General features: G+C 71.2%; 50 protein-coding genes and 1 tRNA gene (1 of these 51 running past the window's edge). 16 read left to right on the top strand and 35 right to left on the bottom strand.

Annotated features, from left to right (window positions below; genetic code table 11):
* From DY218_RS02110 to ssd, 12 genes are all read right to left on the bottom strand, one after another.
* Window positions 1-160, bottom strand: the 5' portion of a protein-coding gene (locus DY218_RS02110; RefSeq protein ID WP_233521302.1) for a cytochrome P450. Its footprint begins 1,295 nt before the window's first position; 160 of the gene's 1,455 nt are visible here — the first part of the coding sequence; it begins with the start codon at window positions 158-160; its stop codon lies off the left edge, out of view.
* Complete coding sequence (locus tag DY218_RS02105) at window positions 157-705, bottom strand: GTP-binding protein (RefSeq protein WP_233521309.1); 549 nt, start codon at window positions 703-705, stop codon at window positions 157-159. Before DY218_RS02105 ends, DY218_RS02110 begins: the two co-directional genes overlap by 4 nt.
* 154 nt (window positions 706-859) lie before the next feature.
* Complete coding sequence (locus tag DY218_RS02100; RefSeq protein ID WP_128554137.1) at window positions 860-1,222, bottom strand: DUF742 domain-containing protein; 363 nt, start codon at window positions 1,220-1,222, stop codon at window positions 860-862.
* Window positions 1,219-1,665, bottom strand: a complete 447-nt coding sequence (locus tag DY218_RS02095; RefSeq protein WP_128554136.1) for a roadblock/LC7 domain-containing protein — start codon at window positions 1,663-1,665, stop codon at window positions 1,219-1,221. The genes DY218_RS02100 and DY218_RS02095 overlap by 4 nt, the downstream gene beginning before the upstream one ends.
* A complete protein-coding gene (locus DY218_RS02090; protein ID WP_325051955.1) occupies window positions 1,662-3,479 on the bottom strand; it encodes an ATP-binding protein in 1,818 nt (605 codons plus the stop codon). The genes DY218_RS02095 and DY218_RS02090 overlap by 4 nt, the downstream gene beginning before the upstream one ends.
* Before the next feature lie 244 nt (window positions 3,480-3,723).
* Entirely contained in the window at window positions 3,724-4,221 is a 498-nt protein-coding gene (locus tag DY218_RS02085; protein ID WP_128554135.1) for an Rv3654c family TadE-like protein, read from the bottom strand.
* Window positions 4,109-4,534: a TadE family type IV pilus minor pilin gene (locus tag DY218_RS02080; protein WP_128554134.1), complete on the bottom strand. Its 426-nt coding sequence runs from the start codon at window positions 4,532-4,534 to the stop codon at window positions 4,109-4,111. The genes DY218_RS02085 and DY218_RS02080 overlap by 113 nt, the downstream gene beginning before the upstream one ends.
* The gene (locus DY218_RS35770; protein WP_407703537.1) at window positions 4,521-4,658 is read right to left on the bottom strand and encodes a DUF4244 domain-containing protein; all 138 of its coding nucleotides are present in this window, start codon (window positions 4,656-4,658) and stop codon (window positions 4,521-4,523) included. Before DY218_RS35770 ends, DY218_RS02080 begins: the two co-directional genes overlap by 14 nt.
* Window positions 4,659-4,897: 239 nt before the next feature.
* Window positions 4,898-5,488: a type II secretion system F family protein gene (locus DY218_RS02070; protein WP_325051954.1), complete on the bottom strand. Its 591-nt coding sequence runs from the start codon at window positions 5,486-5,488 to the stop codon at window positions 4,898-4,900.
* 309 nt (window positions 5,489-5,797) lie between these two features.
* Window positions 5,798-6,601: a type II secretion system F family protein gene (locus DY218_RS02065; RefSeq protein ID WP_128554133.1), complete on the bottom strand. Its 804-nt coding sequence runs from the start codon at window positions 6,599-6,601 to the stop codon at window positions 5,798-5,800.
* Window positions 6,598-7,797 (bottom strand): TadA family conjugal transfer-associated ATPase, encoded by a 1,200-nt coding sequence (locus DY218_RS02060; protein ID WP_128554132.1) that lies wholly within the window; start codon window positions 7,795-7,797, stop codon window positions 6,598-6,600. Before DY218_RS02060 ends, DY218_RS02065 begins: the two co-directional genes overlap by 4 nt.
* Entirely contained in the window at window positions 7,794-8,885 is a 1,092-nt protein-coding gene (gene ssd / locus DY218_RS02055) for a septum site-determining protein Ssd (protein ID WP_128554131.1), read from the bottom strand. Before ssd ends, DY218_RS02060 begins: the two co-directional genes overlap by 4 nt.
* Window positions 8,886-9,384: 499 nt before the next feature.
* Between ssd and DY218_RS02050 the strand changes: the two genes are divergently transcribed.
* Window positions 9,385-10,218, top strand: a complete 834-nt coding sequence (locus DY218_RS02050) for an HAD family hydrolase (protein ID WP_128554130.1) — start codon at window positions 9,385-9,387, stop codon at window positions 10,216-10,218.
* Window positions 10,219-10,611: 393 nt separating this feature from the next.
* On the opposite strand, the gene DY218_RS02045 is transcribed toward DY218_RS02050, so the two are convergent.
* Window positions 10,612-11,427, bottom strand: coding sequence for a Fic family protein (locus DY218_RS02045; RefSeq protein ID WP_128554129.1), 816 nt, complete (start codon window positions 11,425-11,427; stop codon window positions 10,612-10,614).
* Window positions 11,428-11,528: 101 nt separating this feature from the next.
* Here DY218_RS02045 and DY218_RS02040 point away from each other — a divergent pair, with 101 nt between their 5' ends.
* Entirely contained in the window at window positions 11,529-12,563 is a 1,035-nt protein-coding gene (locus tag DY218_RS02040) for an ATP-binding protein (RefSeq protein WP_128554128.1), read from the top strand.
* On the opposite strand, the gene DY218_RS02035 is transcribed toward DY218_RS02040, so the two are convergent.
* Window positions 12,529-13,824: a polysaccharide deacetylase family protein gene (locus DY218_RS02035; RefSeq protein ID WP_128554127.1), complete on the bottom strand. Its 1,296-nt coding sequence runs from the start codon at window positions 13,822-13,824 to the stop codon at window positions 12,529-12,531. The genes DY218_RS02040 and DY218_RS02035 overlap by 35 nt on opposite strands.
* A 306-nt stretch (window positions 13,825-14,130) precedes the next feature.
* Here DY218_RS02035 and DY218_RS02030 point away from each other — a divergent pair, with 306 nt between their 5' ends.
* The 6 genes from DY218_RS02030 (at window position 14,131) to DY218_RS34755 (ending at window position 22,200) form a co-directional block, all read left to right on the top strand.
* Window positions 14,131-16,482, top strand: a complete 2,352-nt coding sequence (locus DY218_RS02030; RefSeq protein ID WP_128554126.1) for a bifunctional SulP family inorganic anion transporter/carbonic anhydrase — start codon at window positions 14,131-14,133, stop codon at window positions 16,480-16,482.
* A gap of 123 nt (window positions 16,483-16,605) precedes the next feature.
* A complete protein-coding gene (gene acs / locus DY218_RS02025) occupies window positions 16,606-18,621 on the top strand; it encodes an acetate--CoA ligase (RefSeq protein ID WP_128554125.1) in 2,016 nt (671 codons plus the stop codon).
* A 326-nt stretch (window positions 18,622-18,947) separates the two neighbouring features.
* Entirely contained in the window at window positions 18,948-20,312 is a 1,365-nt protein-coding gene (gene nhaA, locus DY218_RS02020) for a Na+/H+ antiporter NhaA (RefSeq protein ID WP_233521308.1), read from the top strand.
* Window positions 20,313-20,439: 127 nt separating this feature from the next.
* Window positions 20,440-20,931: a phage holin family protein gene (locus DY218_RS02015; protein WP_128554123.1), complete on the top strand. Its 492-nt coding sequence runs from the start codon at window positions 20,440-20,442 to the stop codon at window positions 20,929-20,931.
* Window positions 20,928-21,863, top strand: coding sequence for an alpha/beta fold hydrolase (locus DY218_RS02010; RefSeq protein WP_128554122.1), 936 nt, complete (start codon window positions 20,928-20,930; stop codon window positions 21,861-21,863). The genes DY218_RS02015 and DY218_RS02010 overlap by 4 nt, the downstream gene beginning before the upstream one ends.
* 148 nt (window positions 21,864-22,011) lie before the next feature.
* Complete coding sequence (locus DY218_RS34755; RefSeq protein WP_128554121.1) at window positions 22,012-22,200, top strand: hypothetical protein; 189 nt, start codon at window positions 22,012-22,014, stop codon at window positions 22,198-22,200.
* A 53-nt stretch (window positions 22,201-22,253) separates the two neighbouring features.
* On the opposite strand, the gene DY218_RS02000 is transcribed toward DY218_RS34755, so the two are convergent.
* From DY218_RS02000 to nth, 3 genes are all read right to left on the bottom strand, one after another.
* Entirely contained in the window at window positions 22,254-23,453 is a 1,200-nt protein-coding gene (locus DY218_RS02000) for a MarP family serine protease (protein WP_128554120.1), read from the bottom strand.
* A 136-nt stretch (window positions 23,454-23,589) separates the two neighbouring features.
* Complete coding sequence (locus DY218_RS01995; RefSeq protein ID WP_199566589.1) at window positions 23,590-24,300, bottom strand: NUDIX hydrolase; 711 nt, start codon at window positions 24,298-24,300, stop codon at window positions 23,590-23,592.
* 110 nt (window positions 24,301-24,410) lie between these two features.
* Window positions 24,411-25,391 carry an endonuclease III gene (nth, locus tag DY218_RS01990; RefSeq protein WP_233521300.1) on the bottom strand — a complete coding sequence of 327 codons (981 nt, stop codon included), beginning with the start codon at window positions 25,389-25,391 and terminating at the stop codon, window positions 24,411-24,413.
* Between the two features lie 358 nt (window positions 25,392-25,749).
* Between nth and DY218_RS01985 the strand changes: the two genes are divergently transcribed.
* Complete coding sequence (locus tag DY218_RS01985; protein WP_128554119.1) at window positions 25,750-26,424, top strand: Crp/Fnr family transcriptional regulator; 675 nt, start codon at window positions 25,750-25,752, stop codon at window positions 26,422-26,424.
* A 497-nt stretch (window positions 26,425-26,921) separates the two neighbouring features.
* Here DY218_RS01985 and DY218_RS01980 read toward each other — a convergent pair whose 3' ends face one another.
* The 4 genes from DY218_RS01980 to DY218_RS01965 all read right to left on the bottom strand — a co-directional run bounded on the left by DY218_RS01980 (window position 26,922) and on the right by DY218_RS01965 (window position 29,438).
* Entirely contained in the window at window positions 26,922-27,752 is an 831-nt protein-coding gene (locus DY218_RS01980; protein WP_128554118.1) for an MBL fold metallo-hydrolase, read from the bottom strand.
* The gene (locus tag DY218_RS01975; protein ID WP_128554117.1) at window positions 27,749-28,615 is read right to left on the bottom strand and encodes an NUDIX hydrolase; all 867 of its coding nucleotides are present in this window, start codon (window positions 28,613-28,615) and stop codon (window positions 27,749-27,751) included. Before DY218_RS01975 ends, DY218_RS01980 begins: the two co-directional genes overlap by 4 nt.
* Before the next feature lie 194 nt (window positions 28,616-28,809).
* Window positions 28,810-29,280 (bottom strand): RidA family protein, encoded by a 471-nt coding sequence (locus DY218_RS01970; protein ID WP_128554116.1) that lies wholly within the window; start codon window positions 29,278-29,280, stop codon window positions 28,810-28,812.
* Window positions 29,277-29,438 carry a DUF4177 domain-containing protein gene (locus tag DY218_RS01965; RefSeq protein ID WP_121891618.1) on the bottom strand — a complete coding sequence of 54 codons (162 nt, stop codon included), beginning with the start codon at window positions 29,436-29,438 and terminating at the stop codon, window positions 29,277-29,279. Before DY218_RS01965 ends, DY218_RS01970 begins: the two co-directional genes overlap by 4 nt.
* 186 nt (window positions 29,439-29,624) lie before the next feature.
* On the opposite strand from DY218_RS01965, the gene DY218_RS01960 reads away from it, so the two are divergent.
* A complete protein-coding gene (locus tag DY218_RS01960; protein ID WP_128554115.1) occupies window positions 29,625-30,593 on the top strand; it encodes an ArsA family ATPase in 969 nt (322 codons plus the stop codon).
* The gene (locus DY218_RS01955; protein WP_128554114.1) at window positions 30,590-31,996 is read left to right on the top strand and encodes an ArsA family ATPase; all 1,407 of its coding nucleotides are present in this window, start codon (window positions 30,590-30,592) and stop codon (window positions 31,994-31,996) included. Before DY218_RS01960 ends, DY218_RS01955 begins: the two co-directional genes overlap by 4 nt.
* Before the next feature lie 86 nt (window positions 31,997-32,082).
* Here the strand turns inward: DY218_RS01955 and DY218_RS01950 are convergent, their stop codons facing one another.
* A complete protein-coding gene (locus DY218_RS01950) occupies window positions 32,083-32,457 on the bottom strand; it encodes a WhiB family transcriptional regulator (RefSeq protein WP_199566593.1) in 375 nt (124 codons plus the stop codon).
* Window positions 32,458-32,923: 466 nt separating this feature from the next.
* Window positions 32,924-35,569, bottom strand: coding sequence for an alpha-L-rhamnosidase C-terminal domain-containing protein (locus tag DY218_RS01940; RefSeq protein WP_128554113.1), 2,646 nt, complete (start codon window positions 35,567-35,569; stop codon window positions 32,924-32,926).
* Between the two features lie 332 nt (window positions 35,570-35,901).
* Between DY218_RS01940 and DY218_RS01935 the strand changes: the two genes are divergently transcribed.
* The gene (locus tag DY218_RS01935) at window positions 35,902-38,163 is read left to right on the top strand and encodes a transglycosylase domain-containing protein (RefSeq protein WP_128554112.1); all 2,262 of its coding nucleotides are present in this window, start codon (window positions 35,902-35,904) and stop codon (window positions 38,161-38,163) included.
* Window positions 38,164-38,239: 76 nt separating this feature from the next.
* On the opposite strand, the gene DY218_RS01930 is transcribed toward DY218_RS01935, so the two are convergent.
* Entirely contained in the window at window positions 38,240-38,704 is a 465-nt protein-coding gene (locus DY218_RS01930) for a GatB/YqeY domain-containing protein (protein WP_128554111.1), read from the bottom strand.
* 99 nt (window positions 38,705-38,803) lie between these two features.
* Here DY218_RS01930 and DY218_RS01925 point away from each other — a divergent pair, with 99 nt between their 5' ends.
* The 4 genes from DY218_RS01925 (at window position 38,804) to DY218_RS01910 (ending at window position 41,134) form a co-directional block, all read left to right on the top strand.
* On the top strand, window positions 38,804-39,733 hold the full coding sequence (locus DY218_RS01925) for a metallophosphoesterase (protein ID WP_128554110.1): 930 nt from the start codon (window positions 38,804-38,806) through the stop codon (window positions 39,731-39,733).
* Between the two features lie 97 nt (window positions 39,734-39,830).
* A tRNA-Pro gene (locus DY218_RS01920) sits at window positions 39,831-39,904 on the top strand.
* A gap of 235 nt (window positions 39,905-40,139) precedes the next feature.
* A complete protein-coding gene (locus DY218_RS01915) occupies window positions 40,140-40,724 on the top strand; it encodes a dihydrofolate reductase family protein (protein ID WP_128554109.1) in 585 nt (194 codons plus the stop codon).
* A complete protein-coding gene (locus DY218_RS01910; RefSeq protein WP_128554108.1) occupies window positions 40,721-41,134 on the top strand; it encodes a VOC family protein in 414 nt (137 codons plus the stop codon). The genes DY218_RS01915 and DY218_RS01910 overlap by 4 nt, the downstream gene beginning before the upstream one ends.
* A 60-nt stretch (window positions 41,135-41,194) precedes the next feature.
* Here DY218_RS01910 and sbnB read toward each other — a convergent pair whose 3' ends face one another.
* From sbnB to DY218_RS01855, 11 genes are all read right to left on the bottom strand, one after another.
* Window positions 41,195-42,241, bottom strand: a complete 1,047-nt coding sequence (gene sbnB, locus DY218_RS01905; RefSeq protein ID WP_128554107.1) for a 2,3-diaminopropionate biosynthesis protein SbnB — start codon at window positions 42,239-42,241, stop codon at window positions 41,195-41,197.
* Window positions 42,242-42,299: 58 nt separating this feature from the next.
* Complete coding sequence (locus tag DY218_RS01900; RefSeq protein ID WP_233521299.1) at window positions 42,300-43,976, bottom strand: phytoene desaturase family protein; 1,677 nt, start codon at window positions 43,974-43,976, stop codon at window positions 42,300-42,302.
* A 28-nt stretch (window positions 43,977-44,004) separates the two neighbouring features.
* On the bottom strand, window positions 44,005-44,733 hold the full coding sequence (gene fabG, locus DY218_RS01895; RefSeq protein WP_128554106.1) for a 3-oxoacyl-[acyl-carrier-protein] reductase: 729 nt from the start codon (window positions 44,731-44,733) through the stop codon (window positions 44,005-44,007).
* On the bottom strand, window positions 44,730-45,881 hold the full coding sequence (locus DY218_RS01890; RefSeq protein WP_128554105.1) for a beta-ketoacyl synthase N-terminal-like domain-containing protein: 1,152 nt from the start codon (window positions 45,879-45,881) through the stop codon (window positions 44,730-44,732). The genes fabG and DY218_RS01890 overlap by 4 nt, the downstream gene beginning before the upstream one ends.
* Window positions 45,882-45,883: 2 nt before the next feature.
* Window positions 45,884-47,137: a beta-ketoacyl-[acyl-carrier-protein] synthase family protein gene (locus tag DY218_RS01885; protein ID WP_128554104.1), complete on the bottom strand. Its 1,254-nt coding sequence runs from the start codon at window positions 47,135-47,137 to the stop codon at window positions 45,884-45,886.
* 123 nt (window positions 47,138-47,260) lie between these two features.
* Window positions 47,261-47,512, bottom strand: a complete 252-nt coding sequence (locus DY218_RS01880; RefSeq protein ID WP_128554103.1) for an acyl carrier protein — start codon at window positions 47,510-47,512, stop codon at window positions 47,261-47,263.
* 165 nt (window positions 47,513-47,677) lie between these two features.
* Window positions 47,678-48,535 carry an ABC transporter permease gene (locus DY218_RS01875; protein ID WP_128554102.1) on the bottom strand — a complete coding sequence of 286 codons (858 nt, stop codon included), beginning with the start codon at window positions 48,533-48,535 and terminating at the stop codon, window positions 47,678-47,680.
* A complete protein-coding gene (locus DY218_RS01870; protein WP_128554101.1) occupies window positions 48,532-49,527 on the bottom strand; it encodes an ATP-binding cassette domain-containing protein in 996 nt (331 codons plus the stop codon). The genes DY218_RS01875 and DY218_RS01870 overlap by 4 nt, the downstream gene beginning before the upstream one ends.
* A gap of 5 nt (window positions 49,528-49,532) precedes the next feature.
* A complete protein-coding gene (locus DY218_RS01865) occupies window positions 49,533-49,736 on the bottom strand; it encodes an MbtH family protein (protein WP_128554100.1) in 204 nt (67 codons plus the stop codon).
* Between the two features lie 59 nt (window positions 49,737-49,795).
* The gene (locus DY218_RS01860) at window positions 49,796-57,199 is read right to left on the bottom strand and encodes an amino acid adenylation domain-containing protein (protein WP_128554099.1); all 7,404 of its coding nucleotides are present in this window, start codon (window positions 57,197-57,199) and stop codon (window positions 49,796-49,798) included.
* A partial coding sequence (locus tag DY218_RS01855; protein ID WP_147336114.1) for a phosphopantetheine-binding protein occupies window positions 57,196-57,671 on the bottom strand: 476 nt, incomplete at its 5' end. The genes DY218_RS01855 and DY218_RS01860, both read right to left, overlap by 4 nt.

Raw genomic sequence — 57,671 nt, 5'->3', positions numbered from 1 at the left:
CGTAGAGCGCGGGCAGCATGTCACCGTCCACGTCCGGACCGTGGAGGGCGGTCGGTGCGGACTGTGCTCCGGTGACGGGGCACCGGCCGGGCGGGCCGAGGGGGCCCGGGTCTCCGGGGCTCGGCTGCGGCCGCCCGTCCGGGCCGTGCGGCGTGGTCATCTGGACTCCGTGGCGACGTGGATGAGGTGGCGGACAAGGGCGATCAGGGCCCGTACCGACGAGGACAGGTCACGTGCGTCGCACGCCACCAGCGGGGTGTCCGGCAGTAGGTCGAGGGCCGCGCGCAACTGGTCCTCGGGGTGCTGCGGGCTCCCCGGGAAGACGTTGGCCGCCACGGCGAACGGCAGCCCGAGATCCTCCAGATTGCCGAGCGCGTCGAACGACGCCTCCAGATCACGGGTGTCGATCAGGGCCAGCGCACCGAGCGCCCCCTTGGCCAAGTCCCGCCAGGCGGGCAGGAACCGCTGCTGCCCCGGGGTGCCGAACAGATACAGGACCAGGTCCCCGTCGAGCGTGATCCGGCCGAAGTCGAGGGCGACGGTGGTCGTGGTCTTCGTACCGGACACCGCGGTGTCGACCCGGGCGCCTGCCTGGGTCATGACCGCCTCGGTGAACAGCGGCTTGATCTCCGAGACGGTGCCGATCAGCGTGGTCTTGCCGACCCCCAGCGGGCCCACCACGAGGATCTTCGCCGCACCGGCCACAGTCGGGCTCACGTACTTGCCCGCGTCGGGTACGGGCGGGGCGTCCGACGGTCCGGTGGGGGCCGAGGGAGCGCCGGATTCGGGTGGCGCGGATTCGGGTGGTGCGGATTCGGGTGGCGCGCCGGAGTCCGGTGGGGCGGTCCCGGGCGACACGTCAGAGGCGGCTTTCGAGACCATGGAGGACCTTTCTGAGCATGGTCACATCGGCGCGTTCGGCCGTGGGGATGGGCGGGCGGGTCACGATCAGTCCCCACTCGAGGAGATCGGCGAGCAGCACCTGGACGACCGAGGGCGGCTGCCCGATGTGCGCGGCCACCTCGGCGACCGAGAGCAGCCCCTGACAGTGCGCCAGGATCTTCTGGTGCTCGGGCTGGAGCGAGGCGGGGAACGCCTCGTCGGTCGCCATCACCAGCGACTCCCAGGCCAGCGTCTGGGCATCGGACACCGCCCGGCCGCGCGTGATGACATACGGGCGGATCGCCGAGGTCGTGCGCTCCTCCGGCCGGCGCTCCGTCACGACGATGCGGCTGCCGTGTCCCGCGGCTGACTGGTCAGATGGGCGCCGATCTTCGCGACCAGCAACTGCATCTGCTGGGCCACCAGGCCGACGTCCGCCTGCGGATCGGTGGCGACACCGAGATACGCCCCCTCCCCGGCATGGGTGAAGAGCACGAATCCGTGATCCGACTCCACCATCTGCTGCCGTACCCGAGCTCCGGCACCGAACAGCAGCGACGTGGTCGAACGCCCCGTCATCGTCATCGCCGCGCACGCCGCGGAGAGCGCCTCCGCCTCGTCCACGCTGAGCGCAGCCACCGGACCGGTGAGGTTCGCCGCGGACATGTGGCCGAGCCGCAGCCCGTCCTCGGACACCACCACGGCGTGCCGGACGCCGGGTATCTCGGTCAGCGGGCGGAGCATCCAGCCCAGGTCGGGAAGGGGGGCGATGGTTCCGGTCACGGCCGGCCTCCGTCGTGCTCGTCGGGGGTTGGGGATGGGGACGGTTCGAGAGGAGGCAGCGGGGCCGCCGTCGTGCCAGGGCCTGCCGCCGGCGTTTCCTCGGCGCGGAGTTCCGCGCGGCCGCGCAGGGTGCCGGACACCACGCTGGCGATCGACGCGCCCGCCGCCTCCGGCGTCCAGGGCTCGGCGGCCGGCTCGGGCTGCGGCGCCGGAGCAGCCCCGGACTGCGCTGCGGCGGGCAACGACCGCATGGCCGCCTGGGTCGCGCCACGCCTACTCCGCCGCCGCGGAAGGCCGACGGGGGTTTCGGCGGGGCCCGCGGGGCCCTCCGGCGTCGGGGCCCCGGGTGGCAGGTCCAGTGGATTCACAGGTTCCGCCTGCTCCGCCGGGGGCAGCGGAGACGAAGACGGTGGTGCGGAGGACGGCAACGGCTGCGCGGAGAAGGGCAGTTGCCCACCCTTCGCGGCCGTCGTCGTCGCGGGTGTCGCCGCTGTCGCAGGTGTCGCCGCCGTGGCAGGTGTCGCCGCCGTGGCAGGTGTCGCCGCTGTCGCCGCCGGCATCGGCGCCTGCGCGGGAGCGCCCGGCGCCGCTGCGCCTGCCTGCCCGTCTCCCGGCCGCCCCGGCCCCGGCATCAGCACGGCCGCCGGTTCGTCCTGCCGCTGCTGCGGCATCCCGTACGGGTCCGGCCACCTCGCGGGCGCCGCCGACTGCTGGGCCGGTTCGGTCATCAGGTGGAACGGTACGAACGTCACCGCACACGTACCGCCGTACGCCGACGTCCCGTTCAGCTTCACCTCGAAGCCCAGCTCACGGCTCCACCGCCCGACGCAGGCGAGTCCGAGACGCGGCACCGCACCGAGCCGGGCCAGGTCCTGGTCGTCGCGGAGCAGCCGGGTGGCCTGCTCGAGCACGTCCTGCGGCATGCCACGCCCGGCATCCTCGATCTCGATGACCGCTCCGGCGCCGACCTCCCGGATGTTGACCACGACCGGGTGGTTCTGGGGCGAGAACGTGGTGGCGTTGTCCAGGAGTTCGGCGATGGCGTGCATCAGGCCTTCGACGGCCGGAGCCACCGCGTACAGCGTCTGCCCGCCCCTCACCTCGATACGGCTGTACTCCACGATCCGTGACTGCGCGCCGCGCACGCAGTCGTACAGGGAGACCGGGCGGTTCTCCCGTCGCGCGGGCCACACTCCGCACATCACCAGGAGCGTCTGCGCCTTACGGGTCATCTGCGCCGCAGCGTGGTCGGCCTTCATCACATCGGCCATCACCCGGGGGTCGTCGATGGACTGCTCCACCTGGTCCAGGAGTTGCTGCTGTACGGACGCCATCGCGTGCATGGTCCGCGCGACGGACTCGAAGGCGGCCTGCACGGAGTCGCGCAGCCCGCGCTCACGCCGCATCGCCTCGTCCGAACCCAGCGCCACGATCATCGCGGACACGGCCCGCTCGAACTCGGCACCGGTCTCACCGGGCGCCGCCAGCGGCCCCGGAACGCCTTCCAACCGCTGTCCCGCACGCACCCGTTCGGCGATCGCCGGAGCCCGTACGCCCGCCAGGTGCACGACCTCAGCACCGCGGGCCGCGGCAAGCCGCTCAGCCCCCGCACGCTCCGCGCGCTCGGCGGACAGCCGCCGGGCCAGCACCAGCAGCCCGGTCAGCAGGAGCACGGCCACCGAGGCGCAGCCGGCGGCCAGCGCCGCACGCCAATCGTCGGCCGCGCCCATCAGTACGAGGACGGCGACCCCGCCCGCGACCACCACGGCCGCGGCCCAGACCGCAGCCGTACGGCCTCCGAAACCGCGGCTCACCACGGCACACCCGACCCGACGCCCCTGCGCACCCCAGCCACGACGAATGCCCCTTCCGGCACACCGAACTCCCATGCGAAATAGGGAATATGGCAACCCTAGATCAACACGCCCGATTTGACTTCCCTTCTTGACAACCAGATCTCCACACACCATCCCCTCCCGGCACCTCGCTCTCACTCCTCGATCACCGTCGGGCACGGGAGCACGGCCCTGACCGGCACCGGTACGCCCCCACCCGGCCTCAGCTCCTCCTGCCAGCCCCAGCTCCCCCTTGCAGCCTCAACTCCCCCTTTCCAGCCTCAACTCCCCATCCATGAGCGGGCCCTGCCCTGGATCGCACCTCCGCATCGAACGGCCCCGCTCCGGCCCGCACGGTCACATCCGCGATCTCCCCACGCACCGTGCAGCGCACCAACTCGCCCCGTTGCGCCCGGGCCACCCGAGCGCCCGTCGCGCAGGCCGGCTGCTGCCCGTCCAGGGCACGGTCCGCCACCGCGAGGGCCACCAAGTCCGCTGCTCCGCCCGCCCGGTGGCGGCCCAGGATCGCCTGCCCCATGAGCAACACCACACCGACCACCACGGCCAACACCCCGACCACGAACACCGCCCACACACTGGCCACCCCGTCATCCGCCCGCCACGGCGCCGTCCTCGCGCCTCTCGGCCACGCCGCCCTCCTCGCTCTCCACCGCGCCACCCACCCGGTCCTCCGCCAACGCAACCGCTTCGGCACCCACATCAAGCGCCAGCCCTCCGATCCCCGCCGAGCGGGCCTCGACCGACACCCGCACCAATTCCCCCTCTCTGCCTACGGAGACCCGAGCCCCACGCGGCGCCGCCTGCTCCGCGACAGCCACCACATCCGCCGATGCTTCCTGCCGGGCCGCCGCCCTGGCGCCGGCCCGGGCGGCGTCCACGCACTGGATCTGGGCGCAGGCCGCCATCAGTCCCCAGAGCATCGACACCGCGACGATCGCAAGCACCGGCAGCACCACGGCGGTCTCGGCCGTCACACAGCCCTCATCCACTCCGCTCCGCTCAGAACTGGGCATCGAGCCCCTTGCCGATGACCGCCTCCAGCGCACCCTTGACCATGTCGCTGGTGACCACCCGGTAGAGCACCGCGGCAAATCCACAGGCCGCCACGGTCCCCAGCGCGTACTCGGACGTGATCATCCCGTCGTCCCCCAGCCCGTGCCGCCTCCTCTCCCTCGGCACCCGCAGGACCCGAACCCGCCACCGCCGCACGCCTCGCATCACCCGTGCCCACCGAACAGACCTCATCGCACACCCCTCACAAGCCCTCGAACTCCTCTGAATCCCGAACCGCTACGAATCCCGAACCCCCATGAATCCCGACATCCCTCATCCGACCTCTCGGCCACCCCGAGCCACCCGCCTCAACAGATGCGCACTCATTCGCCGTTCAAGATCTGGCCTGTGAGTCCGATCAGCACGGGCACGATGCCCACCATCAGGAACGCCGGCAGAAAGCAGAGCCCCACGGGCGCAGCCATCACCACCGCCGCCCGGCGCGCCCTCGCGATGGCCGCCCGCGCCCAGACCGACCGGCACTCGGCCGCCAGACCTGCCACTTGCTCGGCGGCCGGTGCCCCGGACGCCTCCGCCCGCTCCAGACAGCGCGCGAGCGAGGCCGCCCCCCGCCCGGGTATCGCGGCCAACCTTCCCCAGGCCTCGGCCGGTTCACCACCGAGCCGCAGTTCGGCGGCCACTCTCGTCAGGCACCGCCCCACCGGCCCCGGCAAGGACCGCCCCACGTACTCGGCGGCCACGACGGGCCGTGCCCCGGCCGCCACACAGGCGGCCAGCAGATCCGCGGCCAACGGCAACTGCCGTTCCGCCTCCGCCGATTCGGCCGTTCCTTCCGCAGCGTCCCGTCCGTGCAGTCGACGCCGTACGAGATACGCCACGATCAAGCCGACCAGCCCGCCGAACGCGCCTCCCCACAGCGCGTAACCCGCACAGGCCACCCCCACCACCGGCACCCACCCGGCTCCCGCACCAGCCCCCGACAACCACCGTCCGATCCGCGCTCCGGACGTCGAGTCAGACCTCACCCCGCACCGCGGACCGTGCCCCTCCTCCCGCCGCAGCCCGTGCTTCACGTCCGACGGCATCAGATGTCCCAGCGCCCGCACCCGAGCACGAACCCCTCGCACCTGCCGCCCGGCCACCACGGCCCACACCACCGACACGATCCCCAGAAACCCAGCACCGATCAACAGCCCCACCCCCAGCCTGTGGACAACTTCCGTACCCGACACCGCAAATCCCCTCATCTCACCACTCACCGCTCATCCCTCCGCCCCGCGCACGATCGACCAGGCCCACCAGAGCCCCACCCCTTCCAGCACCGCGCCCACAGCCAGACATCCGAGCCCCGCTCCCGTATGCAGCAGGACTCGCAACGGATCCGCCCCGAACGCGGCTCCCATCAGCAGCCCGACCACCGGCAACCCGGCCAGCAACACCGCCGTGGCCCGCGCCCCTGCCAACTGGGCCTGCAGCTGGTCCCGTTGATCCCGCTCGGCCCGCAGCGCGCCCTCGAGCCGAGCGAGCCCCGTATCGAGTCCTGCGCCCCGCTCCACCGCCACCGACCAGCACGCCGCAAGCCCGAGCAGCCCCTGGGCGCCCGGCGCCTTCGCGGCCTCCCTCAACGCCCCAGGCACATCGCCACCGAACCGCGCCGCGGCCAGCACCACGCCCGTCCCGCTCCCCATCCCCGCGCCGGCCTCCCGCGCCGCGGTCAACAGCGCCTCGGCCGGCTGCCGCCCGGCCCGCACTTCGGCGGCCACCGCACCGCACAAGGCGATGACGGCATCTCCCCGCTCCCGCGCCGTACGCGCCTGCGCCCGCGAGCGCCAGACTCTCGCCAACACCGGGGCCGCGACTCCGCAGAGCAGCAGCGGCACCACCGATCCGCCGTGCACCGCGAGCACCAGCCCCACGGCCACACACCAGGCTTCGGGCCTACGCCCACCCGACCTCCCTCGCTCCGCCCACCACTGCGCACACCCGGCAACCCGACCGCCGTCCGCCGCATCGCCGACCACGAACAACGCGCGAACCCGCCGCTGCTCCCGCCCTCGCACCCTCATGCCGCACCCCCGGACTCCGCACCGACGTGCGCACCGTCGACCAGCGCACCGTCGAATCCGCCGAGCAGCCCTCGAAGCCGCTCCCATCCCGCCGCCCGCTCGAACGCCCTCGGCCCCCACCGCAGAGCCGGCACCGCCCGCACCAACCCGTCGCCACCCCGCTCGAGCACCCGCACCTCCGCGACGCGCCGTCGACCGCTCCGGTCCCGGTCGAGGTGCAGTACGACGGACAGCGCGGCCGCCAACTGGCTGTGCAGAGCGGCACGATCCAGCCCGGCCGCCGTGGCCAGCGCCTCCAGACGGGCCGGCACATCCGCGGCGGCATTCGCATGAACCGTCCCCGAACCACCTCCGTGCCCGGTGTTGAGAGCGGCCAGCAGATGGACGACCTCGGCCCCTCGCACCTCCCCGACCACCAGCCGGTCGGGCCGCATCCGCAGCGCCTGCCGCACGAGGTCCTGCAGCGTGACCAGGCCGGCGCCCTCCTGGTTCGCCGGACGCGTTTCGAGGCGGACCACATGCGGGTGATCGGGCCGCAACTCCGCCGAGTCCTCGGCGAGCACGATCCGCTCCCGAGCCCCGACGACCCCGAGCAGCGCCGCGAGCAGGGTGGTCTTCCCCGACCCCGTACCTCCGCTGATCACGAACGAGAGCCTGGCCTCGATCAGCGCCCGCAGCACGGCGTCACCTCCCGGCGGCACGGTCTCGGCCGCCACCAACTCGGCCAGCGAGAAGGCCTTCGGCCGCACCACGCGCAGCGACAGACAGGTCGAGCCGACGGCGACCGGAGGAAGCACGGCGTGCAGACGCGTGCCGTCCGGCAGTCGAGCGTCCACCCAGGGCCGGGCGTCGTCGAGGCGCCGTCCGGCCACCGTGGCGAGGCGCTGCGCCAGGCGCCGCACTGCGGCCGCGTCGGCGAAGCGGATCGAGGTCAGTTCGAGACCGTGCCCGCGGTCGACCCACACCCGGTCCGGTGCCGATACGAGGACATCGGTGACCTCGGGGTCGGCGAGCAGGGTTTCCAAAGGACCGGCCCCGACCAGTTCCGAGCGCAACTCGCCCACCACTTCGAGAAGTTCGCGGTCGCCGAGCACTCTGCCCCGCGCGCGGAGGGCTTCGGCGACTCGCGCCGGGGTGGGCTCGGCCCCGCGTTCGGTGAGCCAGTGGCGTACCGCGTCGAGCAGTGTGCCCGTCATGACCGGCCACCCGCGGGCACCCGCTGCCAGAAGGCCTCACAGAACCGGGCGAGCGGTCCGCGCTGCCGGGCACCGGGCGGTGCGTCGTCCCGCGCGAGCCCCGGCTCGTCGGGGAGCTCACCTGCCAGCGGCAGACCGAGCAACCGGGCCACTTCCTCGGCGCCGATGCCCACGGTGAAAGGCCCTCTCACGACCGCCCGCAGATCCCCGAGCACCATCCCGGCCGCCGCGGCCACCCTCCCTGACGCCGCCACGGGCCGAAGCGCGGCCGGCACCACAAGCAGCCCGACATCCAGCTGCGTCAGAGCTTCGGCGACCGCGGCGTCGACCCTGCGCGGAAGATCCACGACGACCACGCCGCCGCGACGTCGCGCCGCGGCCAGCACGGCCCGCATCGCTTCGGCGGGCACCGCCACCGAATCTCCCCGGTCCCAGCTCAGGACGCGGAGCGCATGCAGCTCGGGCAGCGCGGCCTCCAGGGCCCCGCTGCCGAGCCGCCCACGCGATTCGGCGAAGGCGGGCCAGCGCAGTCCTTTCGCCGCCTCTCCGCCGAGCAGTACGTCCAGCCCGCCTCCCAGCGGATCGGCGTCCACCAGCATGGTGCGTCGTCCGGCTCTGGCCGCCGTCACCGCGAGGGCGCAGGCCAGCGTGGAGGCACCGGCACCTCCGCATCCGCCGAGCACGCCGACCGTCAGGGCATGCCCGCCGACGCCCTCCACCACATCGGCGATGCGGTCCACCAGCCATTGCTCGCTGTCCGGCAGTCTCAGCACGTGATCAGCACCGATCTCGACGGCCCGCTGCCAGACATCCGGATCGTCCTGGTCGTGTCCCACCAGGCAGACGCCGCGTCTGCGGGCGGCGCCATGCAGCCGCCGGGCCGCGTCGTCGCCCACCAGCACCAGGGACGCCGCGTCCCAACTGCCCGTACGGTCCGGGATCGCAGGGTGCACTTCCGGCCGTGCGCCCGCCGCGGCACACAGCCGCAACAAGTCGTCGAGCAGCGCCGCGTCCTCCGTGACGATCAGCGGTCCCTCGAGCTGTCCTGCTCCGGCCGCCGGCCGGTCGTGCGTGATCGATGCGGGCACGATCTCCGCCCCCTCTCGCTGTGAACGTGGTGAATCCGCAGTCGCGAAGTGGGCCGTGAACACAACCGCGAACTTCGCGAGCGGGATTCACCATGAGCGAGTACTGGAAATCGTGTGGATCTTGGTCCAAAACTGTGGACAACTCGCGGGTTGTGAATAACTCGCTCACTCAAAGCGGTGAGGTACGCGGGCGATCCCCGGATCTTCCCCACAGCAGCCCTACCATCACGCACAGTGACGACACGGGCCGGACGGGACGCCGGCACACCGAAGCGCCGAGGAGGCGAAGTTGATCAAAAGAAAAGGGCCCAAACGGGCCCGGACATGCGACGACCCCCGCCGGGGGGGAGAGCGGGGGTCGTCCCCACGGCCGACTCGGGGGGGGGAGGAGTCGGACCGGGTTAGCACGGTCGCGAACGATCCGTGACTTCCATGGTGTACCCGAGAGCCTTCTCAGGCAAACCCACGCGCCACACCTTACGCCGAATGGTGGGCGCCTATGCTCGACCCCGTGGAAAACCACTCGTCACCTCGGACAGCCGCCTTCTTTGACCTGGACAAGACGGTCATTGCGAAGTCGAGCACGCTCACCTTCAGCAAGTCGTTCTACCACGGTGGACTGATCAACCGCAGGGCCGTTCTGCGTACCGCCTACGCCCAGTTTGTGTTTCTCGCCGGCGGCGCGGACCACGATCAGATGGAGCGGATGCGCGAATACCTCTCGGCCCTGTGCCGCGGCTGGAATGTGCAGCAGGTCAAGGAGATCGTCGCGGAGACTCTGCACGATCTGATCGACCCGATCATCTACGACGAGGCCGCCTCCCTCATCGAGGAGCACCACACCGCCGGACGGGACGTGGTGATCGTCTCCACCTCCGGCGCCGAGGTGGTGGAACCGATCGGCGAACTGCTCGGCGCGGACCGCGTGGTGGCCACCCGCATGGTGGTCGGCGACGACGGCTGCTTCACCGGCGAGGTGGAGTACTACGCGTACGGGCCGACCAAGGCGGAGGCGATCCGGGAGCTGGCCAGGAGCGAGGGCTACGACCTGGAGCGCTGCTACGCCTACAGCGACTCGGCCACCGACCTGCCGATGCTGGAGGCCGTGGGCCACCCGCACGCGGTGAACCCGGGCCGCAGCCTGCGCCGCGAGGCGATCACCCGGGACTGGCCGATTCTCGACTTCCACCGGCCGGTTCCCCTCAAGCAGCGCGTCCCGTCGCTGACAGTCCCGCCGCGCCCCGCCCTGCTGGCTGCCGCCGCCGTCGGCGCCGCGGCGGCCACCGCGGGACTCGTCTGGTACACGAGCAGGCGCCGCGCCGCGGTCTCCTGACCGGCTCGAGCCCGACCGCCGCTTCTGTCCCTTATATTCTGCGCCCGATTTATACCTGTTTGAAGCTAAAAGTAAAGAACTGCGTCCAGGGCTTTCGCATCCCGGGTGACAGGAGTACAAAGGATTCAACGGCCCGCGAGACCAAGGACATCCGAGAGGATTACCTAGTAACGCAATTTGGCCCCACGGACCGCGCATGGACGTACAGCACCCACGCGACGTCGACCCGTCGATTACGGGCCAGCCGCACCAGGCAACGGGCAAAGACCCCGACCTGATGGGCAAATACACGAGGACGCTTGGTAACTGGGCGGACATGCCAGCGGCGGTACCGGGACCGGTACCGCCGCAACCCTGTTCAGGCCGTTCGCGCGCTACGACTGCCGCTCAGGCTCAGGCCGCCCCGCGCTGCAGTGCTTCACACACAGCCGTCGATTCCCGCGCCCCGAGCTCGACAGCCTTGCCGCAGTGGACGATCCAGGCCGCCATCCCCTCCGGCGTACCGGAGACATAGCCGTCGAGCGCCGCACAGTAGGCCGCCCGCCCGAGCTCCGCATGCCCCACCTCGGCCGGGCACACCGACTTCGGATCGAGACCGCTGCCGACCAGCACGATGCGCTCCGCCGCACGCGCGACCAGACCGTTGTAGGAGCCGAACGGCCGCAGCGCGAGCAGCTCACCGTGCACCACCGCCGCGGTGACGAGCGCCGGCGCCGAACTGCCTTCGACGATCAGCCGGGACAGGCCCTCGAGGCGGCCCGCCACCTCGTCCGCATCGGGCAGCGCCACCTCGATCAGCGGCTCGTCGACCGGTTCGCCCGCCTGCCGCGGCCGGCCCACCGCCTCGTCCTGCACCCCGGCGGCGACCAGGTGCAGACGCGCCAGTACGCGCAGCGGTGACTGCCGCCAGATGGAGAGCAGTTGCCCCGCCTCCGCGGTCAGCCGCAGGGCCGCGCCGATCGCACGCGCCTCGTCCTTACCGCCGAAGTCACTGCGCCTGCGCACCTCTTCGAGCGCCCAGTCGGCGCCGGCGAGTGCGGCGGAGCCACGGGCTCCGCGCAGCGCGGCCTCCGAGGTGATCTCGTTGCTGCGGCGCCGCATGACCCGGTGACCGTAGACCCGGTCGACGGACTTGCGCACCGACTCCACGCTGTCGGCGACGCCCGGGAGGGAGCCGAGAACGGAGAGCGGATCGGCTGTCGTACTCATAAGTACGACACTACGCACCCAATGGCACCGCCCCACGAAGGAGTGGTCTTCTTCACGCCGGACTGCAACCCACCGCGAGCGCGCCACTACGCTTGGTGAACATGAAAATTGCTTTCGTCGGGAAGGGCGGCAGCGGCAAGACGACGCTGTCCTCGCTCTTCGTCCGCCATCTCACGGCCGCCGAGACCCCGGTCATCGCGGTGGACGCGGACATCAACCAGCACCTCGCGGCCGCCCTCGGTCTGGACGACGAGGAGGCCGCCGCGCTGCCCCCGATGGGAGCGCAGCTGCCTCTCATCAAGGACTATCTGCGCGGCACGAATCCACGGATCCCGTCCGCGGAGACCATGATCAAGACGACGCCGCCCGGCGAGGGCTCGCGGCTGCTCGGGGTGCGCGAGGAGAATCCGGTGTACGCGGCCTGTGCCCGGAGTGTGGAACTCGACGGCGCCGCCGCCCGTTTGATGGTCACCGGTCCCTTCACCGAGTCCGATCTGGGTGTCGCCTGCTACCACTCCAAGGTCGCAGCGGTGGAGCTCTGCCTCAATCACCTCGTCGACGCCCGCGACGAGTACGTGGTGGTCGACATGACGGCCGGCTCCGACTCCTTCGCCTCCGGCATGTTCACCCGCTTCGACCTGACGTTCCTGGTCGCCGAGCCCACCCGTAAGGGGGTGTCCGTCTACCGCCAGTACAAGAACTACGCCCAGGACTTCGGCATCGCTCTGGCGGTGGTGGGGAACAAGGTGCAGGGCGAGGACGACATCGCCTTCCTGCGCGACGAGGTCGGCGACGACCTGCTCGTCACCTTCGCCCACTCCGACTGGGTACGCGCGATGGAGAAAGGCCGCCCGCACCCCTTCGACCGGCTCGAACCGGCGAACGCCACCGCCCTGCGGACGATGGCGGCAGCCGCGGACGCCTCGTACGAGCAGCGGGACTGGGAGCGTTACACGCGCCAGATGGTCCACTTCCACCGCAAGAACGCGGCGAGTTGGGGAAATGCGAAGACGGGCGCCGATCTGGCGGACCAGATCGACCCCGCCTTCGTACTCGGTGAGGGTCTCGTTCCCGGTGACGGGATCCGTCAGGGCGCAGGAGTCAGTGCTGCTCCTTGTGCCCCTCTCCCGGCTTGACCGCCGGGGCGCCCGGTACGCCCTTGGGCGCCGGGGCGGGCTTGCCGGAGAGGTACGCCGGCCAGCCCTCCTTCGGCGCCTTGCCGACACCGAGCTTGCGCATCTTCTCCAGGACCTTCGGGTCCTGGGCGTCGAGCCAGTCGGCGAGTTGACGGAAGGAGACGCAGCGCACCTCCTTCTTGGTGCAGACGCGCTCGATGGTCTCCTCGATGGCACGCATATAGGTGCCGCCGTTCCACGACTCGAAGTGGTTCCCGATGACGAGCGGGGCACGGTTGCCGTTGTATGCGCGCTCGAAGCCCTGGAGCAGGCCGTCACGCATCTGGTCGCCCCAGTACTCGTGCTTGGCGGGGTCGCCCTTCGTGGTGCCGCCCGACTGGTTGACCATGAAGTTGTAGTCCATGGTCAGCGTCTCGAAGGCCCGGCCGGGCACGGGGACCAGCTGCATGGACAGGTCCCACAGTCCCTCCTTCTTCTTGGGCCAGAGCTGGTTGTTGACGCCGCTCGTGTCGTAGCGGAAGCCGAGTTCGCGTGCGGCCTTCATGAAGTTCTGCTGGCCCTCGAGGCAGGGAGTGCGGGCCCCGACGAGTTCCTTGTCGTAGTCGAAGGGCAGCGGCGAGGCCTTCTTGTCGCCGGTGTTGGTCTTCCACTGCTTGACGAACGACTTGGCCTGGTTGATCTCGCTCTTCCAGTCCGCCACGGACCACTCGCCGACGCCCCGGCCCTTGCCGCAGAAGTGGCCGTTGAAGTGGGTGCCGATCTCGTTGCCGTCGAGCCAGGCGCCGCGCAGCTGCTCCACGGTGTCCTTGATGCCCTGGGCGTCATTGAAACCGATGTCGGAGCTGCCCTGCTCGTGCTGCGGCGGGCTGTACTGACCCCGCTTGCCCTCGGGCAGCATGTACACGCCGCTGAGGAAGTACGTCATGGTGGCGTTGTTGGCCTTGCCCACCTCGCGGAAGTGCGAGAAGAGCTTCTGGCTGTCCTCGCCCGCGCCGTCCCAGGAGAACACCACGAACTGCGGCGGCTTCTGACCGGGCTTCAGACGCTCGGGCTTGGGCTGCTTCGGCTGCGCCCCGGTGTACGCGGTCGAGCCGTCGCCGATCAGGCGTACCGCGCTCTTCGGGGCGGGCGCCGCCTTCTTGGGGCCGTGCGCCCCTTCGTTCTTCTGCTGCCCGGACTCTCCGCCCGAGCAGCTGACTAGTCCCACGGTGCAGGCCGCGACGGCGACACCCGCGGCAAGTCTCCTGGTGGCGGCCTTCATCCGCCCACCTCTTCCTTCGGGTCGGGGTCTCTTCGGCAGCTGCGCGACCGCCCTGCCGATGGCGCCGCCAAAATCGCACGCCGTAACGGAGCGAAAGGTACGACAAGCCGCAAAGATGCTCTATTCGCTCAGTTGAGTGAATGGATGCACCATTTGCCCGGCTCGCCCGACCCAATTCTTTACTCTCCATTACTGTCCGTTTACTGAGAGTTGGCGATTCCCGCCGCCCTCAAGCAACCGTCCCCTTTCTCCGCACTGCCGGTCCCGCGCACACCCATGCGCAGATCCCTCACGAGACGGGAAAACATGTCCGCTTCTGTCCCCGCCCGCGCCGACGACTCCGGCCCCACCCACGACCAGCGGCCGCACGGTCCGCCGCAGCGCCGCCGCCGTATCGCCGGAGCCGATGTCTCCGCCTCGATCGCCGTCTTTCTGATCGCCCTCCCGCTGTCCCTCGGGATCGCTCTGGCCACCGGCGCCCCGCTGCAGGCCGGGCTCGTCGCGGCCGCCGTCGGCGGAATCGTCGCCGGAGCGTTCGGCGGCGCACCCCTGCAGGTCAGCGGCCCCGCCGCGGGCCTGACGGTGGTGACCGCCGATCTCATCCAGCAGTACGGCTGGCGCACCACCTGCGCCATCACCGTGCTCGCCGGGCTCGCCCAACTCGGCCTGGCCTTCCTCCGAGTGGCCCGTTCCGCCCTGGCCGTGAGTCCCGCGATCGTGCACGGCATGCTGGCCGGCATCGGCATCACGATCGCCTTCGCGCAGCTGCACATCGTGCTCGGCGGCAGTCCGCACAGCTCGGTCGTGGACAACGTCCGCCAACTGCCCTCCCAACTGGCCGACCTGCACCCGGCCGCGGTATCGGTCAGCGCGCTCACCCTGGTCGTGCTGCTCGGCTGGCCCAGGATCCCCGGCCGGTCCGGGCGACTGCTGCGCACGGTGCCGGCGGCGCTCGCCGCGGTGACCGTGGCCACGCTGGTCGCCGCGATCGGCGGGCTGCGCCTCGACCGGGTCGATCTGCCGTCCTGGAGCAGCCATGCGCTCGTCGGACTGCCCGACGGCCCGGTGCTCGGGCTCATCGCCGCGGTGCTCACCATCACCCTGGTCGGCAGCGTCGAGTCGCTGCTCTCCGCCGTCGCCATCGACAAGCTGGCCGCGAGCCGCAAGTCCGGACCACGCGTGCCACGCGCCCACCTCGACCGCGAACTGCGCGGCCAGGGCGCGGCCAACATCGTCTCGGGCACCCTCGGCGGCCTGCCCGTCACCGGCGTCGCCGTACGCAGCTCGGCGAATGTCCGAGCGGGTGCCGTGAGCAGCAACTCGGCCATTCTGCACGGCATCTGGGTGGTGATCGCCGCCCTCGTCCTGGTTCCGGTGCTCGATCTGATCCCGCTCGCCGCGCTGGCCGCGCTCGTCATGGCGGTCGGCGTACAGATGGTCTCGCTCACCCACATCCGTAATGTCACCCGCCATCGCGAGGTCCTGGTGTACGGGGCGACCACCGTGGGAGTCGTCCTGCTCGGGGTCCTGGAAGGGGTGGCGATCGGCATCGTCGTCGCGGTCGCGGTGGCGCTGCACCGGCTCTCGCGCACCCGGATCACCCATGAGGAGCGGGAAGGGGTCCACCATGTGCGGGTGCGCGGCCAGTTGACGTTCCTCGCCGTGCCCCGGCTGACCCGGACCCTGCATCTCGTACCGCATACGGCGGATGCGGTGGTGGAGTTGGACGGTTCGTTCATGGATCACGCCGCGTACGAGGCACTGCAGGACTGGCAGGATTCGCACACCACGCACGGGGGGTCGGTCGAGCTGACCGGTCGCTCCGGCGGGCGGATCGCCGAGCCGGCCGGGCGGGGCGACCACTGCTGCCGGCCCTGGACGGCCTGGCGCAATCACCGTTGCGAGCGCCCGGCCGAGCACGGCGAGCGGCGCGGGCATCAACTGGCCAGCGGGATCAGCGCGTTCCAGCGGGACACCGCGCCGCTGGTGCGCGGCGAGCTGGCCCGGCTCGCCGAGGAGGGCCAGCGCCCCTCGCAGCTCTTTCTGACCTGCGCGGACTCCCGGGTCGTGACGTCGATGATCACGTCCAGCGGGCCGGGCGACCTGTTCGTCGTACGGAACGTGGGCAATCTGGTGCCGCCGCCCGGCGAGGAGAGCGGGGACGACTCGGTGGCGGCGGCGATCGAGTACGCCGTGGACGTGCTCGAGGTCGATTCGATCACGGTGTGCGGGCACTCCGGCTGCGGCGGCATGCAGGCGCTGCTGCAGGGTGCGCAGCGTACGGACGGGGCGGACGACGCCGCGGACGGCCCCTCGATGGCGGCCGATCCGCACGAGCTGCCCGCCACCCCGTTGCGGCGCTGGCTGCGGCACGGCGCTCCCAGCGTGGAGAGGATGTCGCGGCAGGGGCCCAACTGGGCGCGGATCGCGGGCCGTCCGCCGGCCGACGCGGTCGAGCAGCTGTGTCTGACCAATGTGATCCAGCAGTTGGAGCATCTGCGCGCCCACGAGTCGGTCGAGCGGAGACTCGCGGACGGGAGCCTCGCGCTGCACGGGATGTACTTCCACGTGGGTGAGGCGCAGGCGTATCTGCTCACCGGCGCGGACGATTTGTTCGACGTGGTGGCTCCCGCGCGCCTGCAGGCGGCGCGCGTCTGAACCGGAGCGTCCCGGGCTCCGTGAGACTGTGTGGCCCCACCCTCCGGGGCCACACACCCGGCACAAGGCGCACAGGTCTAAACCAGTTTTCCACAAGCCCTTGTCACCAGGGGCGGGCGTCTGATGAGCTGTGGCCTGGGACACAACGGTCGCCCAGCGACAAAGCACCGTAAGGGAGATGTCGTGAGCAACGAAAGCCTGGCCAACCTTCTCAAGGAGGAGCGACGCTTCGCGCCGCCTGCCGACCTGGCCGCGAACGCCAACGTCACGGCGGAGGCGTACGAGCAGGCCAAGGCTGACCGTCTGGGCTTCTGGGCCGAGCAGGCCCGGCGCCTCAGCTGGGCCACCGAGCCGACCGAGACCCTCGACTGGTCGAATCCGCCGTTCGCCAAGTGGTTCGCCGACGGCCGGCTCAATGTCGCGTACAACTGCGTCGACCGCCACGTCGAGGCGGGCCACGGCGACCGGGTCGCCATCCACTTCGAGGGCGAGCCCGGCGACAGCCGCGCGATCACCTACGCCGAGCTCAAGGACGAGGTCTCCAAGGCGGCCAACGCCCTGACGGAGCTGGGCGTCGGCAAGGGCGACCGGGTCGCCGTCTACATGCCGATGATCCCCGAGACCGCCATCGCGATGCTGGCCTGCGCCCGTATCGGCGCCGCCCACTCGGTGGTCTTCGGCGGATTCTCCGCCGACGCGATCGCCAAGCGCGTCGAGGACGCCGATGCCAAGGTCGTCATCACCTCCGACGGCGGTTACCGCCGCGGCAAGCCGTCCGCGCTGAAGCCGGCCGTCGACGAGGCCGTCTCGCGCGTGGACAGCGTCGATCACGTCCTCGTCGTCCGCCGCACCGGCCAGGAAGTGGCGTGGAACGAGGACCGAGACCTGTGGTGGCACGAGGTCGTCGAGCGACAGAGCGCCGAGCACACCCCGGAGGCCTTCGAGGCCGAGCAGCCGCTCTTCATCCTCTACACCTCGGGCACCACGGGTAAGCCGAAGGGCATCCTGCACACCTCGGGCGGATACCTGACGCAGGCCGCGTACACCCACCACGCGGTTTTCGACCTCAAGCCGGAGACCGACGTCTACTGGTGCACCGCCGACGTCGGCTGGGTCACCGGCCACTCGTACATCGTCTACGGCCCGCTGGCGAACGGCGCGACGCAGGTCATGTACGAGGGCACCCCGGACACCCCGCACCAGGGCCGCTTCTGGGAGATCGTGCAGAAGTACGGCGTCACGATCCTCTACACGGCGCCGACCGCGATCCGTACGTTCATGAAGTGGGGCGACGAGATCCCCGCGAAGTTCGACCTGAGCAGCCTCAGGGTGCTCGGCTCGGTCGGCGAGCCGATCAACCCGGAGGCCTGGGTCTGGTACCGGAAGAACATCGGCGGCGACCGCTGCCCGATCGTCGACACCTGGTGGCAGACCGAGACCGGCGCGATGATGATCTCGCCGCTGCCCGGTGTCACCGAGACCAAGCCGGGCTCCGCCCAGCGCGCCCTGCCGGGCATCTCCGCGACCGTCGTCGACGACGAGGCGCGGGAGGTGCCGGACGGTGGCGGCGGCTATCTGGTCCTGACCGAGCCGTGGCCGTCCATGCTGCGCACCATCTGGGGCGACGACCAGCGGTTCATCGACACCTACTGGTCGCGCTTCGAGGGCAAGTACTTCGCCGGTGACGGTGCCAAGAAGGACGAGGACGGCGACGTCTGGCTGCTCGGCCGGGTCGACGACGTGATGCTGGTCTCCGGGCACAACATCTCGACGACCGAGGTCGAGTCCGCGCTCGTGTCGCACCCGTCGGTGGCCGAGGCCGCGGTCGTCGGTGCCGCGGACGAGACCACCGGTCAGGCCATCGTCGCGTTCGTGATCCTGCGCGGTGCCGCCGACCAGTCCGACGAGCTGATCGCGGAGCTGCGGAACCACGTCGGGGCCACCCTCGGCCCGATCGCCAAGCCGAAGCGGGTCCTTCCGGTGGCCGAGCTGCCCAAGACACGTTCCGGGAAGATCATGCGCCGCCTGCTCCGGGACGTCGCCGAGAACCGCGAGCTCGGAGATGTGACCACCCTGACCGACTCCTCGGTCATGGACCTGATCCAGACCCAGCTGCCGTCGGCGTCCTCCGAGGACTGAGCCGATACGACTGAGTCACCCGGCCCGCTCGGCATCAGCGGGCCGCCGCATCGCCACGACAGGGCATCCGGCCTCCCGCCGGGTGCCCTGTCCGGTGTTCGCGCCGAACACCTGCCGGGGTGCACGCCGCGCGGCCGACGCCCACCGGTGCGAAGATCGCCGCATGTACGGCCTTATACCAGGCAGGTAGGGTGAGACCAGCGTCAGTCACACGAGACGCATGACAAGGTGCGCCGGGAAGTCTGGTCGGCAACGAGTTCGTTGTACCCGTCTTCCGGAGGTATCGCACCGTGGCCGCGCCCGCTCCCCGCAACGACCGCAAGGTCATGGGTCCACTGTCCCTGCCCGAGCGGAACTTCGTCGCCGAGGCCCTGCGTACCGAGACCGTCGGCGGCATCCTGCTCCTCCTCGCCGCGGTCGCCGCCCTGATCTGGGCGAACACTCCGTTGCGCGACGCCTATGAATCGGTGCGCAGTTTCCACATAGGACCGCACGCTCTCGGCCTCGATCTGAGCATCCAGCACTGGGCCGCCGACGGACTGCTCGCGGTCTTCTTCTTCGTCGCCGGCATCGAGCTCAAGCGGGAACTCGTCGCGGGCGAACTGCGCGACCCCAAGGCCGCGATCCTGCCGGTCGTCGCCGCACTCTGCGGAATGATCGCCCCCGCCCTGGTCTACGTCCTGGTCAATGTGACCGGCGACGGATCGCTGAGCGGCTGGGCCGTGCCGACCGCCACCGACATCGCCTTCGCGCTCGCCGTGCTCGCCGTGATCGGCACCTCGCTGCCGTCCGCGCTGCGCGCCTTCCTGCTGACCCTGGCCGTGGTGGACGACCTCTTCGCGATCCTGATCATCGCCGTGTTCTTCACCAGCGAGATCAACTTCCTGCCGCTGGCCGGCGCGGCCGTCGGACTCGGCCTGTTCTGGCTGCTGCTGCGGAAGGGCGTACGCGGCTGGTACCTGTACGTCCCGCTCGGCATCACGATCTGGGCGCTGATGTACAACAGCGGCGTGCACGCCACCATCGCCGGTGTCGCGATGGGCCTGATGCTGCGCTGCTCCCGCCGCGAGGGCGAGGCCCAATCCCCCGGTGAATACATCGAGCACCTGGTGCGGCCACTGTCCGCGGGCCTCGCCGTACCGCTGTTCGCCCTCTTCTCCGCGGGTGTGGCCGTCTCGGGTGGCGCGCTCGGCAAGGTCTTCGAGCAGCCGGAGACGCTCGGGGTCGTCCTCGGACTCGTGGTGGGCAAGACGATCGGCATCTTCGGCGGCACCTGGCTCGCCGCCCGCTTCACCCGGGCGGAGCTGAGCGACGATCTGGCCTGGCCCGACCTCTTCGCCGTCGCGTCCCTGGCCGGCATCGGCTTCACCGTCTCGCTGCTCATCGGCGAACTCGCCTTCGAAGGCGACGGCCCGATGACCGACAGCGTGAAGGCCGCCGTGCTGTGCGGTTCGCTGATCGCCGCGGTGCTGTCCGGCGTCCTGCTGAAGATCCGGAACGCCAAGTACCGCAGGCTCACCGAGGAGGAGGAGCGGGACGAGGACCACTCGGGCATCCCCGACATCTACGAGATCGGCGACCCGGCGTACCACCTGCGGATGGCCGCGTACTACGAACGGAAGGCGGCCGAGCACCGTGAGCTCGCCGATTCGGCGGCCGCGAGCGGCGCCGAGGACCGAGGTCCGGCATGATTCGACTCCAGGCCCGCACGCCGGACCGGCCCCGTACTCTCGGGTAGACCCGGTATGACCGGGTAGGCCCCCGGGCACTCGGCCGTCCGGCCGGGGCACCGCAGCAGAAGAGAAGAGGGAGACCGCGATGAGCGCAGCCGATGGCGCCGACCGCAGCCTTGGACAGCTGGTCGCCTCGGCCACCGCCGAGATGTCCGCACTGATGCACGATGAGATCGCGCTGGCCAAGGCCCAGTTGCGGCAGGACGCCAAGCGGGCCGGGATCGGCGGCGGAGCGTTCGCCGCGGCGGTGGCCGTCCTCATCTTCTCGCTGCCGATGCTGAGCTTCGCCCTCGCGTATGGCATCCACGCCTGGAGCGGCTGGCATCTGTCCGTCTGCTTCCTGCTCTCCTTCGCGGCAAACGTCCTGGTCGCCGGGCTGCTCGCGCTGATCGGCGTCCTCTCCGTCAAGAAGGCCAAGAAGAGCAAGGGCCCGCAGAAGGTCGCGGCATCGGCCAAGGAGACGGCCGCCGTACTGGGGAACGTCAAGCCGCATCCGCGCGCCGTCCCCTCCGGGACCAGCGAACTGCCGGCCGCGACCCCGGTCGACGCGGCGCCTGTGGCACGCTCGTCCTCATGACGGAACCCGCCACTCCACCCGCGCCCGTTTCGGCCGTCCGTATCGACGGCCCCTGGACGCACCGGGACGTCGCCGCCAATGGCGCGCGCTTTCACGTGGCCGAGGCGGGGGACGGTCCCCTCGTCCTGCTGCTGCACGGCTTCCCGCAGTTCTGGTGGAGTTGGCGGCACCAGCTGACCGCGCTCGCCGACGCCGGCTTCCGCGCAGTCGCGATGGATCTGCGCGGCGTCGGCGGCAGCGACCGCACACCCCGCGGCTACGACCCGGCGAATCTGGCGCTCGACATCACCGGGGTCGTACGGTCGCTCGGCGAGCCGGACGCGGCGATCGTCGGGCACGACCTCGGCGGCTATCTGGCCTGGACCGCCGCCGTGATGCGGCCCAAGCTGGTGCGCCGGCTCGCGGTCGCCTCCATGCCGCACCCACGGCGCTGGCGCTCGGCGATGCTCTCGGACGTCAAGCAGACCGCGGCCGGTTCCTACATCTGGGGCTTCCAGCGGCCGTGGATCCCCGAGCGCCGGCTCGTCGCGGACGACGCCGCGCTGACCGGGCGCCTGATCCGCGAGTGGTCGGGGCCGCGGCTTCCGGACGACGAGGCGGTGGAGGTGTACCGGCGAGCCATGTGCGTGCCGTCCACGGCGCACTGCTCGATCGAGCCCTACCGCTGGATGGTGCGCTCGCTCGCGCGGCCGGACGGCATCCAGTTCAACCGGCGGATGAAGATGCCGGTACGGGTGCCGACCCTGCATCTGCACGGCTCGCTCGACCCGGTGATGCGCACCCGCAGCGCCGCGGGCTCCGGCGAGTACGTCGAAGCGCCGTACCGCTGGCGGCTGTTCGACGGACTCGGGCACTTCCCGCACGAGGAGGACCCGGTGGCGTTCTCCACCGAGCTCATCAACTGGCTGAAGGATCCGGAACCCGACCGGTAGGCCGGGACCGGCGACCGTCCAGCGGGACCGGCGGGACGTTCCGCCGAGGGTGAACTTCTGTGCTACGAACGCCAATTGCCCCGCGCATAAGCCGATTGGGCCGCACCCCCGCGATTACCGACCATGGGCCACGGGCACACGTCCGGGTATGGGCTGGACGCACGACTACAGTGACGTAGTACGCAATCGCCGCCGCTCCAGGGCCGCCTCGCAGGCACGTCCGGGTGGTGGCCCCCAGGGCCGAGGGGAGAGCGATCCCGGGCATGCGGTGGGTATTCCCCGCATTCTGCGGCGCAGGGCGCGGTGGGTGTCGGCCCGGCTGCGGCACCCTCGCTGAGGCCGCCCGCTCCCTCGGGTCGTCCACCCTCAGGTCACGTCGCCCCCCTCAGATCACAGTGCGCAACCCTCGCTGTCCACCTGCTGCTTGGCGGCGCGACCGAGCTTGATGTCCTCGCGCACCTCGTCGGCCGTCAGCGCGTACCCGGTGTCCGGGTCGTCGAGGGACTTGGCGAACACCACTCCGTAGACCTTGCCGTCCGGAGTCAGCAGCGGGCCGCCCGAATTGCCCTGCCGCACGGTGGCGTAGAGGGAGTAGACGTCGCGGCGGACGGTGCCGCGGTGGTAGATGTCCGGGCCGTTCGCATTGATCCGGCCGCGGACCCGGGCGGAGCGGACGTCGTACGCGCCGTTCTCCGGGAAGCCCGCGACGATGGCGCTCTTGCCGCTGGACGCGTCCTGGTCGGTGAACTGCAGCGGCTTCGCCCTCAGATCCGGCACATCGAGTACGGCGATGTCGCGCTCCCAGTCGTAGAGCACCACCTTGGCGTCGTACTGCCTGCCCTCGCCGCCTATCTGCACGGTCGGCTCGTCCACGCCGCCCACGACATGCGCATTGGTCATCACGCGGCGCTCGGAGAAGACGAAACCGGTGCCCTCCAGGACCTTGTTGCAGCTCTCCGCGGTACCGACGACCTTCACGATGGACTTCTTCGCGCGGGCGGCGACCTGGCTGCCCGCGAGCTTCGGGTCGGGCGGCTGGACCTCGGTGATCGGCTCGTTGGCGAACGGGCTGAAGACCTGCGGGAAGCCGTTCTGCGCGAGGGCCGAGGAGAAGTCGGCGAACCAGGTGCCCGCCTGCTCCGGCAGCGCCTGCGAGACACCGGTCAGCACCTTGGAGTTACGGACCTCCTTGCCGAGCGTCGGCAGCGTGGTGCCGGCCAGGGCGGAGCCGATCAGCCAGGCGACCAGCAGCATCGCGAGCACATTGACCAGAGCGCCGCCGGTGGCGTCCAGGGCGCGGGCGGGCGACCAGGTGATGTACCTGCGGAGTTTGTTGCCCAGGTGGGTGGTGAATGCCTGGCCGATCGAGGCGCAGATGATGATCACGGCGACGGCGACGATGGCCGCGGCGGTGCTCACCTTCTGCTCGTCCGTCATCGCGTCCCAGATGATCGGCAGCAGATAGATGGCGACCAGACCGCCGCCCAGGAAGCCGATCACCGAGAGGATGCCCACGACGAAGCCCTGGCGGTATCCGACGATCGCGAACCATACGGCGGCGAGGAGGAGCAGGAAGTCCAGCACGTTCACCGAGTCAAACCTCGCCTCGCATCACGGATCCGCCCCTTACCGGCCAATCGACTCTTCCTGGCCATGGCCGCCCAGTCCGGTGGCCGGATCCAGACGGTCGTGGCCCCCGCGGCGCATGGCGCGAGTGCCCACCCTGTCATGCGTGCCAGTCGAGCGGGACCTGCTTCGAGCGGTCCCACGGCCTCTCCCAGCCCGCGAAGTGCAGGATCCGGTCGATCACCCCGGCCGTAAAACCCCAGACCAGGGCGGGTCCCACCAGGAACGCCGGCCCCTGGTGTCCCCGTGGATGCACCGACGTCACGCGGTGCTCGGGATCCGTGAGATGGGACACGGGAACCGTGAAGACCCGCGCGGTCTCGGCCGGATCGACCACCCCGATCGCGCTGGGCCGCCGCCACCAAGCCAGTACGGGCGTGACGACGAAACCGCTCACCGGGATGTACAGCTTCGGCAGCACGCCGAAGATCTGGACACCGGTCGGGTCGAGGCCGGTCTCCTCCTCGGCCTCCCGGAGCGCGGCGCGCAAGGGGCCGGTGGTGGCCGGATCGCCGTCCTCCGGATCGAGCGCCCCGCCGGGGAAGGAGGGCTGGCCCGCGTGCGAGCGGAGCGAGCTCGCCCGCTCCATGAGCAAGAGCTCGGGCCCCTGCTCGCCCTCGCCGAACAGGACGAGCACGGCGGACTGCCGCCCGGCGCCGCTCTCCGGCGGCAGGAAGCGGCTGAGCTCGCTCGGGGCGACGCTCTCGGCGGCCGCGGCCACCGGGGTCAGCCACTCGGGCAGCTGCTCCCGGCTGACGGTCACCTCGTCACCGCTGCGGGCTGCGGCCTCGCTGGCGCGGGTCACGGGCATCCCCCTCCGTTCTCCGTAGTTCTGCGTGCCGACGCTCTGCGTGCGGGCACTGTCGAGGACAACGCGTGCAGCCCTCCGGTTCGTTCCGCGAGCGGCGGGTGTCCGGTGTCCTACGCGGCGCCCAGTCGGGGTGCGGGCTTGCCCGGGTAGTCCGGCGGGGGCTTGAGGCGCTGGCCCGGCAGGCCGCCCATCTCGTACTTCAGGAGCTTCTTCGCCTTCTCCGGATCGGTCTCCCCCTCGCCGTACGACGGGCAGAGGTGGGCGATCGGGCAGGCGCCGCAGGCCGGCTTGCGGGCGTGGCAGATGCGGCGGCCGTGGAAGATGATCCGGTGCGACAGCATCGTCCAGTCGCTCTTCGGGAAGAGGTCGCAGACCAGGGCCTCGATCTTCTCCGGGTCGTCGGAGTCGGTCCATTTCCAGCGGCGGACCAGGCGGCCGAAGTGGGTGTCGACGGTGATGCCGGGGACTCCGAAGGCGTTGCCGAGGACCACGTTCGCCGTTTTGCGGCCGACGCCCGGGAGCTTGACCAGGTCGTCGAGGCGGCCCGGGACCTCGCCGCCGTGCCGGTCCCGCAGGGCCGTGGCGAGGCCCATGATCGAGCGGGTCTTCGCCCGGAAGAAGCCGGTCGGCCGGATCAGCTCCTCGACCTCCTCCGGATTCGCTGCGGCCAGGTCCTCCGGGGTGGGGTACGCGGCGAACAGGGCCGGCGTCGTCTGGTTCACCCTCAGGTCCGTCGTCTGTGCGGAGAGGACCGTGGCCACCAGGAGCTGGAAGGGGTTCTCGAAGTCGAGCTCCGGGTGGGCGTACGGATAGACCTCGGCGAGCTCGCGGTTGATCCGGCGGGCGCGGCGGACCAGGGCGGTCCGCGACTCGTCCGGGGAGATCCGGACGGGCTTGACGACCTTGACGGGCTTGGGGGGCTCGGCGGAGTCCGCCGACGCGGTCGCCTTCTTCGCCGCCTGTGGTGCCTTCTTCGCGGTCGGTGTCTTCCTCGGCGCCTTCTTCGCGGTCTCAGGTGCCTTCTTCGCCGTCGGTTCCGGCTTCGCGTTCGATGCCTTCGTCGTCCTCGCCGCCCTCGGTGTCTTCGTCACCCTCGGTGTCTTCGCCGCCTGCTGTGTCGCCTACGCCGGGGCGGATCGCCCCCTGGACGTGGAATTCGCGGGCTTTTCCGCGGGCGGCGCAGGCTGTTCGCCCACAGCGGAACTGCGCTGTGCGGACACGGTCCCAGCCCCCTCGGCCTGTGCTCTCACCGGCGTATTGGACACTCGGCCAGCGTAGAGCCAGCCACTGACATCCGCCCCGGAGCCTGCGCAACAGCCCCCGATTGGGCCCCCTGGCGTACGACACCCCTCTTCCGTACGGCAAACTTGTGACTGATCACACTGTTTTGACCGTCCGGCATCATGGGGACCCCGTTCCCTTGATGCAGGTCGACCTAGGAGAGAACTCGTGGACGACGTTCTGCGGCGCGCCCCGCTCTTCGCGGCGCTCGATGACGAGCAGGCCGCGGACCTGCGCGCCTCCATGAGTGAGGTGACGCTCGCGCGCGGCGACGCACTTTTCCATGAGGGCGACCCCGGTGACCGCCTCTACGTGGTCACCGAGGGCAAGGTGAAGCTGCACCGCACCTCACCCGACGGCCGGGAGAACATGCTCGCCGTCCTCGGCCCCGGTGAGCTGATCGGTGAGCTGTCGCTCTTCGACCCCGGTCCGCGTACCGCCACCGCCAGCGCCCTGACCGAGGTGAAGCTCCTCGGCCTCGGCCACGGAGACCTCCAGCCCTGGCTGAGCATCCGGCCCGAGGTGGCATCCGCCCTCCTGCGCGCCATCGCCCGACGGCTGCGCAAGACCAACGACCAGATGTCCGACCTGGTGTTCTCCGATGTGCCGGGCCGTGTCGCCCGCGCGCTGCTCGACCTGTCGCGCCGGTTCGGCGTGCAGTCGGAGGAGGGCATCCACGTCGTCCACGACCTCACGCAGGAAGAGCTGGCGCAGCTGGTCGGCGCCTCCCGCGAGACGGTGAACAAGGCGCTGGCCGACTTCGCCGGCCGCGGCTGGCTCCGCCTGGAGGCCCGTGCCGTGATCCTGCTCGACGTGGAGCGGCTGGCCAAGCGCTCCCGCTGACGAAGCTACGAAGCCGGGTCCGCCCGGTCAGGGGCCCACCTCCTGGCGGTTCGCCGCCGGGGGTGGGCCCTTCGCCGCGTACGGGACGAGAGCGGCGCTCCCGGACGCGAGCGGCGCCCCGGAGCGAGAGAGCACTGCGCACACTGGCGAGAGCGCCGTTGCGGAGTGAGCGCGAGTACTGCCCAGCGGCGAGAGCACCACTCTGAAGCGCGCGCGAGCCCGCTCGCCGGGCCGAGACCACCGACCGGGAGCGAGGCCACCGCTCTGCTCGAGGTAGCGGTGCCTACGGACGGGTGCACTGCTCTGAAGTGCGAGCACCGCTCACCGGGCGAGAGAGACCGCCGCCCAGGAGCGAGAGCCGTACGGCCGCGGCGTGCCGCTCGCACGTGAGGGCACCCTCCGGAGCACGAGCGCCCGCTCCGGAGCGAGTGCGCCGTTCCGGAGCAAGTGCGCCGCTCGCAGAAGAGACCCCCGACGGCGGCCGCGCCGCGGGCAAGTCAGATCAGGCCGTGCTCGCCGAGGTACTCCAGCTGCGCGCGCACCGACAGCTCCGCGGCCGGCCACAGTGAGCGGTCCACGTCGGCGTACACGTGGGCCACCACATCGGACGGTGTGCGGTGGCCGGCCTCGACCGCGGTCTCGACCTGGGCGAGCCGGCCGGCCCGGTGCGCGAGGTAGAACTCCACGGCGCCCTGTGCGTCGTCGAGCACCGGCCCGTGTCCGGGCAGCACCGTGTGCACCCCGTCGTCGACCGTCAGGGAACGGATCCGGCGCAGTGTGTCCAGGTAGTCGCCGAGCCTTCCGTCCGGGTGCGCCACCACCGTCGTACCGCGCCCCAGAATCGTGTCGCCCGTCAACAGCGCCTGGTCGGCCGGGAGATGGAAGCACAGCGAGTCCGCGGTGTGGCCGGGTGCGGGGACGACGCGCAGTTCGAGACCGCCGAGCTCCACCACGTCGCCCGCCTCGAGCCCTTCGTCGCCGAGGCGGAGCGCGGGGTCGAGGGCCCTGACAGGGGTCCGGGTCAGCTCGGCGAAACGGGCCGCGCCCTCGGCGTGGTCCGGGTGCCCGTGCGTGAGGAGGGTGAGGGCGACCCGCTTTCCGGCGCGCTCCGCGGTGTCGACGACCCGCCGCAGATGGGCGTCGTCGAGCGGGCCGGGGTCGATCACCACGGCCAGGTCGGAGTCGGGCTCGGCCACGATCCAGGTGTTGGTGCCGTCCAGGGTCATCGCGGAGGGGTTCGGCGCGAGGACGTTGACCGCCCGTGCCGTCGCCGGTCCCGACAGGACCGCTCCCCTCGGCTGGCCGGGCAGCGCGGCCGCGTCGGTCATACGGAACCCTTGATGTCGATGTGCTTGGTGAACTCGTCGTGGCCCGGCCAGCTGAGCACGAGTTCGCCCTCGGTGAGGCGGGCCCGGGCGAGTACCGGCGTCAGGTCGCGGTCCGCGGCCGCCGCGAGCGCGGCGGCGACGTCCTCGTACGGCAGCAGCTGGCGCAGGGTGGCGATGGTCGGGGGCATCATCAGGAGGTCGCCGCGGTCGTAGCTCTCGGCCGCCGCGGACGGGAGCGTCCAGACCGTGCGGTCGGCCTCGGTGGAGGCGTTCCGGGTGCGCTGACCGCCGGGCAGGGATGCGGCGAAGAACCAGGTGTCGAACCGTTTCGGCTCGAACTCCGGGGTGATCCAGCGCGCCCACGCACCCAGCAGATCAGACCGCAGGCACAGCCCCCGCCGGTCCAGGAACTCGGCGAACGACAGCTCCCGTTCCACCAGCGCGAGCCGGTCCCGCTCCCAGTCCGCGCCGGTGGTGTCGCCGACGACGGTGTCCGGGGTCGGCCCGGCGAGCAGCACGCCCGCCTCCTCGTACGTCTCCCGTACGGCGGCGCAGACGACGGCCTGCGCCTCGGCCGGTGCGACACCGAGGCGCGCGGCCCAGTCGTCGAGTCCCGGTCCGGCCCAGCCGACCAGGCGGTCGTCGTCCCGGGGATCGACCGACCCGCCCGGGTAGGCGTAGGCGCCGCCGGCGAAGGCCATCGAGGCCCGGCGGCGCAGCATGTGCACGGCGGGGCCTTCGGGGGTGTCCTTGAGGAGCATGACGGTCGCGGCCCGGCGCGGGGTCACGGCGGTGATCTCCCCGGCGGCGAGCGCGCGGATGCGCTCGGGCCACTCCGGCGGGTACCACTGACCATTGGACATGGCCGGAGGCTATCCGCTCGCGCCCCGATGTTCGAGAGGCCACCGGCCGTACGTACGAATCACTCGGCGACCCGGCCGTGTGCGTACGGCTGTCTGCGTCCGGCCGTGTGCGTCCGGGCGTACGCGAGTGCGGGCGGGAAACAGAAACGGGACCCTGCAGAGCACTCTGCGGGGTCCCGTCGCACACTTCCCGCTCAGGCCTCGTCCAGCTCCACCTGGATCTCGACCTCGACCGGTGCGTCGAGCGGCAGCACCGCGACGCCGACCGCGCTGCGCGCATGCACGCCGCGGTCGCCGAAGACCGCGCCGAGCAGCTCGCTCGCGCCGTTCAGTACGCCCGGCTGGCCCGTGAAGTCCGTGGCGGAGGCGACGAATCCGGTGACCTTGACGATGCGCGCCACCCGGTCGAGGTCACCGGCGACGGACTTGACCGCGGCGAGGGCGTTCAGCGCGCAGACCGCCGCGAGCTCCTTCGCCTCCTCGGCCGTGACCTCGCCGCCCACCTTGCCGGTGGCCTTCAGGGTGCCGTCCACGATCGGCAGCTGCCCCGAGGTGTACACGTACGGGCCGGTGGTGACGGCCGGTTGATACGCGGCGAGCGGCGGCACGACCTCGGGAAGCGTGCGGCCGAGCTCGGCGAGCTTCGACTCCACCGCCCCGCTCATGACTGCTTCTCGCGCTTCAGATAGGCCACCAGCTGCTCGGGGTTGTTCGGCCCCGGTACGACCTGGACGAGCTCCCAGCCGTCCTCGCCCCAGGTGTCCAGAATCTGCTTCGTCGCGTGCACGAGCAGCGGCACGGTCGCGTATTCCCACTTCGTCATACGGCGACTGTAATGCCCTGACGCCGCCCGCCGGACAACGCCCCGGCCGCGCTCACCGCCTCGGCGGGCGTACCCGCGAAGTGTCCGCGGCGGCCCCTGCCCGCGTAACGGACCTCACCTCCCGAACACCCCGGTGATCCGCCCCGGAGCCACCGGAGCGCGCGGCGAGGAATTAGGCTCGAAGGCGTGAGCAGGTTCCAGGTCGTCAGCGGTAAGGGCGGGACCGGCAAGACCACGGTCGCCGCGGCCCTCGCACTCGCCCTCGCGACCGAGGGCAAGCGCACCCTCCTGGTCGAGGTGGAGGGCAGGCAGGGCATCGCGCAGCTCTTCGAGACCGAGGCGCTGCCCTACGAGGAGCGGAAGATCGCGGTCGCTCCGGGCGGCGGCGAGGTGTTCGCGCTCGCCATCGACGCGGAGCTGGCGCTGCTCGACTACCTGCAGATGTTCTACCGGCTCGGCAGTGCGGGCCGCGCACTCAAGAAGCTCGGCGCCGTCGACTTCGCGACCACCATCGCCCCCGGCGTACGCGACGTCCTGCTGACCGGCAAGGCCTGCGAGGCGGTGCGCCGCAAGGACAAGCGGGGCCGTTTCGCGTACGACCACGTGGTGATGGACGCCCCGCCGACGGGCCGCATCACCCGCTTCCTCAATGTGAACGACGAGGTGGCGGGCCTCGCGAAGATCGGCCCGATACACAATCAGGCACAGGCCGTGATGCGGGTCCTCAAGTCGCCGCAGACGGCCGTGCACCTGGTGACCCTGCTCGAGGAGATGCCGGTCCAGGAGACCGTCGACGGCATCGCCGAACTGCGCGCCGCCGCACTGCCGGTGGGCCGCGTCCTGGTCAACATGGTCCGCGCGGAGGTGCTCCCCTCCCCCGTACCGCAGGACGTCCGGCGCACCGATGTCGCCAAGGCGCTCTCCCGGGCGGGACTCGGCGGCGCACGCCGTGGCGGTCTCGCCGAGCAGTTGGTCGACCCGCTGCTCGAGCAGGCGTCCCAGTACGAGGAGCGGGTCGCCCTGGAGCGCCGCCAGCGGGCCGAGCTGACCGAACTGGGCCTGCCCGTGACCGAGTTGGAGCTGCTCCCGGAGGGGATCGACCTGGCGGGCCTGTACCGGCTCGCGGCGGAGCTGCGGACGCAGGGAGTGTCATGACGCTCGATCCGGCCCCGGCGCTCGACGTGGACGCGCTGCTCGACGACCCGGAGACCCGCATCGTGGTCTGCTGCGGCGCGGGCGGCGTGGGCAAGACGACGACCGCGGCGGCGCTCGGCCTGCGGGCCGCCGAACGCGGGCGCCGGGTGGTCGTCCTCACCATCGACCCGGCCCGCCGGCTCGCCCAGTCCATGGGCATCGACTCGCTCGACAACACGCCGCGACGGGTCAAGGGCATCGAACCGGTCGCCGGCGCCGAGCCGCAGAACGGCGAGGAACGAGAGGAACGAGGGGCGGCGGAGCCCGCGCCCGGCGAACTGCACGCCATGATGCTCGACATGAAGCGGACCTTCGACGAGATCGTCGAGGCGCACGCCGACCCCGAGCGGGCCCGGGCCATCCTGGAGAACCCCTTCTACCAGTCCCTGTCGGCCGGCTTCGCGGGCACGCAGGAGTACATGGCGATGGAGAAGCTGGGGCAGCTGCGGGCCGAGGGCGACTGGGACCTGATCGTCGTGGACACCCCGCCCTCGCGCTCCGCGCTCGACTTCCTGGATGCGCCGGGGCGGCTCGGCTCCTTCCTCGACGGGAAGTTCATCCGGGTCCTGATGGCGCCGGCGAAGGTCGGCGGACGGGCCGGGATGAAGTTCCTGAACGTCGGGATGTCGATGATGACCGGCACGCTGGGGAAGCTGCTCGGCGGCCAGTTCCTTCGGGACGTGCAGACCTTCGTGGCCGCGATGGACACCATGTTCGGCGGATTCCGTACGCGCGCGGACGCCACGTACCGCCTGCTGCAGGCGCCCGGTACGGCGTTTCTGGTGGTGGCCGCGCCGGAGCGGGACGCGCTGCGCGAGGCGGCGTACTTCGTGGAACGGCTCGCCGCGGACCGGATGCCGCTGGCCGGTCTCGTACTGAACCGGGTGCACGACAGCGGGGCCGCCCGGCTGTCCGCGGAACGCGCGCTCGCGGCGGCGGAAAATCTTGACGAGGCCCGCATTGTGGATCAGGAGGGCGGGAAGAAAGCACTCCGTACCACTCCCGAATCTCCCGACCGCGCGGCAGCGCCCGCGGAGCGGGGCTCCGAGAACGACCCCCGGGAATCCGACAGCGACCCCGGGGGATCCGAAGACGACTCCACCGCGGCGGCCGACTCCTCCACGGACGCCGCGGGCCGACTCGCCGCAGGGCTCCTGCGGTTGCACGCCGAGCGGATGCAGCTGATCGCCCGCGAGCAGCGCACCCGCGACCGCTTCACCGCACTGCACCCCGAGGTCGCCGTGGCCGAAGTGGCCGCGCTGCCCGGTGACGTACACGATCTGGCCGGGCTGCGGGACATCGGCACCCGGCTCGCGGCAGACGGCGCCCGTGCCGCCGATGACGACGACGGCACGCGGAGCTGAATCCGCGCCGACCTCGCCCGACGGTACGCACTGACACCGTCGGGCCGCCCGCGGCAGCTCAGGGGGCCCACCCCAAGCTCAGGGGCCTACCCCACCGCCGCGTAATTCACATAGCGCTCCGGTGCGTCGACGACATCGTCGACCACCTCGTCCACGTCGACGTCCCCGGGGATCATGCCCGTGGAGCGCTCGTACTCCGAGCGCGCTGTCTCGAGCAGATGGCGCCAGGAGGTGACCGTGGGGCGCCTGCGCAGCAATGCGCGCCGCTCCCGCTCGGTCATACCACCCCACACGCCGAACTCGACGCGATTGTCCAGCGCATCGGCCAGGCACTCGGTACGCACCGGGCATCCGGTGCACACCGCCTTGGCCCTGTTCTGCGCTGCACCTTGTACGAACAGTTCATCCGGATCGGTAGTGCGGCAGGCCGCCTGCGCACTCCAGTCGGTAACCCAGCCCATGCCGGCGCCGTCCTCTCCCGAATCGAGGCTCCCCCACGGCGGCAGCGGCATATTCACCGCCGCCAGTTGAGGACGTTACGGAAGGCGGCGACAGCGCAACACCCCCTTGGGGCCCAATCTCGAATGGCCCGAACGGACTATGGGTAAGCGGCAGATCACCCGACGGAGTGACCTGCAGACATGCGTGATCAAACCGGCAGACCGGGACAGTTCAGTTGAGTCACAACGGACAGTGGGCAACACATGTGGCGGATTCGGGCACGCCACAGTGTCGTCCGGGTGTCGTCCGATGAACAGTAGAACTCCGTGGAGCCTTCCCAACAGGTCGGGCACGACGAAGACTTGATGTGGAACCGCACAGCTGTGACAGTTGAGAGCAGCTTAGGCCAAGGCATGTCAGCCTGTCCGGCAAATGGCGACGCCCGCGGGGCGCGGTCGGGCTGCGCCCGCTCGCGCCCGTACCACCTCAGTCGTCGAGCGGATCGAAGAAAACGCCGCTGAGCACCGCGTTGTCGCCGCGGACATGCGCCACCCGCAACCGTACGGCCCGGTCGCAGACGTAACTGAGATAGGTACCGCGGTGGAAGTCCTCCACCAGCTGGACCGGTGCGAGCGCCTTGCGGGTCCTGAGGTCGAAGAGTTCGACGGCGAGACGCCGTTGCTCCGAGTCCCAGTCGACGAAGTACAGGCTCAGGCGCACCGGCTCCGGCGGTGACGCGTCGATGTCCACCGCCATCGTCATTCCGCCGGGAGCAGGGGTCTGCGTGTAGATCGTGCCCACACTGCGCGGCACCTCGTTGGCCGGGCTCGGGGCCGGTGCGCGGCGGTCCTCGGTGCGCTCGGCCCAGCGGGTCCGCAGCGGGACGGACCAGTCCGCCAGGTCGGACTTCTCGAGCGGCGTGATCGAGGTGACGTAGTCGGGCAGGCGCGCACGGTCTCCGTCGGAGGCGGCGCGGCCGCCGGCGCTGCCGGGCTCGTCGTAGCTGAACAGCAGATACCCGTCGCGTCCGTAACGCCCGCCCCAGTCGCCGCTGGTGGCGGTGTCCGTGCCGAGGCAGCGCAAGGGGTACGTGAGCGGATCCCGGGGCGCGGGCGCCCGCGTCCCCTCGTACGACACGTGCAGGTCCCAGGTGCCCGGTGCGATGCCGGGCACCTCGATGGCGCCGGAGCCGCCGACCGCGTCACCGGACTTCCACACGGTGCGGCGGCCGAGCCGGATACGCCGCACCCGCCGTCCGTCGCCCGCGGGTCCGTCGGCCTCCGGGACGGAGAAGCGCGCCGTCGTCCCCGGCGGCACGGTCAGGCTGCCGCGTCCGGTGCGCGCGTCGAAGCGGCCGCTGATCTCCCCGAAGGGGGTGGGGAGCGTCCCGCGGACGGTTCGCAGGGTCCGGCCGGGCCGCGGCGCGAAGTCGAAGGTGCCGAATCCCGGTGTGGTCGGCCTGATCCCGAGCACCTCGTGGGACAGCCAGGCCGTCACGCCGCTGCTCCAGGGGTGCGCGAGACTCGTCCAGCCGGACTGGCTGTTGGGTACGGGGTCGTCGGCGCCCAGGATCCGCACCCAGTCGGGCCGGAAGACCTCGAAGAACGTGCTGGCCCCGAGGTCGAGTTGACCGCCCCAGGTGTCGTCCACGGTCCGCAGCGCCTCGTCGATCCTGCCCAGGCGGGCAAGGGCCCGGAGGACGAAGTACTGGTTGAACGGGGAGAAGTCGATCCGGTCGAGCCGGTCGGCGAAGGCCTGGCGATGGACCAGGTCCGCCTCGTCGTCGTGCACGATGCCGGCGTTGACCGCTTCGGCGAGGGCGTGGATGCCCCAGGAGGCGTACCACGGGCCGTCGCCCTGGCGTCGCAGCCAGGCCGTCCGTGCGTCGGCCAGTTCGCCGTACTTCTTCGCGGCCCCGGCGTCCCCGCTGTGCTCCAGGGCCTCGGCAAGCCCTCGGCAGGCCTGGACGAAGGTGCCGCGGAACACGTTCTGCGTCTCGGGCCGGCCGGGTGCCTCGAAGCCGGCGCCGAGACGTTCGTCCCAGCCGTAGAAGGTGCTGTGCGGGTCCTCGAAGAGCGTGTCGGCGTGGTCGATCTTGTCGCGGGCCGCCTGCGCCAGGTCCCGGAAGGTGTCGTCGTCGCCGGTGTAGCCGGTGTACCGGTAGTGGTCGAGGAGGCCGAGGACCCAGTAGAGCGCGTAGATCTCGATGCCGTTGTCCAGCTTCGCGGTGGCGAGGAGGTTCTGCCGTACGGCGTCGAAGTTGCCGAAGGCGGCGAGCGATGCGGCCTGGGTGGGATAGCAGTCGCCCGCCCAGCTGTGCCGGTCGCCCCGGTCCATCAGGATCGCGCCGAAGTGGTCCCGCTGGAATCCGACGCGGGCGGTGTAGGCGCCGTGGTACCAGATCCGCTCGAGGCGTTCGTCGTCGCAGGAGAAGGACCCGGCATAGTTGGTGGGCTTGGCCTGGCAGATCAGCCGGATCCCGGTGATGGTCCAGGGTTCGTCGTACGTACGGACGTGGATCCAGCCGAACCGTACGCCCTCGTAGTACTCGGAGTTGAGCTCGAGGCGCCAGGTGCTGCCGTGCCGGACCGGCTCGGCGGTCTTCACGGGATGCTCGGGGCCGGGATTGACCCGGGCCGGTTCGTTGTACTCGCTGATGCTCATCTCGACCCGGCCGGTCAGGTCCGGGCTGTCGAACTCCAGCCACCCGGGGCTCACCCGGCCGAAGTCGAGGCGTATCGAGCCGGTGTCGCGCACCTCGACGCGGCAGTCCGCGGTGGTCGCCGATGACAGGTGCGCGAAGGAGTCGGAGTCCGGGCTGTGCGCGGAGCGCGGTCGGGAGCGATGGATCTGCAGCTCGTCGGTGGCCCGCGGCTGCGACCAGCGGTAGCGCACCAGCGGATCCGGGGACGCGGGGACGGACCCCGGCAGGAATCGGCCGCCGTGCAGTGGCTCGTACGGCTGGGGCGCAGGACCCGTACCGCCGCGGCCGGACGGCACCGGGAGCGTGGGCCGGCCCGGCGACCGTCCCCACGCCTCGGCCGGTGCGAGGGCGCCGACGGCGCCGGCGGCGACCAGGGTGCCGATCAGGTCGCGGCGGCTGAGCTGCCGACCGGTGGGGTGCGTCGCCATGAGGACCTCTTCCTGGACCGGTTACTCCGGAATGCTTTCCAGGGACACTGTCCGGGCTCGAATCCCCGCTGCGTCAACCCTTGGGGCATACGTCGATGCGATTACGTCGCGCCAAATAGCAAGCATTCGGGGGCAAGTTGACAGTCAAGCAGCAGCCCACCCCGGTCCACTCAGCTCATCACAGCGACTCAGGCTTCTGGTATCGGTTCCAGCCGATCCGGCCACCGAACCCGGACAACTCACCCACCCCCGACATCACGATCCTGCACTCGAACATCCCGATGGGGCACCGCTCCATCGGAACACCTGCACCCACGGATTAGGCTGCCTCCATGGGAAAGAAGCGCTCGGGTGGTGGTCTGTCGCCCACGCAGCAGGCCGCCAAGTTCCTCGGAGTCAGCGTCCTCGCCGGGGCGGTCATGGCCGGTATCGCCCTGCCCGCGGCAGGCGCGCTCGGCCTGGCCGCCAAGGGTTCCGTCGAGGGATTCGACGAGATCCCGGCGAATCTGAAGCGGCCCCCGCTGATGCAGCGGACCACGATCCAGGACGTGAACGGCGACACCCTCGCCACGGTCTACGCCCGCGACCGCACCCTCGTGAAGCTCAAGGACATCTCGCCGTACATGCAGAAGGCGATCGTCGCGATCGAGGACTCGCGCTTCTACGAGCACGGCGCCGTCGACCTCAAGGGCATCCTGCGCGCGGTCAATGAGAACGCGCAGTCGGGCGGCGTCTCGCAGGGAGCGTCCACGCTGACCCAGCAGTACGTCAAGAACGTCTTCGTCGAGGAGGCCGGTGACGACCCGGAGAAGGTCGCCGAGGCCACCCAGCAGACGCTCGGCCGGAAGGTCCGCGAGCTGAAGTTCGCGATCCAGGTCGAGGAGGAGCTGGGCAAGAAGCGGATCCTCGAGAACTACCTGAACATCACGTTCTTCGGCCAGCAGGCCTACGGCATCGAGGCGGCCGCCCAGCGCTACTACTCCAAGTCGGCCAAGGACCTCGAGCTGCAGGAGTCCGCGATGCTCGCCGGCATCGTGCAGTCACCGAGCCGCTACGACCCGGTCAACGACACCGAGGAAGCCACCAAGCGGCGGAACGTGGTGCTCGACCGGATGGCCGAGACCGGCGCCGTCTCCCAGAAGCAGGTCGCCGAGGCGAAGAAGGCCGAGCTCGGCCTCAAGGTCAGCAAGCCGAAGAACGGCTGCATCACCGCCGACCGCGGCGCCGGCTTCTTCTGCGAGTACGTCCACAATGTCTTCCTCAACGACCCCGCGTTCGGCGAGACCAGGGAGGAACGGGCCAAGCTCTGGGCACAGGGCGGAATGAAGATCCGCACCACGCTCGACCCGCAGGCCCAGGACGGCGTCCAGTCGGCCATACAGAACAACGTCAAGCAGACCGACGAGGTGGCCACCGCCGTCTCCATCGTCGAGCCCGGCACGGGCAAGATCCGTGGCATGGGCCAGTCCTGGCCGTACGGCGGGGACTCGAAGGAGAACGAGACGACGATCAACCTCTCCGTCGACGAGCGAATGAGCGGCGGCGCCGGCTTCCAGCCCGGCTCCACCTTCAAGCCGATCGTCGCCGCGGCCGCCATAGAGCAGGGCAAGTCGCCTACGCAGAAGTACAGCTCGCCGTACCAGATGGAGTACCCGAGCCCCGTACCCACCTGCAAGGGCGACTGGGTCAACACCCGGAACGAGAAGCTGGAGAACGAGAACGACTCCGAGGTCGGCCCGTACGGCATGAAGGAGGCGACCGCGAAGTCGGTCAACACCTACTACGTGCAGCTGATCAGCGACATCGGCATCTGCCCGGTCACCGACATGGCCAAGAAGATGGGCGTGCACCGGGCCGACGGCGGGCAGCTCGCGCAGGCGCCTTCGATCGCACTCGGCACCCAGGAGATGTCGCCGCTGACGATGGCCGCCGCGTACGCGACCTTCGCCAGCCGGGGCACGTACTGCACGCCCATCGCCATCGAGGGGATCACCGGCTCGGACGGCAAGGCGATTCCGGTACCCAAGTCGACCTGTCAGCGCGCCATGTCCGAGAAGACCGCCGACACCATCAACACCCTGCTCAAGGGCGTGGTCGAGGACGGTACGGGCCAGCAGGCGGGCCTGGGCGACGCCCGGCCGAGCGCGGGCAAGACCGGTACGACGGACTTCCGGTACGCGGCCTGGTTCGTCGGGTACACGCCGAATCTGTCCGGCGCGGTGTGGGTCGGCGACCCGGCGCACAAGCGCCAGATGACCAACATCCCGATCGGCGACCGCTACTTCGACAAGGTCTTCGGTGGCGAGGTACCGGGCCCGATCTGGAAGGAAGCCATGAGCAGCGCGCTGAACGGCAAGCCGGCGCCGGGCTTCAACACGATCCACATCCCGGACGACAAGGACAAGGACAAAGACAAGGACAAGGGCCGGGACAAGCCGGACGACGGCAAGCCCGGCCGCCCGGGCGGCGTCACCGGCGGCGACAAGCCCTGGCCGGACATCTCACTGCCGCCGGACGTGATCGGCGGCGGGGGCAACGGCGGGAACGGGAACGGCGGCGGAGACGGCGGGGGTGGCTGGCCGCAGCCGCGGTGACCCCGTACGGACGTCTCGTGATCCCGCACATAGGGCTGACGGCCGCGGCGGTGAGTGACCGCCGCGGCCTCCTGCGTCAGCCGGCCAGCTGCTGCTTGACCTCGGCCGCGACCCGGCCGCCGTCGGCCTGACCGGCCACCTTCGGGTTCACGATCTTCATCACCTGGCCCATCGCGCGCGGGCCCTCCGCCCCCGCGGCCTTGGCCTCCGCGACGGCCTGGGCCACGATCTCCCGCAGCTCCTCGTCGCCCAGCTGCTTCGGCAGGTACACGGCGAGGATCTCGCCCTCCGCCTTCTCCCGCTCGGCCTGCTCGGCACGGCCGCCGGAGGCGAACGCCTCGGCCGCCTCCCGGCGCTTCTTCGCCTCCTTGGTGATCACCTTGAGCACCTCGTCGTCGGAGAGCTCGCGCGCGGAGGTGCCCGACACCTCCTCCTTGGTGATCGCCGAGAGGGTCAGCCGGAGCGTCGAGGAGCGCAGCTCGTCGCGCTCCCTGATCGCCTCGGTGAGATCTTCCTGCAACTTCGCCTTGAGCGTGGTCATGCCCGAAGTCTCTCAGGTGCCCGCCGGAAGCCGCCCGCCGATTTCTCCCGTCCCGGTGGTCTGCGACGTCCCCCGCGGCGGTCTGCGACGATGGAGCGCATGCGTGCGCGATACGGAGTACCCCTGGGAATCACGGCCACCGCGGCAGCCGCCGTGGCGTATGCGGCGGGGATCGAGGTGCGTTCGTTCCGCCTCAGGCGCGTCACCGTACCCGTACTGCCGCGCGGCATGCGGCCGTTGAGGGTCCTTCAGGTCTCCGACATCCACATGGTCGGCGGGCAGCGCAAGAAGCAGCGCTGGCTGCGCTCGCTCGCCGCGCTGCGCCCCGACTTCGTCGTCAACACCGGCGACAACCTCTCGGACCCCGATGCCGTGCCCGAGGTCCTCGACGCCCTCGGCCCGCTCCTGGAGTACCCCGGCACGTACGTCTTCGGCTCCAACGACTACTACGGCCCGAAGCTGCGCAACCCCGCCCGCTACCTCATCGAGAAGGCCCAGGGCAGGCACGGCCTGAACGGCAACGCTCCGGTCGTCGGCGCGGTCCACAACCCGTGGGAGGAGATCCGCGACGGCTTCGACGCGGCGGGCTGGGTCGGCCTGAGCAACGGCCGCGGCTCCCTCAAGATCGACGGCCACGAGATCGGCCTCACCGGCCTCGACGACCCGCACATCAAGCGCGACCGCTACGCGCACGTGGCGGGCGGGCCCGAGTCCGGCGCGGACTTCTCGATCGGCCTCGTGCACGCCCCGTATCTGCGCAGCCTCGACGCCTTCACCGCGGACGGCTACCCGCTGATCCTCGCCGGGCACACCCACGGCGGCCAGCTCCGGGTCCCCTTCCACGGCGCCCTCGTCACCAACTGCGACATCGACACGGACCGCGCCCGGGGCCTGTCCACCCACACCAGCGAGGGCCACACCGCGTACCTGCACGTCTCGGCCGGCTGCGGCACCAACCGCTACACCCCGATCCGCTTCGCCTGCCCACCGGAGGCGACCCTGCTGACCCTGGTCGCACGGGAGACCTGAGGCCGCGGGCCGTCCCGAAACCGGATTTCGTCTCCGGCCGCGGGTCCGCTAAAGTAATCGATGTCGCCGCGACGTGGTCAGCCACGCAGCACGACATCGGGGTGTAGCGCAGCTTGGCAGCGCGCTTCGTTCGGGACGAAGAGGTCGTGGGTTCAAATCCCGCCACCCCGACAGTTGAAGTAGCAGGTCAAGGGCCTGATCCGCATTGCGGGTCAGGCCCTTTTCGTGTCTCCGGTGATCGTTCGGGAGCTGGCCGGGAGCAGATCTTGGTCAAGGCTCTGCCGGAGGCCGGCGCGTCGGGCCGATGAGTTTGCCGGTTGCCTGGCGTCTTCCTCGTGACACACCCGCTGACGGATCAGGGAGCGTGAGATCCCGACGTCATGGGTGGGGAGAGAGGGAGATCAGGATGAGCAATCCGATTCGGCTGTACATGTCGATGTCGCTCGACGGATACATCGCCGGCCCGGACGATCGGCCGGGGCAGGAGCTCGGGCGCGAAGGCGGACGGCTCTTCAACTGGCTCGACGACCGGGAGTCCGACGGTCCGAGCGGCCAGGTCTACCGCGAAGCGCTGGCGACCGGCGCGGTGATCTCCGGGCGTCGGACCTTCGAACTCGCCGGGCGCTGGCAGGGCGACCACCACGACGGCGTGCCGATCTTCGTCCTCACCCACCACGTGGATGACGGGGATGTGCCACCCGGCCACGCGCGTTTCGTCACCGATGTCGAGGGCTGCGCCCGTCAGGCTCGCGCGGCCGCAGGAGACCGGCCGGTCATGGTTCATGGGGCGGGGGCGGCCCAAGCACTTCTGAGAGCCGGGCAGCTCGACGAGATGGAGATCCACCTCGTTCCGGTCCTCCTCGGGGAAGGCCGACGACTCTTCGATCACCTGGGTGGTGATCACATCGAACTCGACCTCGTCCGACGGCTCGAGGACCGCGATGTCACGCACCTCCGCTACCAGGTGCGTCGAGCGGAGGAGTCCGCATGAAGACGCTCTTCGTCTCCTACCGCGTCACCGACCTGGACCGCTCGCTCGATTTCTACACCGCCTTGGGCTACGCCGAACTGGGCAGGGTCGAGGCCGGCGACGGGGCTCGCCTCGTGATCCTCAAGTTCCCCGGCGAACCGGCCGCCTCGCTCGAACTGGTCCACCGCCCCGGCGACGGCCCGGTCGACGTGGGCAGCGGCTTCGACCACCTCGCGATCCAGGTGGAAACACTCACCACGACCCTGGAAACACTGAACGAAGCCGGCCTCGAGGCGGAACCCGTCCAGCACCCGGGCGGCCCGCACGGCCCGAAGACGTCATGGCTCACGGACCCGGACGGCTACCGGATCGAGTTGGTGGAGTGGCCGTCCGGCCATCCCGACGGCATCACCCCAGCCGACTTCGCCTGAGGCGGCGACGGCCTCCACATCGGGCTGACCGCGTGATTGCGCCGGCCGGGAGGGGCGGCGTCAGCCGTAGCGGTTCAGGTCGTGGAAGAAGTCGGGGATCGTGTGGAGGGTGCCGGTGGCGGAGAGGTGGTCGTGGACGTGTTTGGCGACGGCCATGTCGAGGACGCCGAGGCCGAACGGGGAGAAGACCACCGGGCGGTCCGCGGGGGCGGTGATGCGGTTCTCCAGGGCGTCGTGGAGCGTGCCGGCCACGAACTCCCGGTTGCCGACGCGCTGTTCGGCGAGGTGCGGGGAGGTCTGGGCCTTCATGCAGTGGTCGATGTCGTCGACGACGTTCCAGGAGTCGAGGATGATCTCCGGGGAGAGGTCGCGCAGGGAGATGTGCAGGACCAGCGGGTTGTGGGTGAACCAGGACGTGTCGGTCACATGGGGTTCGCCGGCGACGGTGGCGAAGACCACCAGGTCGCTGGAGCGGATCAGGTCCTCGGCCTTGTCGTGCACGGTGACGGTGGGCGCCGGGCCGTCGGTGTCCTGGTGGGCACGCTCCAGGTAGCCCTTGAAGCCGTCGGCGTGCTCGGCCGACAGGTCGTGCACCCCGATCTCGTCGAACTCGAGGCCGCCGCGCGTCAGATAGGTGTGCAGATAGCGGGCGATGAGCCCCACTCCGAAGAAGCCGACCCGGCGCGGACGGGTACCGCGCTGGTCGCTGAGGGTGCGTGCCGCGAGGGCCGCGGAGGCCGCCGTGCGGGCGGCGGAGATGATGGAGCTCTCCAGGCAGGCGAAGGGGTAGCCGGTCTCCGCGTCGTTCAGGATGAGCACCGCGGAGGCGCGCGGGATGCCGGCGGCCACGTTCTCCGGGAAGCTGGAGATCCACTTGATGCCGTGCACGCCGACATCGCCCTTCACCGATGCCGGCAGCGCGATGATCCGCGACGAGGGGCGGTCGGGGAAGCGCAGGAAGTACGAGTCCGGGTTGACCGTGGCGCCCTCGCCGTGCAGTCGGTACGCGGCCTCGACGACGTCGATCACCTCGCTCTCGCGTCCGCCGAGCACCTGTTGCACCTGGGCGCCGGAGAGCACCGAGAACGGCGGCACCGATGAGTTCATGGACACACTGCTCCTTCTGGTCCTGCGGGGTGTGGAGAGAAAGACGGGGCGTTCTGGTTCAGCCGATCCGGGCCAGGCCCTTGGCCCGCTGCCGGGAGCGGCCGCGGGAGACCCGCAACGGGTCCCAGTCCGCGGTCCGTTCGGGCAGCAGCGCGGGGTTGCCGAGCACCGAGCCGTCGAACAGCTCGGCGAGCAGACTGCGGCCGAGGATGTGCGAGGCGCAGGCCACGCCGCCGGTGGCGACGCCGCCCACCCCGCTGCCGTAGCGGATGGACTGCCCGACGACGTAGAGGCCGTCCACCGAGGTGACGACGTCGGGGCGTCCGGTGCTCATGCCGTACGGGGTGCCGCCGCTGGCGCGGATGTAGCGTTCGTTGGTGAGCGGGGTGGACGTCTCGACGTGGGTGATCCGGTCGCGGAACGGGCCGATCACCTTCTCCGCGGTGTCCAGGATCATGTCCTGCATCTGCTGCTTGCGGGCGAGATAGGCGGTGTTGCGCCGGTAGCGCTCGCCGTCCACGGGGCTCTTGGTGACGCCCCAGAACTCGTAGCCGGGCGGGCAGCCCGTCATCAGCTGGAAGTTGCTGTGGCCCGGCGGGCAGACGTTCGGCGAGCCCGCGTCCTTGCGGGAGGCGAAGGAGAACGCCAGCTGCGGGATGTGGCTGAACTCGCCGCGCTGCATGGCCGCGTGTGCGGCCTCCATGTCGTCGCTGCCGTGCCACCAGATGTTGGCGTTGGGCAGCCCGGGGATCTCGGTGTCGAGGCCCACGTACACCGCGACCACCGCACCGCGCATGCCGGCCTCGCGGGTCTTCTCCACCAGCTCGGGGGCGAAGGCGGCCTCCCCGCCGCACAGGTCGAGCACGGTGCGGCGGTAGTCGGCGTTCGAGATGACCAGGGGGGCCGATATCCGTTGCCCGTCGGCGAGTTCGACCCCTCGGGCCCGGTTGTCCTCGATGAGGATGCGCCGCACCTCGCAGCGGGTGCGCAGCTCGCCGCCGTACGACTCGAGCGCCTCCACGAAGGCCGCCACCAAGGCCTGGCCGCCGCCCTCCGGGTAGTACGCGCCGCGCAGGTAGTGATCCATGATGTTGACGTGCTCGGCGAAGCCGATGTCGTCCGGCATGGCGCCGTAGTTGCCGGACTGCGCGGCAAGCACGGTGCGCGCCCGGCGGGAGAGTCCGCAGTGGTCGAGGGCCTGGCCGAGGGTGCGGCGGCTCCAGCGCATCAGCTGGGGCGACTGCCGGAACAGCTGCACCATCGGCACTCCGAGCAGGCCGGAGCGGCTCATCGCCGTGACTCCCTTGGCCAGTTCGATGAACGTGTCGATGCCCGCGGTCTCCTCGGGCAGCGCCTGCCGAAGCCGCGCGGCGTAGTTGTCCCAGCCCGCCGGTACGTCGACCGTGGTGGTCGGGGTGACGATGCGGTCGAAGCCGCCCTCGTTGTCCATCGGCCGGAAGGTGATCCGGTCGCGGATGCCGAGACCGGACAGGACCGCGGGGATCAGCCCGTCGGGGCCGCAGTCGCCCAGATAGTGGGTGCCCACGTCGAACTCGTACTTGCGGCGGCGCCGGAAGACATGGGCGTTGCCCCCGGCGATGTCGTGCTGTTCCAGGACGAGGACGCGCCGCCCGTCGGCGGCGAGGTAGCCGGCGCTGACCAGCCCGCCGATCCCGCCGCCGACGACGATCGCGTCGTAGTCCGCTGCCATGCCCGCCGGCATCTCTGCTGCCACTGCACTCCCCCTCGGGCGGGCACCACCGTCAGACGGTGATGCCGCCGTGGATCTCGAAGACCGAACCGGTGATGTAGGCGGCGCGGTCCGAGGCGAGGAACGCCACCAGGTCCGCGACCTCCTCGGGCTTGCCGAACCGGCCGAGCGGCACGTTCTTGAGCAGCCGGGTGACCGCCGCCTCCTGCATGTCCCCGACCATGTCGGTGTCGATCAGGCCGGGCGCGACCGCGTTGGCGCGCACTCCGCGCGGGCCGAGCTCCTTGGCGAGGGTCTTGGTGAAGCCGATGATTCCGGCCTTGGTGGCGGCGTAGTTGGCCTGTCCGACGTTGCCCGAGATCCCGGTGACCGAGGAGAGGTTGACGATGGCTCCGCTGCGGCGCTTGCTCATCGAGAAGGCCGCGGCACGGCACACGTGGTACACGCCGTCGAGGTTGGTGCGCAGCACGTCGGCCCAGTCCTCGTCCCGCATCAGGACCAGGGGGCGGTCGCGGGTGATGCCCGCGGAGGTGACCGCGACGTCCACCGGGCCGAGTTCCCGCTCGGTGGCGGCATACCAGTCGCGTACCGCCGCGCTGTCCGCGACATCGCACCGGGTGGCCGTCACTCGGGTGCCGAACTCCGCTGCCTGCTTGGCGAGTTGCTCCGCCGCGTCCTGGTTGGAGTGGTAGCAGAAGGCCACGTCGTGACCGTCCTCGGCGAGGCGCAGCACGACGGACTTGCCGATGCCCCGGGAGCCGCCGCTGACCAGCGCGATCATGCGGCACCTCCGTTCGCCGCGGGGGCGAGCAGACGCAGTACGGCGCAGCCCACCCCGCCGTCCCGGTCCACCGCGGTGACCAGGGCGATCCGGCCGGCCGATGCCGGGTCCCGCTCCGCGACCGCGAGCACCGCGGCCAGCTGCAGCGAGGCCGCGGCGGCCGAGGTGTCGCCGATGTGCGCCATGGTCGGGACCCGGTCCAGGGCCTCGGCCGGCAGCAGCGCGTCGAGCGCGGCGCTCTCGGCCCGGCCCGAACGGCCCGGGGCGGCCGAGGGGCAGGCGGCCCACACCTCTTCCGCGCGCACACCGGCCCGGTCCAGGGCCTGACGTACGCAGGCGGTGACCGCGGCCGCCGGGTCGTCGTCGATGTCGACGCGCGACTCGACGGCGAGGACCGAGGCAAGCGCCGGGCGCTGTGCCCGGCCGGCCAGCTCGAGGAGGAACATTCCGCAGCCCTCGCCGAGCAGCGGGGACTCCTCGCCGCGCTCCACGGCGACGTGCTCGAGCCAGGCGTGCGCGGCGCTGAACTCCTCGGCGCTGCCGCAGAGATACGAGCTCGCACGGCCCTGGCCGAGCAGACGGCGGGCGTAGTTCAGCGCGAGCAGGCCGCTCACCCGGCCGCCGCCGAGTGTGGTGTTGGGGCCCTTGAGGCCGTGCCGGATCGCGCAAGCGCCGGCCGCGTGGTTGAGGGTGCCCACCGGGATCTTCCCGGCGTCCACGTAGAACGGGCGGGCGTTCGTCAGGGACTGGCGCATGCCTTCGGTGATGGTCTCCAGGCTGCCCATCGAGCTGCCGACCACGACTCCGGTCAGTTCGTCGGTCTCCAGGGCCACTTCGCCGTCCGCGTCGCGAAGCAGCTGGTCGGAGGCGACCATGACCAGGGCGGAGAGCCGGTCGAGCTTGCCCGTGCCCTTCTTGCCGAGCAGCTCCTTGATGTCGAAGCCGGGGACCAGGCAGGCGTGCGGGGACGGCAGGGTGCCGGTGACCTGGGAGGCGTCGACGGCCGTGGATGCGGCGGAGCCGAGGCCCGCGGTGAAGGCGGCGCGGTCCAGGCCGTACGGCGACAGGGCCGTCCAGCCGGTGATGACGAGCTGGTCCGCCGACAGCTCCGCGGCCGGTGCGACCGCTTCGGACACTGCGGTACTCATGATCAGACTCGCTCCCCGTACTTTCCGAGAATCAGGATGGCGTTGTTGCCGGCGAACGCGCTGGAATTGTTCTGCACGATGCGGACGTCGGCTTCGACCGATTCGTTGGGCACGCAGTCGACCGGGCACTCCGGGTCCGTCTCCACGTGGTTGATGGTCGGTGGGATGAAGCCGTGCTCGATGGAGAGGGCGCAGGCGATGGCGCCGAGTGCGCTGGCCGCGCCCATCGAGTGGCCGAGCATCGACTTCAGGGCGACGGTGCGCGGCGGGGTGTCGCCGTACACGTCGACGATGGCGCCGGACTCGGTCTTGTCGTTGGCCTTGGTGCCGGTGCCGTGCGCCGAGATGAAGTCGACCTCGTCCTGCTTCACTCCGGCGTCGTCGAGGGCGAGGCGGATGCCGCGGGCGATGCCCTCGCGGTCGGGTGCGGTGGGGTGGTTGGCGTCGCAGGACAGCCCGTAGCCGAGCACCTCGGCGTAGATCCGGGCGCCGCGGGCGAGCGCCGACTCGAGGCTCTCCAGGACGAGTACGCCGGCGCCCTCACCGGTCAGGATGCCCCGGCGGTTCTTGTCGAAGGGGCGTACCCGGTCCTCCGATGTGAGTGCTCCGAGGCGGTAGAAGCTGACGAACGCCTTGCGGCAGACGGCGTCCGCGCCGCCGCAGATCGCCAGGTCGGTCTCGCCGGAGCGGATGCTGTCGAGGCCGTAGCCGATGGAGTAGTTGCCGGCCGCGCAGGCGGTGGTGACCGTGTTGGCCTCCACATTGGGCATGCGCAGTTCGCGGGCGACGGCGGTGGACAGGCGGCCGGTGTTGATGCGCCTGGCGAGGACCGGGTCCATCACCTCGGGATCGCCGGCCGCCACGTCCATGGCGATCAGGCGGTCCAGGTCGTGCGATTCGCCGTCGGTGGTGCCGATGCTGACGACGGACTGCCTGTCGCCCAGTTCGTCCTCGGTCAGGCCCGCGTCCTCGACGGCCATCCGGGCCGCGGCGAGCGCGAACTGCCCGGCCTGGCCGACGTCGTCGAGCGGTACGTTGCGGATCCACTGCTCCGGGTCGAAGTCGGGGACCTCGCAGGCGTGCACCTGGTCGAAGCCGGTGGTGTCGAATCGGGTGATCTCTGCGGCGCCGTTACGGCCGGCCCGCAGCCCCGCCGTGTACTCCGCCAAGCCGGTGCCGATGCTGGTGATCGCGCCGAGGCCGGTGAGCACCACCCTGCGGCGGTCCCCGACCTCTGGCGACGGTGAGGTGGACATGGGACTCCTTTGACTCGGTTCACTGCGGCTGTGATCGCCGTACGGGCACGGTGGGGTGCGGGCGGCCGTGGGCTGCGCCCGGTGCCGGGCGATGTCACGCCCCGGGGACCGCCCCGGGGCGGGTCACCAGCCGGCGGCTGCGGCGGCGACCTGGTAGGTGGCCTCGACGTTCACCATCTTCGGAAGCTCTTCCATGTCGATGACGATGGAGTACTCCATCTCGATGGCGGCGAGGATGTCGATGAGCTTGAGCGAGTCCGCGCCGAGTTCGTCGATGAACAGTGCGGTGTCGCTGAGCTCGGACGCGTCCTGGTCGATGTTCTCGGCGACGATCTCCCGGATGCGGGTGAGGCGGTCGGGCACGACGGTGGTCATGGTTCTCCTAGCTGAGGATCCGACGAATGGATTGAGAAGCTAGCCGGAGCCGATGACGGCCAACTGACTGCTCGCTGACGGGTTTTGGCCACGGGTCCGGGCATGCGGCAGGGCCGGCCCGCCGTGCGTCGGCGGACCGGCTGTCGGCGGGCGGTGGCCCGCTCGTCAGTTGCCGACGGCCCGCCGGAAGCTGCGCAGGCTGCCCGCGACCGAGACGGTCAGCAGCAGGGCCAGCATGATCGCCGTCACCAGGCCGGGGTGGTCGGCGGGGAAACCGCTGCCGGTGGATCCCGCGGGGTCGTTGCCCCACAGCCGGCGGGTGGTGGTGATGACCGAGGTGACCGGGTTCCATTCGGCGACCGGCTGCAGCCAGCCGGGCAGACCGCTCACCACGACGTAGGCGTTGGACAGGAAGGACAGCACGATCAGGACCAGGGCTCCGGACCCGTCGATGGCCTCCACGTTCTTCATCACCGTGCCGAGCAGGATGCCGACCCAGAGCATGGTGTACACGAAGGCGAGCAGCACGCCGAACCCGGCGAGGGTCTGCAGCGGTCCGTTGTGCGGCCGCCAGCCGACGGCGAAGCCGACCGAGCAGACCACGGTCAGGCTGACGGCGCCGACGAACAGGTCGGAGAAGGTCCGCCCGATCAGCACGGTGCTGGAGGCGATGGGCATCGAACGGAACCGGTCCACCAGGCCGTTGCGCAGGTCCATGGCGACCCCGATGGCGGTCGGTCCCACGCCGGTCAGGCCGACCTGGATGGCGATGCCGGCCATGATGAAGTCCTCGTAGGCCACATTGCCCGGGATGTTCATCGAGTCGCGGAAGAGATAGCCGATGGCGATCAGCATCACCAGCGGGTTCATGGTGACCAGGACGAGCCGTCCCGGCGAGCGCCGCAGATGGGTCAGATGCCGCCCGGCCAAGGCCAGGGTGTCCCCGGTGTAGCCGCGCAGCCCTCCGGTGCCGCCGCGCGGCGGTGCCGTCTGCCGGTGGCTGCCGGCTGTCGCTGTCGTCATCGCTGAGCCCCCTGGTACGCGGGGGCCAGCGCGGGCGCCGCGGCGCTCCGGTCCCGCTGCGTCAGATCGAAGAACACGTCGTCGAGCGACGGCTTGTGCAGTTCGAAGTCGATGGTGGTGACGCCCTTGTCGCGCAGGGCGGCGACGGCCACCGCCACGTCGTCGAGGCCGCGCCTGAGCTGTACCGAGACCCGGGACTCCGTGTGGTCCACGGCCGGTTCGTTCCCCAGGCCGAGCATGGCGAGCGCGGCGGCCGCGTCGGCGAGCATCTCCGGCCGGGCCACGGTGACTTCGAGGCGTTCGCCGCCGACGTTCCGTTTGAGCGCGTCGGGAGTGCCCTCGGCGATCACCCGGCCCGAGTCGATGACGGCGATGCGGTCCGCGAGTTGGTCCGCCTCCTCCAGGTACTGGGTGGTGAGCAGCAGCGTGACGCCCTCGGCCACCAGGCTCCGCACGATGTCCCAGAGGATGACGCGGCTGCTCGGGTCGAGGCCCGTGGTCGGTTCGTCGAGGAAGAGCACCTCGGGTTCGCCGATCACACAGGTGGCGAGGTCCAGGCGGCGGCGCATGCCGCCGGAGTAGGTGGACACGGGACGGTCGGCGGCCTCGGTGAGCCCGAACCGGTCGAGCAGCTGGGCGGCCCGGTGTGCCGAGCCGCGCTTGCCGAGCCGCAGCAGCCTGCCGAGCAGCACCATGTTCTCGCGCCCGGTGAGCATTTCGTCGACGGCCGCGTACTGGCCGGCCAGGCCGATGCGCCGGCGCACCTCGCGGCTCTGCCGGACCACGTCGTGGCCCGCCACGAAGGCGCGGCCCGAGGTGGGTTCGAGGAGGGTGGCGAGGATACGGACCGTGGTCGTCTTCCCCGCGCCGTTGGGCCCGAGGACGCCGAGGACGGATCCGGCGGGCACGGCCAGGTCGATTCCGTGCAGCGCGGTGTGCGACCGGTAGGCCTTGCCCAGTCCTTCCGCGTATATCGCGGTGTCGGTCTGCATGCCGATCAGGCCTGACGCTGCAGGCTGAGCGGACGCATGTCGGTCCAGTGCGTCTCGACGTAGGCGACGGCATCGGCCCGCGGGGCGGCCTCCAGGACGACCGTCCAGCCGTCCGGCACCTCGCTGAAGGACGGCCAGAGGGAATGCTGGCCCTCCGCGTTGACCAGTACGAAGAACGTGCCGTTCTCGTCGTCGAAGGGGTTGGCCATGGCTGATCTCCCAGGGTTCGGTGGGTGTACGTGGTCGTGGTCGGGCGCCGGCGGCGGGGTCAGAGAGCCGTCCTGTCCCGCAGGGCCGCGTCGACGAGGCGCCCGATGTGGGCGGCCGGCGCGGGCCGCATCATGGCGTGGTGCCCGCAGGGCACGTCATGGACCGTGAGGCGGTCCGCGGTGGAGCCGCCCAGATGCGGCTCCCAGCTCTTGGTCTTCAGGTCGTGCTCGCCGGGATCGAGGTCCTCGGCCGCGACGAACAGCGTCATCGGTCCGTCGAAACTGCCCGGTGTGAAGCGCTGGAACAGTTCCAGGTTGTTGCGCATCACCCGCACCAGGCGCTCCAGGGTGTCCCGTTCGAAGGCGGCGAGCGGGCTGTCCGTCGTACGCAGCACGGACGCCACGGTGTCCGGGGTGAGGGGCGGCAGTCCCTGTGGGTCGATGCCCGCCTGCTGCAGGAACTCGGCGAGGAACTCCGCGTCGCTGGGCCGCGCGTCCTGCGCGTCGTCCGGGTAGGCGTCGAGATTCGCGAGGAAGGCGACCCGTTCGCCGGACTCCTGCAGCCGGACCGCCATCTCGTGGGCCACCACACCGCCGTAGGACCAGCCGAGCAGGTGGTACGGGCCGTGCGGCTGTACGGCGCGGATCCGCCGTACGTAGTCGTCGGCGACCTCGGCCAGATCGGTGGGCAGCGGTCCCGGCTCCGCGATCCCCGGCGCCTGCAGCCCGAACACCGGTCGCTCGGGCGGCAGATGCTCGGCCAGTGCGGCGAACGGGATGCTGAAGCCGAGTCCGCCGTGCACACAGAAGAGCGGCGGCAGCGTGCCTCCGGCGCGGATGGGGAGCAGCGGGGCGAGCATGTCGAGGCCCTCGGTGGCGCTGCCGCCGGATGCGGCGAGCGCCTCGACGGTGCGGTGTTCGAAGACGGAGCCGAGGCCGATGGAGAGGCCTTCCGCGGCGGCCGCGTTGACCAGGCGGATGGCCTTGAGGCTGTCGCCGCCGAGGGCGAAGAAGTTGTCGTCGAGGCCGACCCGGTCGAGCTCGAGCACCGTCCGGATCGCCGCGCACAGGGCCCGTTCGGCCCGGTCACGGGGTGCGCGCAGCTCGCCTGCGGCTCGCCCGGTCTCGGCCGGGGCGGGCAGTGCGGCGGTGTCGAGCTTGCCGTTGACGGTGAGCGGCAGTGCGTCCAGGAAGGCGTACGCGGTGGGGATCATGTAGTCGGGCAGGCGCCGGGCGAGGTGGGTCCGCAGTTCGGCGGCGGTCGGGGCGGTGCCGGCGGACGGCACCGCGTACGCGGCGAGTTCGCGTCCGCGGGTGGTCGCCGGGGCGAGAACGGCGGCGCGCGCGACGGACGGGTGGGCGGCCAGGGCCTGTTCGATCTCACCGAGCTCGATGCGGTAGCCGCGGATCTTGACCTGCTGGTCGGCGCGGGCGACGTACTCGATCCGTCCGTCGGCGTTCCACCGCACCAGGTCCCCGGTGCGGTACATGCGCGTACCGGCGGGGCCGTACGGATCGGCGACGAAGCACCCGGCGGAGAGCCCGGGCCGGCCGAGATAGCCCTGCGCCAGACCCGGTCCCGCCAGGTACAGCTCCCCGACCACACCGCGCGGGAGCGGTCGCAGCGCGGTGTCGAGCACATAGGCGCGGGTGCCGCCGACGGGGCGTCCGATCGGCACGTTCGATGCGGTCGGCGCCAGTTCGGTGACGGTGTGGGAGAGCGCGAAGGTGGTGTCCTCGGTCGGGCCGTACACATTGACCAGGGTCAGGGTGGGCAGTGCGGCGCGCAGCCGGGCGATGTGGTCGACCGAGTGCGCCTCGCCACCGGTGAGCAGCAGCCGCAGCGAGCCGAGCGCCTGCGGGGCGGTGTCCACCAGGACGTTGACGAACTGGGTGGTGAGGAAGGCGACGGTGACTCCCGCGGCGGACAGGAACGCACCGAACGCCGCGGGGTCGGGGTGCCCCGGCGGGGCGATCGCGAGCCGCGCCCCGTGCAGCAGCGGCGTGAGGATCTCGAAGGTGGAGGCGTCGAAGGCGACGGCGGCGAAGTAGAGGTACGTGTCCGCGCCGCCCACCCCGAGGTGGCCGAGGCCGTGCGCGAGCCGGAGCGCCGCCCGGTGCGGGACGGCGACGCCCTTGGGGCGGCCGGTGGAGCCGGAGGTGTAGATCACGTACAGCAGGTCGTCCGGTGTGACGGGCACATCCGGGGTCACCGGGGGTTGCGCGGCCAGGGTGGCGGCGGTCCCGGGCTCGTCCAGGACGACGGTGCGCACGCCGGTGAACTCCGGTGCCGGCCGCGAGGCGTGCGGGCCGTGCTCGGTCAACAGCAGCCGGGCGCCGCTGTCCTGGAGCATCGTGGCCATCCGCTCCTCCGGGTACGCCGGGTCGAGCGGCAGGTAGACCGCGCCGGCCTTGGCCACGGCGAGCAGTGTGGTGACGGTCAGCGGCCCGCGTTCCAGGCAGAGGGCGACCCGGTCGCCGCGGCGGACTCCGCAGACGGCCACCAGGTACTGGGCGAGGCGGTCGGAGTCGGCGTCGAGTTCGGCGTACGAGGTGGTGGACGGGCCGGTGCCGTGCACGAGGGCGACCGCGTCCGGGGTGGCCGCGGCCTGCCGCGCGAAGGCCTCGACGACCGTGCCGGGCGGCGCGGCGGCGTCGGTGCGGTGGTCGGCGCGGTCGTCGGTGCCGAGGTCGGTGCCGAGATCGTTGGTGCCGAGGGCGAAGAGCGTCTCGCGCTCCTCGGCGGTCAGTGCGTCGAGGTCCGAGATCGGGCGGGTGGGGCGGGCGAGTGCCTGGCGCAGCACGTTCACATAGGCGTCGGCGATGCGCCGTGCGGTGCTCTCCTCGAAGAGCTCGGCGCTGTACTCCAGAGCCAGGTCGAGGCCGTCCGCGCCGGGGCGGGTGCCGGGGCGTGCGGTCAGTTGGAAGAAGAGGTCCCATTTGGCCGTCGCGCCGGACAGCTCCACGGTCTCCAGGGCCAGGTCGCCGTCGGCGGTGGCCGGATGGCCGCGTCCGTCGCTCTCGAAGGCCAGCATCACCTGGAACAGCGGATGGCGGGCCATCGAACGCTCCGGGTTGAGCTCCTTGACCAGCTGCTCGAAGGGCACGTCCTGATGCTGGTACGCGGCCAGGTCGAACTCCTTGACGCGCTCGACCAGTTCACGGAACGTCGGGTCGCCGCTGGTGTCGGTGCGCAGTACCAGGGTGTTCACGAAGAACCCGACGAGCTCGTTGAGCCGGTCGTCGCCGCGTCCGGCCACGGGGCTGCCGAGCGGGATGTCGTGCCCCGCACCGAGCCGGGTCAGGGTCGCGGCGAGCGCGGCCTGGGTCAGCATGAAGGGGCTCACGCCCCAGTCGCGTGCCGCCTCCTGGAGTGCCGCCACGACCTCGTCGGGCACGGCGAGTCGCAGGGTGCCGCCGCGGTGGCCGGTCCGGGTGCCGCGCGGGCGGTCGAAGGGCAGCCCGAGTTCGTCCGGGAGACCGGTGAGGGCCTTCTTCCAGTGGTCGAGCTGGCGGGCGAGCAGGCTGTCCGGATCGTCCGGGTCGCCCAGCAGCTCGCGCTGCCAGAGCGTGTAGTCGGCGTAACTCACCGGCAGCGGCGCCCAGTCGGGCGCCCGGCCGGCCCGGCGTGCGGTGTACGCCTCGGTGAGGTCGCGCAGCAGCGGTCCGAGCGACCAGCCGTCGGATGCGATGTGGTGCAGCACGAGCAGCAGTACGTGCTCGTCCGGGCCGGTCGCGAACAGCCTTGCGCGCAGCGGAGGTTGGCTCGTCAGGTCGAATGCGCGGGCGCTGTGCGCGGCCAGTGCGTCCGCGAGCGCCGCCTCGGCGATCTCGGTGACGGGCAGCGGGACGGGGCAGTCGGCGGGCGCGAGCACACGCTGCTCGGCCCTGCCGACTCCCGCGCCGGAGGCTCGGGGGGCGGCCTCCTCGCGTCCGGCACCGGGCAGGGGGGCCACCCGGGTGCCGGAGTCTTCTTCCTGCGCGTCCCCGCCCACCTCGGGGAACACGGTGCGCAGCGCCTCATGGCGGGCCGATACGTCCGCCAGGGCCGCGCCGAGCGCCTGGCGGTCGAGGCGGCCGGTGAGGCGGACGGCCAGTGGTACGTGGTAGAGCCCGCCCGATGCGCCGAGCCGCTCGATGAACCAGAGCCGCTGCTGCGCGTACGACAGGGGAATGCTGTCCGGCCGTACGGCGGGGGCCAGTTCGGGCCGGGCGGCGGTACGGTCGGTGCCGCGTTCGGCGAGGCGGGCGGCGAGCAGGGCCGCGGTGGGCGCCTCGAAGACGTCCCGTACCCGCAGCTCGGTGGCGAGCTCGGCGCGGACCCGGTTGACGATGCGGGTGGCGAGCAGGGAGTGGCCGCCGAGGTCGAAGAAGTTGTCGTCCACACCGACCCGTTCGAGGCCGAGCAGCTCGCCGAAGGCGGCGCAGACGACGCGTTCCTGCTCGGTGCGGGGGGCTCGGCCGGAGCCGGTACGGGTGGGGGCCGGCAGGGCGGCGCGGTCCAGTTTGCCGTTCGCGGTCAGCGGCAGGGCGTCCAGGTGCACCACGGCGGAGGGGACCATGTGCTCGGGCAGGCGCCGGGCCGCGAAGCTCCGCAGTTCGTCGGCGTCGGCCTCCCGCACCACCGATTCCGGCACCACATAGGCGACGAGGCGCTGGTCACCGGGCCGGTCCTCGCGTACGACGACGGCGGCCTGCGCGACGGCGGGGTGCTCCTCGAGTACGGTCCCGATCTCGCCCGGCTCGATCCGGAAGCCGCGCAGCTGCACCTGCTGGTCCGCGCGGCCCAGATACTCCAGGGTGCCGTCGGGGCGCCACCTGGCGAGGTCGCCCGACCGGTACATCAGCGTGCCCGGGTCACCGAACGGGCAGGCCACGAACCGCTCGGCGGAGAGTCCGGGCCGGTTGAGGTATCCCCGGGCCAGTCCGGGACCGGCCACGTACATCTCGCCGGGCACCCCGGCCGGGACCGGCTCAAGGGCGCTGTCCAGGACATACACCCGCAGCCCCGGGATGCCGCGGCCGATCGTGCTCGCCGGGTCGGCGGCCGCGGACCGGGTCAGTGCGTGGTACGAGACGTGCACGGTGGTCTCGGTGATCCCGTACATGTTGACGAGCCGCGGGGCGTCCTCGCGGTGCCGGGCGTACCAGCCGGCGAGGCGGCCCGGGTCGAGTGCCTCGCCGCCGAACACCACGTGTCGCAGGGCCAGTTCGGGCCGCAGTTCGGCGTCGGCGCGCATCAGTTGGTAGAACGCCGACGGGGTCTGGTTGAGCACGGTGACGCGTTCCCGGTCGAGCAGTCCGAGGAATTCCTCGGGCGAGCGGGACACCCCCCACGGCACGACGACCAGGCGCCCGCCGTTGAGCAGCGCGCCCCACAGCTCCCAGACGGTGAAGTCGAAGGCTATGGAGTGGAAGAGCGTCCACACGTCGTCCGCACCGAAGCGGAACGAGTCCTGGGTGGAGTCGAGCAGCCGCAGCACGTTGCGCTGCGGTACGACGACGCCCTTCGGCCGGCCGGTCGAGCCGGAGGTGTAGATGACGTACGCCGGGTGGCCGGGGCGCCGCCGGGGCCGGGGCGGGGTGTCCGGGCGGGCCGCGACGGCCTTGCGTACCGACTCGGAGTCCAGGTGCAGCACGGTGGTGCCGGGCTGCTCGGGCAGCGGGCCGTCCAGGGTGGTGAGCGCCAGGGCGGGCCGGGCGTCGGCGAGGGTGTGGGCGATGCGGTCGGCGGGATAGGCGGGGTCGATCGGCAGGTACGCGGCACCGGACTTGAGGACGGCGAGCACCGCCACGACGAGGTCGGCGCCGCGCGGCAGGGTGAGCGCCACGTACGTCTCCGGGCCGGCGCCGAGTGCGCACAGGTGCCGGGCGAGGCGGTTGGCGCGGCGATCGAGCTCGCGGTACGTCAACTCCACGCGCTCCGAGGCCTGTTCGGGCCGGTCTGTCTCCTCGGGGTCGGTCGCCGGCACGGTGACGGCGATCGCGTCCGGAGTGCGGGCGGCCTGCGCCTCGAAGCGCTCGGGAATGCTGTCCTCGCTGCCGGCCGCGGGCGGGGTCGCGGAGGCGCTCCGGCCGTTGAGGATCCTGCGCTGCTCGGCCGGGTCGAGTCCCCCGAGTCGCGCGAGCGGCACCTCCGGGTCGTCGGCGACCCGGGCCAGGGTGGCGATCAGCCGATCGAGGATGCCCTTGGCCCGCTCATGGCTCAACACGGCGGGTATATGGGCGAGTTGGATGTCGATCCGATCGCCGGGGAACACGGTCAGGCTCAGCGGGTAGTGGGTGGCGCTGTGCACACGTACGGCATCGACCGTGGATCCGCCGGCCGCCGCCAGGTGCTGTTCGTCCAGCGGATAGCTCTGGAAGGCGAGGACGGTGTCGAAGAGTTCACCCCGTACGCCACAGGTCGCCTGGGCTTCGGCGAGCGGCAGATGGTCGTGCGGCAGCATGGCCAGCTGCTGCTCCGCGAGCGTGCGGAACAGCCGGGATGCGGGCTGTGCGGGACTCAACTGCGCACGGACGGGCACGGTGTTGGCGAAGAGGCCGATCATCGACTCGACGCCGGGCACCTCGGCCGGACGGCCCGAGGTCACCGCTCCGAACACCACGTCCTGGCGTCCGGTGAGCCGGCAGAGCAGAGCCGACCAGCAGCCCTGGACCACGGAGTTGAGGGTGACGCCACTGCGGCGGCACCATGCGGCGAGGGCCGCGGTGCGCTCCGCGTCGAGCGCTCCGCGCACGGTCTCCGGGAGTCCGTGGGCGCTGCTGTCCGCCTGGTCGGCGGGGACGATCCGGACCGGCTCCTCGACGCCGTCGAGCGTCTCGGCCCAGGCCCGGCGGGCGGCCGCGCGGTCCCGGCCGGCCAGCAGGGCGAGGAAGGTGCGGTACGGCACGGGCTCGGGCAGGTCGCCCGTCTCGCCGGTGACTGCGGGGCCGAGGAGTTCGCCGGCGGCCAGCGGCAGGGACCAGCCGTCCATCAGGATGTGGTGCACGGTCCAGATCAGCCGCGTGCGTCCCTCGCCGAGCCGGAGCAGGGTGAAGCGCATCAGGGGCGGCCGGGCGGGGTTGAAGCCGCGCAACCGGTCCTGGTCCGCGAGGCGTTGGGCCTCGACCTGCTGTTCGGCGCCGGTCAGGCCGCGCAGGTCGATCTCGTGCCAGGGCAGCGGTACGTCCTCGGCGTGCGGGACGACCTGCACCGGGTCGCCGTTCCTGCGGGTGCGGAAGCAGGCGCGCAGGTTCGGGTGCCGCCGCAGCAGCGCGGTGGCCGCGGCGGGCAGCGCGCCGTCCTGCGGGCTCGGGTCGAGGTCGACGACGAACTGCAGGGTGTACGGGTCGGGTTCGCCCTCCGGCCGGTCCGCCGAGGCCAGGAACAGCAGGCTCTCCTGGAGCGGTGACAGCGGCAGTACCTCACTGATCCGGGGCCGGCCGCCGGTGCGTCCGGCGGCCGCGACGGAACCGGTCACGACAGCTCCTCACTCAAGTCGAATTCGAGGTCGGCGAGTTCGTCGGCGGAGAGGTCCACGAGGGGCTCGCCGCCGGCGTCCGGCAGGGGCGAGCCGCCGGTGGCCGCGGGAACGGCGCCGGGCGTGACGGAGAGCTGCAGCGTCACATCGCTTTCGGGCGCCTCCTGGGTTCGCTCGGTGGCGAGTTGGGCGAGTGCGGCGACGGTCTTGTGGGTGAACACATCCCGCGTGGTCAGGGACAGTCCCGCCTTACGAGCCCGCGCCACCACCTGGATCGACCGGATACTGTCCCCGCCCAACGCGAAGAAGTCCTCATCGATCCCCACCCCCGCCACACCCAGCACCTCCGCGAAGATCCCGCACAACACACCCTCACGCTCACCCCGCGGACCCCGCACCCCACCAGACCCGGCACCAGCCCCCGTCAGGACCTCCTCGGTCACCGCCGGCAAAGCCTTCCGATCCACCTTCC

It is taken from the genome of Streptomyces triticagri (genome assembly GCF_003429565.1).
In the GTDB taxonomy this organism is placed as follows: Bacteria; Actinomycetota; Actinomycetes; order Streptomycetales; family Streptomycetaceae; genus Streptomyces; species Streptomyces triticagri.
Note: the sequence above shows the minus strand (reverse complement) of the source record. Positions and strands in the feature narration are given on the sequence as shown.

Bases quoted from the DNA above. Each gene is read 5' to 3' on its own strand.
- DY218_RS02085 (WP_128554135.1), bottom strand. From the start codon at position 4,221: ATGTGGGTGCCGAAGCGGTTGCGTTGGCGGAGGACCGGGTGGGTGGCG.
- DY218_RS02080 (WP_128554134.1), bottom strand. From the start codon at position 4,534: ATGCCCAGTTCTGAGCGGAGCGGAGTGGATGAGGGCTGTGTGACGGCC.
- DY218_RS35770 (WP_407703537.1), bottom strand. From the start codon at position 4,658: ATGATCACGTCCGAGTACGCGCTGGGGACCGTGGCGGCCTGTGGATTT.
- DY218_RS02065 (WP_128554133.1), bottom strand. From the start codon at position 6,601: ATGAGGGTGCGAGGGCGGGAGCAGCGGCGGGTTCGCGCGTTGTTCGTG.
- DY218_RS02060 (WP_128554132.1), bottom strand. From the start codon at position 7,797: ATGACGGGCACACTGCTCGACGCGGTACGCCACTGGCTCACCGAACGC.
- DY218_RS02050 (WP_128554130.1), top strand. From the start codon at position 9,385: ATGCTCGACCCCGTGGAAAACCACTCGTCACCTCGGACAGCCGCCTTC.
- DY218_RS02045 (WP_128554129.1), bottom strand. From the start codon at position 11,427: ATGAGTACGACAGCCGATCCGCTCTCCGTTCTCGGCTCCCTCCCGGGC.
- DY218_RS02040 (WP_128554128.1), top strand. From the start codon at position 11,529: ATGAAAATTGCTTTCGTCGGGAAGGGCGGCAGCGGCAAGACGACGCTG.
- DY218_RS02035 (WP_128554127.1), bottom strand. From the start codon at position 13,824: ATGAAGGCCGCCACCAGGAGACTTGCCGCGGGTGTCGCCGTCGCGGCC.
- DY218_RS02030 (WP_128554126.1), top strand. From the start codon at position 14,131: ATGTCCGCTTCTGTCCCCGCCCGCGCCGACGACTCCGGCCCCACCCAC.
- acs (WP_128554125.1), top strand. From the start codon at position 16,606: ATGAGCTGTGGCCTGGGACACAACGGTCGCCCAGCGACAAAGCACCGT.
- nhaA (WP_233521308.1), top strand. From the start codon at position 18,948: ATGGGTCCACTGTCCCTGCCCGAGCGGAACTTCGTCGCCGAGGCCCTG.
- DY218_RS02015 (WP_128554123.1), top strand. From the start codon at position 20,440: ATGAGCGCAGCCGATGGCGCCGACCGCAGCCTTGGACAGCTGGTCGCC.
- DY218_RS02010 (WP_128554122.1), top strand. From the start codon at position 20,928: ATGACGGAACCCGCCACTCCACCCGCGCCCGTTTCGGCCGTCCGTATC.
- DY218_RS34755 (WP_128554121.1), top strand. From the start codon at position 22,012: ATGGGCTGGACGCACGACTACAGTGACGTAGTACGCAATCGCCGCCGC.
- DY218_RS01995 (WP_199566589.1), bottom strand. From the start codon at position 24,300: ATGCCCGTGACCCGCGCCAGCGAGGCCGCAGCCCGCAGCGGTGACGAG.
- DY218_RS01980 (WP_128554118.1), bottom strand. From the start codon at position 27,752: ATGACCGACGCGGCCGCGCTGCCCGGCCAGCCGAGGGGAGCGGTCCTG.
- DY218_RS01975 (WP_128554117.1), bottom strand. From the start codon at position 28,615: ATGTCCAATGGTCAGTGGTACCCGCCGGAGTGGCCCGAGCGCATCCGC.
- DY218_RS01970 (WP_128554116.1), bottom strand. From the start codon at position 29,280: ATGAGCGGGGCGGTGGAGTCGAAGCTCGCCGAGCTCGGCCGCACGCTT.
- DY218_RS01965 (WP_121891618.1), bottom strand. From the start codon at position 29,438: ATGACGAAGTGGGAATACGCGACCGTGCCGCTGCTCGTGCACGCGACG.
- DY218_RS01955 (WP_128554114.1), top strand. From the start codon at position 30,590: ATGACGCTCGATCCGGCCCCGGCGCTCGACGTGGACGCGCTGCTCGAC.
- DY218_RS01950 (WP_199566593.1), bottom strand. From the start codon at position 32,457: ATGGGCTGGGTTACCGACTGGAGTGCGCAGGCGGCCTGCCGCACTACC.
- DY218_RS01940 (WP_128554113.1), bottom strand. From the start codon at position 35,569: ATGGCGACGCACCCCACCGGTCGGCAGCTCAGCCGCCGCGACCTGATC.
- DY218_RS01935 (WP_128554112.1), top strand. From the start codon at position 35,902: ATGGGAAAGAAGCGCTCGGGTGGTGGTCTGTCGCCCACGCAGCAGGCC.
- DY218_RS01930 (WP_128554111.1), bottom strand. From the start codon at position 38,704: ATGACCACGCTCAAGGCGAAGTTGCAGGAAGATCTCACCGAGGCGATC.
- DY218_RS01925 (WP_128554110.1), top strand. From the start codon at position 38,804: ATGCGTGCGCGATACGGAGTACCCCTGGGAATCACGGCCACCGCGGCA.
- DY218_RS01915 (WP_128554109.1), top strand. From the start codon at position 40,140: ATGAGCAATCCGATTCGGCTGTACATGTCGATGTCGCTCGACGGATAC.
- DY218_RS01910 (WP_128554108.1), top strand. From the start codon at position 40,721: ATGAAGACGCTCTTCGTCTCCTACCGCGTCACCGACCTGGACCGCTCG.
- sbnB (WP_128554107.1), bottom strand. From the start codon at position 42,241: ATGAACTCATCGGTGCCGCCGTTCTCGGTGCTCTCCGGCGCCCAGGTG.
- fabG (WP_128554106.1), bottom strand. From the start codon at position 44,733: ATGATCGCGCTGGTCAGCGGCGGCTCCCGGGGCATCGGCAAGTCCGTC.
- DY218_RS01890 (WP_128554105.1), bottom strand. From the start codon at position 45,881: ATGAGTACCGCAGTGTCCGAAGCGGTCGCACCGGCCGCGGAGCTGTCG.
- DY218_RS01885 (WP_128554104.1), bottom strand. From the start codon at position 47,137: ATGTCCACCTCACCGTCGCCAGAGGTCGGGGACCGCCGCAGGGTGGTG.
- DY218_RS01880 (WP_128554103.1), bottom strand. From the start codon at position 47,512: ATGACCACCGTCGTGCCCGACCGCCTCACCCGCATCCGGGAGATCGTC.
- DY218_RS01875 (WP_128554102.1), bottom strand. From the start codon at position 48,535: ATGACGACAGCGACAGCCGGCAGCCACCGGCAGACGGCACCGCCGCGC.
- DY218_RS01870 (WP_128554101.1), bottom strand. From the start codon at position 49,527: ATGCAGACCGACACCGCGATATACGCGGAAGGACTGGGCAAGGCCTAC.
- DY218_RS01865 (WP_128554100.1), bottom strand. From the start codon at position 49,736: ATGGCCAACCCCTTCGACGACGAGAACGGCACGTTCTTCGTACTGGTC.